Genomic DNA, 57671 nt, shown 5'->3' with positions numbered 1-57671 from the left:
TCCGGTACGCCTATCTGACGGGTGACCCCGCCGCCGAGGATGTCCGGGCCCTGTGGCGGGCTACCCCGCGCGATGAGTTCTCGAATTGCGCCGCCTGCGAGCCAGGCGAACAAGCCGACTACCTGTATGTCACCGGCCAATACGATCAACTCGCCGCACTCGCAAGCAAGCTTCACGGGTCTTGCAATCTTGAACCCACGCGGGGCCTTTCGGCGCTTGCTGTTGCTCACCTGATGAGGGGCGAGGCAAGCCAGGCGGCAGCCATTCTGGGCGAGGCTCATCGCCGCATGACGTTGGACGTGCCGACCGATGCGGCCGGAGCGCGTGGGCAACAACTCGAGGTTCTGCTCCGCGGTGGGCAGATCGACGAGGCGCTCAAACGGCTCCGCACGGCGGATAACGTCTTGCTCGACGGGGCGAAGACCCCTCTCGCCCACCTCAGCTTCCTCATCTCGCTGCTTGCCGGATTGTCTTCGACGCTTGAGCAGCACGCAACCCGCAGTACCAAGTTGCAAGCTCCTCACGGGGCGACACTCTCCGAGCTGCACCTCCAGGTTCTCGACAAGGCACGTGACCTCGGCAATAAGTTCGACGATCGCAACGGCAATGCCTTCTACGCGGGACTCATTGACCGAGCCCTCACGGCACTGCAAGCACCCGAGCCCCTGCCCGACCAGCCGGAGGTCAATACATCCAGAGAGGACGATATGCCTGTGGCACTCAACGATTTCAACGAGGATGCGGCGACTCTCGGCGCGCTCACCACAGAGCGAATTGAGAACGCGCTCAACGCCGATGGGGTCAATCACGGCACCGACAAGGACGGCGACATCGTCTCTGCGTGGGACGACAACCCGTTCTGGTTCCTGGTGATCGGCAACGAAAGCCCCGTCTTGCGCATCAGCGCGAAATGGAAGGCATGGCTGCCTGGTGCAAGTCATGCTGCTGCGATGGACGCAGCCAACGAATGGCACACCTCACGGCTCTTCCCCCGTGTGCAGGTCAGCACTGATGCTGACGGCGACGTGATTTTCGGCATCGACCACAACGTCGACCTTGAGTTCGGGGTCACCGATGCTCAACTGCGAAACGAGATCAGCACGGCCATCCGCTCGGGACTCCAGTTCTTCGGGTCCCTTGAGGAACGTTTCCCTGATGCGGTCGCTGCGGCAGAAGCGTTCCGGACCGCCTGAGTGTCGTGAAGCGACGATGCTGGCTGTGCGGGGCCGTCATTAGTGTCCAGAAATGGTCGGAATGCCCCCGTGCGTGCCCGAATGGTAGTTGGCAGGCTACCGTCAGGAAATGGCGGAAGATCATGGATCTTTGCTTTCCCAGATACGCACAAGGCGCCTGAATCACTTTCGGCAGGTTGTTGGTTCGCGTCCAACTCGGGGAGCGAAAGGCCACCAAGGGCTCCACCCCTGGTGGTCTTTTTGCTTTAACCGGTTCTGGAGTGCTCGAGTCCTCGACGACGAACCACTCGAACGCGAAGTGATCCGCCCAACCGACTTGCCCCCAACCGCGCGGGCACCCGAAGAGGGGGACGCAATCATCACAGTAGACACTCAGCGTTCTGCCAGACTCTAGGGATGACCACCACACAGCAGCCCGCAGCACCCGTCCCCGCAGAGCCGCAGCCCAAGACCGGAAACGGCCTCGGTGTTGCCGCACTCATCATCGGCATCATCGCCCTCGTCGGCGCGTTTATTCCGTTCCTCAACTACGGAACCGGCTTCATCGCGTTCATCGGCCTCGTCCTCGGAATCATCGGCCTTGTTCGCAAGGGTAAGAAGAAGGGTGTCGCGATCGCCGGCACTATCATCTCCGGCCTCGCCCTCATTCTTTCCATCGTCATGGCGATGGTCTACACCGCAGCGTTCGCCGCCGGCGTCTCCGCCAGCATCGACGAGTCCAACGCCAAAGCCGACCGCGACATCGTCGTCCTCTACGAAATCACCGGCGCAGCTACCAACGCATCCATCACTTACAGCACTTTCAATGACGGCACGGCCGGCTCCGAACAGTCCACAGGCCAGACACTCCCGTTCACGAAAGAGCTCACGGCAAAAGCCGGCAACGAATGGGACTTCAGTAGCTTCAGCCTGACGGGAAGCAACGGCGTCGACGACACTGGCGACATCGCATGCAAAATCACCGTCGACGGTGAAGTCGTCTCCGAGCAGACCAGCACCGGACAATTCGCCAGCGTCATGTGCAGCTCCAGCGGGACCAGCGAGTAACTCCCACCCCCCTCCAGCCCCAAAAGGGGCGGATGAAGAGCAACCTTCGTCCGCCCCATTCCATGCGCCTCCCAGGCCGCAACCCACGAACTACCCCATGGCGTCGGCGCACGCCGCAACGCACGACTCGGCAGCGCACCAGCTTTGAGCGTGGCTAGTTATATGACTCAGAGTGCGTTCCACGCTCGTTTCAGTTCTTGCTGCTGCGCCGGCGCTACCGTGTTGGTTCGAGTCCAACTCGGGGAGCGTAAGGCCACCAAGGGCTCCACCCCTGGTGGTCTTTTTCTTTAACGAGGGGCGCGTTCAGAGGCGTTCACAACTTCGGAGATTCTCGCCCAATGGGGCGATTTCGGCGCTGAGGCATCCGAAGAGCCAGTGATCTCCGACGTTGAGCACGACGTCAATTCGTTGTGCTGTTCGTCCGCCCGTTCCGACCGGATGCTGATGCAACGTCGAGCGCCGTGCGAGCAAGAAAGGTCGACCCGGCAACGGCCGCCGGCATCGTGAACACAGCGCCCAGCGGAATCAAGTACAGCAGCTGGGTTGCCACCCCGAATCCAAGCAGCCGCCAACGGATCCCACGACGAAGCGTTCGCTGAGCAGGTCCGGGAATCCCGCGTGCGTCGAAAGCTCGGGCACTGAGTTCCACAGCCAAGAGACGCCCCGACAGCACGACGCCCAGCGAAGGTGCCAAGAGACCGCCGACGACGGGAACAAAGCCCACAAGGCCGACACCAAACGCGGTGAGAATTCCCAACCCGATCAGCCCCAGTGAGCTGCGCACCGCGCGCCAGAACCCGGCGCCTGATTCTGGAACGATCCCGCCGGAATCCTGCTCGGCAGCACGCCAAATGCGCTCATAGAAGGGGTCGCCGACCGCGAGTGTCAACGCGGTGAACGTCACGGCAGCAAGAACGATCGCCATCGCAAGGATTGCTGCGCCGGTGGCGGCGCTGATAACGGTGGGCCAGGGATCGGGCCATGTTTCATCGAACGGTGTCAGCCAGTCGACGAGCGCCGGCAGCGAGAATCCGAGCGCGATTAACCCGGCCACCATCAGAGCGAAGACAATTGCCGCTGGCACAAGCCCGAGCATCATCACCGCGGGGCGCCGCCTCCAGAAGCCGAATCCGCGAATCAGACAGGCGACACCTGAGAAGAACTCACCGGGCACAGTCAGGATCCGAGGGGCGGGGAGTTGTCGGTCGGCATTGCCTCAGCCTAGATGAGCGTTGCGGTTGCCTACAGGCTGCGGCCGGACTCCCAGAGGTTGTCAGAGGTTCCGCTGACCAGGGCCGCGACCGAGATCGCCTGCGCATCGGTGAATGAGGCGATGTAGTCGACGACCGCACGTGAACGACCCAAACGCGCGAGATCGTTGTCGCTTGTGCCGAGGCCGACCGCGGTGAAGAACTCGGGTCCGTTCGCACGAAGCACACGGTACTCGGCTGTCGCAGCCTCGATCGAGTCGAGCAGTCTGCGTGGGGCGCGCGGCGCGTCATCCGGATCGTTCAGCCAGAGGTGAAAACCGTCGGCGAGCGTTTCGAGCACGCGAGCCTGGCCGCGCTGGTACACGGCCAGGTCGCTGCGGTCGAGCACGAAGCGGGTATGCACGAACTTGAGCACGACGACGTCGTGCCAGGCGTGACTGCTGAGGCGAACGTGCCCGCTGCGCACGTTCGGGTTGCGCTCGACCCGGATGGAGCCCTTCAGTCGGTCGATCCAGCGCCGGGTGAATGCGGACACAGCGCGGTCGGCCTCAAGTCCGCCGTCGTAGGGAATGGTGAGCAGCCCCTCGACGAGGTCGTTCGTGACGCGCTCGACCGATTGGCGGAAGCGCTCAGAGTCAGCGATCCAGGAATCCTTCGCCCAGGTGTGCCGCCAGGCTGCCTCGAGCGCGTAGCCGGGACGCCGCAGTGCGACTCCGGCCTGCAACTTGAGGGCATCCAGCGCTCCGAGCACGCTTTGCGCCGCGAGCCAGCCATTCAGCTCGGCCGACACCGAGGTGTACTGCAGAACGCCGGCGCGGTAGAAGTCATCGAGGTCGTGCACCGAGTAGGCGATGTCGTCGGCGATGTCCATCACCGAGCACTCGACGGTCTGCTGGTGCCGGTCGATCGCAGGGAATGCTGAGCGCACATCGGCCATCTCGAGGGCATCAATCGAGTACGCGGAGAACTTGATGGCTCCGGATGCCGAATCGGCGCCGACGCCGCGCGGGAGCAGTTCAGCAGGCTGCGGCGGCAGCGACCGCCATTCGTTGCGGGTCCACGGGTACTTCAGCACCGCGGCCCGCACGGCCTTGGTGAGGTTGAGGCCGCGCGGGGTGGCGTCGCAACTGTCGAGAGCGGTGAGGATGCGGAAGGTCTGGGCGTTGCCCTCGAAGCCGTCGGGCAGGCCGAGCTTGGTACGCGCCACTCGATCGAGCACCTGCTCACCGAGGTGGCCGAACGGCGGGTGGCCGAGGTCGTGCGCCGCCGCGGCCGCCTGAACGACAACGGGGTCGCAGCCGCCCAGATCTGCGATCGTCGCGCGAACGACATCCGGGGCGTCGCGAAAGCCGACAGCGATCGAGCGCGCGACGGCTGAGACCTTGAGCGAGTGGGTGAGCCGGTTGTGCACGGTGGTGCCGGACCCGGCCTGCGGGATCACCTGGGTGACGGCGGAGAGCCGCGAAAAATAGGGGGAGAAGCGGATGCGCTCAAGGTCAACGCGAAACTCGTCTTCGCCCGGGGCGCCGGGCTCACCGGTTCCAGTTGCGGTACTCTCGGCGATCGCGCGCTCGCGTCCGTCGCCGGTGTGTGATCGTGCATAGGTCTGCATAGTGTCAGTCAGCCTAGCCGCGTGACGGATGACGGTGAATCGAGCGGTGCCCGTATAGTGATCGAGGAGCAATCGCTGAGTGATCAGCGGAAATCCACGGATTTCGGTTCTTCCCGAACCACGCAAGACTGCAGCCGTTTCGCTGCTGCCACCGCGGAGTTCTATTCATTCTTCGGGAGCGAAAGACCATTCAGGGCCCACCTGGCGGTCTTCTCGTTTACCGCGCACGGCACAGGTCGTCGAACGAAAGGCGATTCAGATGGATCTCTGGCTCATTATCAGTGTGGGGCTCGCGGTACTTGCCGTCGCCTTCCTCGTGCTCTGGATCGTTGCAGCACGGAAGGCCCGTCGCACCACGTTCGACCGCTCGGCGGCCGAACGGGCGCGCATCGAGCTTGAGCTCTCACTGGCCGAGCAGCAGGGGCGTCTGGGCATCATTCGTGAGCTGCAGGATGTCGCGGTGCTGTCGATCTCCCGTCTGATCACCCGTGCAGAGGGTGCGAAATACACCGCGGAAAGCGATCCGTCGACCGCCGTGCGCGCGGTGACCGCCGTCGTCACGGACGGCCGCGATGCCCTCGCCGACATGCGCCGTGTTCTCACCATCGCCCGAGAAGGGGAATCAGTGGCGGCACCCGGCCCCGGCCTGCAGTCGGCCCGCGACCTGTTTCGAGTCATGCGGGACGCTGGCCTCGTGGTCAGTTTCACCGAGACCGGACAGGGATTTGCGCTGAAGCCTGGTGCCGAACTGGCCATCTTCCGCATTCTGCAAAGCGCGCTGGCGAACACCCTCAAGCACGGCGGCATCGGCACCGAGGCCCGCATCTCCTTCACGTGGACCCAAGACGGCTTGCAGCTGTTGATCGACGATGACGGCATCCGTGCCGCTGCGCGTCGTGAAAGCGCCGATGCCGGCGAGTTCGCCGCCCGCACGAGCTATACGATCGACGACGACCTCAAGGCCTTGAGCGAGAACATCGCCGGCGCCGGTCTCACCCAGATGCGCGAGCGCACCCAGCTGTTCGGTGGCGTCTTCAACGCCGTCACGGTGCCGGGGGTGGGTTTCACCGTCTCCGCCGTTTTCCCGTCTCTTCGCTTTCACAACGGTGTGCACGGTGTCGACCTCGCCCAGCGCTGATCTCGACGCTGATGTCGGCGCCCTCACCCGTCAGCAGGCGACCAGGGCATCGCTCGCTGTGGGCATCGCCACCGCTGCCTACGGAATCTCGTTTGGTGCGCTGGCCGTCGCCTCGGGTTTGGATATCTGGCAAACCTGCTTTCTGAGCCTCGTGATGTTCTCTGGCGGTTCGCAGTTCGCCGTCATCGGGGTGCTCGCATCCGGAGGTCTTGCGGCAGGACCGTCGGCAATCGCGGGTGCCGTGCTGCTCGGCACCCGCAATAGCATTTACGGGATGCGCACGTCCTCGATCGTCGGACCGGGATTCTGGCGGCGCGTGGCGGCGGCTTGGATCACGATTGACGAGTCAACAGCGGTTGCGCTGGCACAGCCGACGCCGCGGAGCCGATCGATCGGATTCTGGGTGACCGGGCTGATCATCTTCGTCGGGTGGAACCTCACCACCCTGCTCGGTGCTCTGATCGGCGACGCCATCGGCGATACCAGCGCCTATGGGCTCGACGCTGCTGCGGCGGCCGCCTTCGTCGGGCTTCTCTGGCCGCGGCTGAAGCGACTCCAGCCCGTTGTTGTTGCGGTGGCCGCGGCTGTAGTTGCTGCGTTGCTGACGCCGGTGCTGATGCCGGGACTGACGATTCTCGCCGCGGCGGTCGTCGCGATCGTCGTCGGCTGTTTCAACTGGTTCGGTGAGCCGGCGTCGGCCCGGGTGGGGGAGGCGACGCGATGACCCTCTGGCAAATCATCATCCTGGCGTCGATCGGATGCCTCGTGCTCAAGCTCGCCGGCTACCTGGTTCCGCCGTCGCTGCTGACCAAACCGGCACCCGCCCGCATCGCGGATCTGCTGACGGTGGCCCTGCTCGCGGCGTTGATCGCGGTGCAGACGCTCGGGGCGGGGCAGGCGATCGTCTTCGACGCGCGGATTCCCGCCGTGCTCGTCGCCGTTGTGCTCTTCGCCTTGCGCGTGCCGTTCATCGTGGTGGTGATCGCGGCGGCCGGAGTGGCCGCCGCGATCCGTGCGTTGGTGTAGCTCGCGGTTCTAACCCTCGAGGTCGTCGACGCCGGGCATCCAGCTGAGGCCATCGACGCCCCAGCCGTTCTTGCGGCGCACCTTGACGGCGATCTTCGCGTAATGGTGTTCCAGGCGGTCCACGTAGAGAGTGCCGTCGAGGTGGTCGAATTCGTGCTGGAAGATGCGAGCGAGCCAGCCGTCGGCCCGAATCTCGAACGGCTTCTGGTCGAGGTCGACGGCCTTCAGAATTGCCGACTCGGCACGGCGAAGCGGAAAGCGTTCGCCGGGGAACGAGAGGCAACCTTCGACGTCCTCGTCTTCATCGGCTTCGTCGGCCGGCACCGGGGTGATCCACAGTTCCGGGTTGATTGCGACTCCGCGCCACGCCACATCGTCGTCGTCGACATACCCGAAGGTGAAGAGCCGCAGGGGCACTCCAACCTGGGGGCCGGCCAATCCGACGCCGGGGGCGGCATCCATCGTCTCGAACATGTCTTGCACCAACTCGCGCAGCGTGTCGTCGAAATCGACGACGGGTTCTGCGGGGGAGTGAAGAACGGGGTCACCTGAAATTACTATCGGTCGTACGGCCATTCAGCAAGAATATCTCTCCCGCGCTCGATAGGGTCGTTGAGTGACCCCAGCCTTGATCGACCTCGCCGTGGACATCCCCATCGACCCGCGTCAAGCCATCGGAATCCCTCTGGCCTTGATCGGAGCTGTCTTTCTTTCGCTCGGCGCCCAGTTCCAGCATCGCGGCGTCAACAAAGTTGAGGCCAAGACCGAAGAAGTCACCGGCGGATTGAACGTTCGCCAGCTGACCCTTCTCCTTGCACGACCTTCCTGGGTGCTCGGAACCATCATGCTCGGGCTCGCGATCGCATTTCAGCTCACCAGCCTCGCGTTCGCACCGCTGATCGTCGTACAGCCACTCGGCGCATTCGCGCTCGTGATCACGGCGATCCTGAATTCACGAATATCGAAGGTCAAGCTCAACCGGTCGTCGATCATTGCGATCTGCATGTGTGTCGGCGGCGTCGGGCTCTTCGTCACGGTTGCGGCATTCACCGCAGTCGATAAGCCCGTCACAAACCAGAACCTGGTCACGATTCTGATCATCCTCGCGGTGGTGCTGCTGATCGCGGGCATCTCGTTCATTTTTCTGCGCAAGAAATTCAAGGCAATCTTCTACATCATTGCGGCCGGAGTGCTCTACGGTTTCGTGGCTACCCTCGCGAAAGTTGTCATCAACCGTGTTCAGCACGGCAACGTCGAGGGCCTGACTTTGATCTGCCTGGTGGGGCTCCTCACCGCTGCGCTGCTCGGTGGCTACTTCGTGCAGAACGCCTACGCATCAGGCCCGCCAGACCTCGTGATCGCCGGCCTCACGGTCGTCGACCCGCTGATCGCGGTGGGTATCGGAATCCTTGTTCTCGGCGAGGCATCCCAAGCCCCGCTCTGGGCCGCGATCACCTTTGTGATTGCCGGCGCAATCGCGATCTGGGGTGTCTTTTTGCTGGCGAGATACCACCCGCAGGCGGAGCTCTGACCCCGGACTGCAACCGATCCTCTGGCCGGATCTGACGGTCGGATCTGATGGATTATCGGCTCGCCAGGGTTTGCCGGACTCGTTCAGCCGCATCGGATTAGACTGGGACGCGAGCGAAGCTGTTCGGCGGGGGCCGTCGACACTCATTCTTAGCCGGTCGACATTCCCGGCCCACCAACGTAGGGATTATTCCTCTTGACTGATTCGACCGATTTGCCGAGCACCGTGCCTTCTCGCACAGAGCCGGTGGCGAAGAAGCCGATCCGGGTGTTGATTGCCGCTGACACTTTTGCACCCGATGTGAACGGCGCGGCCCGGTTCGCCGAGCGTCTGGCTGCCGGCCTGGTCGCACGGGGGCACGATGTGCGCGTTGTCGCACCGGCCGCGTCACGCAAGCACGGCACCTTCGCCGAAACGCACGAAGGTCAGCCGCTGACCGTGTACCGCCTGCACAGCTGGCGCTGGTACCCGCACGACTGGTTGCGTTTCGCGCTGCCGTGGATCATTCGCCGCAATGCGCGTCAGATTCTCGACACCTTCCAGCCCGACGTTGTGCACTTCCAGTCCCACATCAACATGGGTCGTGGAGTGACGATCGAGGCGGCGAAGCGGGGGATCCGCATCATCGGAACCAACCACTTCATGCCCGAGAACATGCTCGAGTTCTCCATGGTTCCGAAGGCGCTGCAGGATCGGGTGATCAAGGCGGCCTGGAAGGCGGCCCGTCGCACGTTCGGTCGTGCCGAGGCCGTCACCACTCCGACGCTGCGCGCTGCACAGTTTCTCGAGAAGTACACCGGTCTGACCGGCGTGCATGCCATCTCCTGCGGTATCAACGCCGACAACTACACCCCGAATTTCGAACCGCGCACCGAGAATCGCATCTTGTTTGTCGGACGCGTCACCGGCGAGAAGCAGATCGACGTGCTGTTGAAAGCCGTCGCGCTGCTCGATCCGCAGCTGAAGACTCAGGTCGAGATCGTGGGCGGTGGCGACCAGAAACGCAACCTTGAGAACCTGGCCGACGCCCTCGGCATCCGCAACCGGGTCACGTTCACCGGTTACGTGACGGATGCTGAGCTGCGCGCCGCGTACACACGCGCCACCGTGTTTGCCATGCCGTCGATCGCAGAGCTGCAGAGCATCGCCACGATGGAGGCGATGGCGTCTGGTTTGCCGATCGTCGCAGCGAATGCGATGGCATTGCCGCACCTCGTTCATGACACTGAGAACGGCTACCTCTTCGAGCCGAGCAATCCTGACGATCTGGCTGCGAAGTTGACGACGGTGCTCACTGCGAGCCCGGACGCGCTTAACGCATTGAAAAACGAATCGTTGAAGCTCATTGAGGCGCACGACATCAATCGCACGCTCAACACCTTTGAGAGTCTGTATCGCGGTGAGCCGGTGGCCGAAAACGTCAACAACAGCGCAGCGGCGCACTCAACGGAGTAGCAGGTTCTCGCGAACCTGTATCGTAGGTCTTTCGATGGCCGGACCGGCCATCGCAGTCGTGGGCGTCACTGACGCACACGTGGGGCGGTAGCTCAGCTGGTTAGAGCAGCGGACTCATAATCCGTCGGTCATGGGTTCAAGTCCCATCCGCCCTACTGTGAAATCGCCCGATCGGGCGATTTATTTCCCCATGCGTTTGCATTCGTAGATTCATGTGCAGCTCTGAATTGACGAGCGCTTCCAGTCTGCTGGCGCAGCCGTGGTCGACAGGGACGCTTTCCTTTGCATTGCCGTAGGCGGTGAGTTGACCGAGCCGCCACGCGAGACTTCAAAAAAACGCCCAGAGGATTTGCCGCTGTGAGGGGAGGCACGTTGAATTCGAGATCGTGCTTCGCCGCTTGTAGTGGTGGACGCGCCCGGGCGCCTGTGGCGGTGGGGAACCCGGCGGCGTCTCTCCCCGATTGGGCGGGGTTGTGCCCTGTGCGTATGTGTTGCATCGAGGGGGCGCAGCATCGCATACTAAGGACCGATCGGAGGCAATCATTCACGCATGCGTAGGTGCAAAGCTCATTGCATGGGCGCTGGCCGGGGGCCTGATGCTCCTCGTGATTGTGTGTGGCGGTCTGAAGGATCTGACTGATCCATGGGTCTGGGCGCTTCTCGTTGTCGCGGCGGCGACTATTGTCCGCAGCTGCTTCTTCGGCGTTAGGATCCGACAGGGCAAGGTGTACATCACCTCCTGGCTACGCACATATCGGGTGTCCCCGGCCGAGGTCGAAGATGTCCTTGCTGGCCCGTACGTTGGGCTCCTCACGAGGGGAGTCGTCGATCCACTCCTGAGAAATGCGGTCGGGATTCTAGGGTTCGCCGAGCGTTCTGGCCGTGAGCGGTTCTATCCAGTGACGGTCATGCGCATGTCGAGCGCCATTTCCCTCGCTGAACGAATTGCCGCGGAATTTCGCGCAGAAGTGCGCTGGGTAGATGAGCCGTAGCAATTTGAGGGCTCCCTGAGTAATGCGATCAGTAACACGCCGAGGATGAGCAGGCGGAAGGGGCTTCGCTCGTCATCAGGTGAACGGGTACCGGTGTCGCAGGAGTGATGATGCTCATGATGTCGGTCCTTGCTCGCGGTGCTCGTCGGGGGCGGCAATGCGCAGAACGACGTTGCCGCGCTTGCGCCCGGTGTCGACGTAGCGGTGCGCCTCGACGACGTCAGCGAGGTCGTAGCTGCGGTCGACGACGGCCCGGAAGCGCCCCGAGTCTGCGAGGTTGACGAGATAGGCGAGGTCGTCGGCGCTGGGCTTCCCGACGTCGGAGGTGACGAGCTTTCCAGACCTGCGGCTCTGTCCACGGCTTCGAAGCATCCCCCAGAGGTCCGAGATGACGAGGAGGAGGGCTCCGCCCGGGTTGATGGATGCACCGGACTTCTCGAAGGGGGCGTTGCCGACGCACTCGACGATGACGTCGTATGTGTCGCCGGCCGTGGCGAAGTCTTGCGTCGTGTAGTCGATCACCCGGTCGGCGCCCAGCGAGGTCACCAGTTCGGCGTTCGCCCCGCTGGTCACGGCGGTGACCTGGGCGCCGAGCTGCTTGGCGAGCTGGATGGCGGCGGTTCCGACGGCGCCTGACGCACCGTTGACGAGCACTGTGGTGCCGTGCCCGATCGTGACCTTCTTGAAGAAGCCGTGGGCGGTGGTGCCGCCGAACACCAGTGTGACCGCCTCCTCAAAGGTCATGCTTTCGGGAGCTCGCGTGATCGCGCCATCCTGAGGCATGCACACATACTCGGCGTGCCCGCCGAAGGCGCCGGCCATCAACGCGATGACCCTGTCTCCCGGGGCAAAGGCGGTGACGCCGGTGCCGATGGCTTCGACGACACCCGCAGCATCCATGCCGAGGACGCGGTGGCTCGGCCGGAATATGCCGAGCCCGAGCGCGGCGAGCAGCCCGAGGCCGGCTGGGATGTCGCGGCTGCGGGCCCGGTGGTCGGCGACGCTCACGGTGCTTGCATGAACCCTGATGAGCACTTCGCCGGGCCTCGGCGTTGGGATGGCGAGTTGCTCGAGGCGGACAACGTCGGGTGCGCCAAAGTGCCGGTACACGGCCGCGGTCATCGTGGGACGGATGCTGGTTGTCATTGTCATACCTCGATGGTCGTCGCCGCGTCGCCCCCGGGTATCGGCGGAATGGTCAGAATCGGATCAGCCGAAAGTACGGTGTTCGCTGTGTATTGCACAATACTGTGCATTCTTTCGCACCGAGTTGCCGCGTAGTGGTGAGAGAGACTGCGGCGTACGCTGACAGCGCGGGGCTCGGGACCTGCCTGGGCTTCGCGTCCAGGAGGACAACATGAGCGTCATAGTGACGATGAGAGTCGCAGGGGATGCGACCAAGGTTGAGCAGGAAGACGACGCGTCGATGCAGAGCATCCTCGCAAAGGCCAAGGAGCACGGTGTCATTTCCCACCGCTTCTACGGAAACGACAAGGAGATTCTCGTCGTGGACGAGTGGCCGGACGAAGAGTCGTTCCGTCGGTTCTTCGACGCGAGTCCTGAGATCGGCGGCATGCTCGAGAGATCGGGCGCAACGGCCGCGCCTGAAGTGACGTTCTGGAGGAACCTCGACACGGGGGATGCGATCGGCTGAGTTTTGCCGACACCCGGCTCCGTTGGTCCGCGAAAATTCGCGGTGGGCTGGGTGATTACAGTGACTCTTGTCGCAGCGATCCGGGGTGCGGCTGCAGAAGCGCGCCCTCGACACGGCAGGTTGCAGCCGCGGTGTCCATGGCGTGTCCGAGCAGGCGAACCCAGCCTTCCTCGTGCACGGGGATTCCGTCATGAACGAGGGCGCTGACCGCCGCCGCGAGAGTCGCGTCGCCTGCCCCCATCGTGTCGATCACCTCGCCAGGCATTTCGGTGATTCCGGATGCAGCGGTGAGGCCGGTGGACGTCGTGATCGTCGCACCCTCACGGCCCGCTGTGGCGAGAACCGTTCGTGTTCCCGCTGCAATCAATCGGTCTCGTAGCTCGGCCAGAGAGGAGTCGTAGAGCAACTGCGCGTCTTCGTCACCCACCTTGGTGAGGAGGCTCGTGCCGGCCAACGCCTCGAAGTTCTTCACGAACGCCGCCCTGTCGCTGAGCATGCCCGCGCGTGGGTTCGGGTCGAGTACCAGACGAGCCTCTGGTCGCAAAATGCTCGCTGTGAGTAACGCGGATTGCGCGGGGTTGTCGAAGGGAAAACAGCTGACGACGACGAGCGTTGCGGCGTCAATGGCGGCCAAGACCTCCGGTGAGAAGGTGACCTCGCGTTGTTGGGCAGCCTTGTTGAAGGCATATCGCGGCTCGCCGTCGACGCGTTCGGAGTGGGCGACGGATGTTCCCAGCGCGGCCGGCGAGGCGAGCAGCGCTACGCCGTGGCCGCGGAGGTGCTCCCGCACGCGAGTGCCGTCGGCATCCGCCCCCAGCGTCGCAACAAGGGTGGTGGTGACCCCGAGTGTGCGGAGGCCGACGGCAACGTTGAGCCCGGCGCCGCCAACGAAGTCCCGTCGCTCGTCGCCGTCGACGATGCGATCGATCAGCGCGTCGCCGATCACGACGACGTGTGCGGCTGTGGGGGAGACGGTGCTCATGACGGGGTGATCTCCCCAGACCCGCGGGTGATGAGTTGGGTCGGCACTGCGAAGTTGTGTGCCGGTGACTCATCGCCATCGAGTCGAGCGAAGATGCGCTCGGCCGCCAGTTCGCCGATGCGCTGGGGGTTCTGGGCGACGACGGTGATGCCGGGCTCAAGCAGGTCGGCGAGAGGGATGTCGTCGAAGCCGACAATGGCAACGCGGTGTTGCAGGCCGCGCTCGCGGAGGGCGCGTACCGCCCCGATCGTGACAAGGTTCTGGCTGCTGAACACCGCCGTCGGAGGGGCCGCCGAGTCGAGCAGCGCGAGCAGTGCGGTGCGCGCCGTCTCCTCATCGTGCAGGCCGTCGATTACGGGGATGTCCGAGGTTGCAACGCCCGCGCGGCCGAGCTCGTCGAGAAAGCCGCGGCGGCGCTCCTTGGCGCTTTGAATATCGACGCGGTCGCCGAGGTAGGCAATGCGGCGATGCCCGTACTCGAGCAGGTGCCGAGTGGCGGTCGCTGCACCGGCCGCGCCGTCACTCGCCACGACATCGGCCTCGACGCCGGCTGGCTCGCGGTCGACGAAGACGACAGGGGTGCCCCGGCGCAATTCGGGCAGGAGATAGGCCTGGCTACGGGAGACGGTCGTGAGAATCAGTCCGTCGACCCGCCGCCTCAGAAAGGCGTCGACCATTAACTCCTCGCGCTCGGGGTCGTCGTCGAGGCTGGAGGCGAACACCGCGATGCCGCGCGCGAGTGCTGCTTCTTCGACGGCGCGGTGCAGTGCACCAGAGAAGGGGTTGGCGACGCTACCGACCAACAGCCCCAGTGTTTTGGTGCGCCCGTCAGCTCTGCGTAAGTTTCCGGCGTGCAGGTCCGGCTGGTAATTGAGGCTCGTCGCTGCCGTCATGACGCGCTCGATCGTGGCCTCAGAGACATTCGGCTCGCCGTTGATCACGCGCGACACCGTCTTGATTCCCACGCCGGCGAGTGCGGCGACATGTTTCATCGTCGGCCGGGGCTGCGTGTGGTGCGGCTCAGGAAGATGTTTTGACAACGATGTCACGTTTATGTCTCCAATGTGCTGAATGGACTTGACTCTAACAGTATCCATGACATAGAACTACCTATGACATCGTTGTCAGGGAGTTGAACTCCCTTCAAACCAAGGAGAGATTCACCGATGAATCGCACACCAAACAATCGATTCGCCAAGCGCCTTCTCGCGGCCGGGTCGATCACGGCAATTGCAACGCTCGCCTTCACTGCCTGTTCCTCAAGCACCCCGGAGGCCGCCGGCGCCGCTGCTGACGCCGGATCAGACGCCGTTGGTGTCTCGCTCATCGTCAAGACCACAGCGAACCCCTTCTTCGTCGCCATGCAGGATGGCGCCAAGGCCGCGGCCAAATCGGCTGGGGTCACTCTCACCCTCGCTGCCGGCAAGACCGATGGGGACGAGGACACACAGATCCAGGCGATTGAGAACGCCATCTCCAAGGGCGACGCCGGAATCTTGATCACTCCGAACGGCCCCGGTGTCGAAGACGCCCTCGTTAAGGCACGCGATGCCGGACTCTACGTGATCGCGCTCGACACGGCGCCGTCCAACCCCGACTCCGTTGACATCACCTATGCCACAGACAACTTCCTCGCCGGCCAGTACATCGGCGAGTGGACGGCAGCCAAGCTCGGCGGCGAGAAGGCAACAATCGCCATGATCGACCTCTTCGACGACAAGATCGTCTCCGTTGACGTCAACCGCGACCAGGGCTTCCTCGACGGCATGGGCATCGACCTTGCCGATCCCGCGAAGAACGGCGATGAGGCCGAGAGCGGAAAGTACAGTGGCGGCGAGTACGAGATCGTCGGCAATGCGGCCTCGCAGGGCGCTGAGGACGGCGGTCGTTCTGCCGCAGAGAACCTCATCAGCAAGAACCCGGACATCAACGTCGTCTACACGATCAACGAGCCAGCCGCCTACGGCGCGTCCCAGGCGCTCAAGGCGGCGGGAATCACCGACGCGATCGTGGTGTCGATCGACGGCGGATGCGCCGGCGTCGGTCAGGTTGAAGAAGGCATCATCAACGCAACGAGCCAGCAGTACCCGGTGAAGATGGCTGAACTCGGTGTGCAGGCGATCGTCGACCTCGTCGCCAACGGCACCAAGCCGGAGGTCACCCAGGGCCTCGACTTCTACAACACCGGGGTCGCTCTTGTCACCGACGACCCGCAGGCCGGCGTCGACTCGATCGACTCGACCGAAGCACAGACCATCTGCTGGGGCTAGCCACTCCTCACCACGAGTACAACGGGTTCGGGGGACCGCCCACGCGGCCCCCGATCCCCGCCGCCTCACCACCACCGCACGAAACCATCGGAGTTTTCACGTGAGTCAACAAACCAGCTCGGTTGCACCAGAAACCGCAGCGATTGATCTGGCCGAGGAGTTCCTCGACCGCACGACGCCCCTCAGCCGCGTTCGAAATGCGCTGCACCGCTACCCGGCAATCAGCCCGGCCATCGTCCTTGTGCTCGCGGTGATCGTGTTCGGGCTGCTCAACGAGCGCTTCCTGAATCCGGCCAACCTCTCGCTGATCACCCAACAGGTCGCGGTAGTCGGCACGCTGGCCATTGCACAAACCCTCATCATCTTGACGGCCGGAATCGACCTCTCCGTCGGAGCCGTCATGGTGCTGAGTTCCATGGTCATCGCCCAGAGCACCGTACAGGCGGGGCTGCCCGCCATCCTCGGGCTCGCCGCCGGCCTTCTCGTTGCCCTCGGCGCCGGCGCCCTCAACGGCTTCCTAGTGACGAAATTCCGTCTTCCACCATTCATCGTCACCCTCGGAACGCTCAACATCTTCGTGGCGCTCACGCTTCTCTACTCATCCGGTGCCACTGTGCGTGGTGCGGAGATGCCCGCGCTGCTCACGTGGACGGGCGAGACCTTCCAGGTCGGAGGAGTGAACTTCACAATCGGCGTGGTATTGATGCTCGCGGTTTACATCATCGTCGCCTTCATTCTCGGTCGAACGGCCTGGGGGCGTCACGTCCACGCGGTCGGTGACGACAAAGAGGCAGCGCGTCTTGCCGGCATCAGTGTGAACCGAGTGCTGGTGAGCGTGTACCTGGCCGCCGGTGCGATCCTCGCGATCGGCGCGTGGATTCAGATCGGCCGGAGCAATGCGGCTTCCCCGAACGCCGGGCTCGACCTCAATCTCGACTCCATCACCGCCGTGGTGATCGGAGGAACCAGCCTGTTCGGCGGCCGCGGCACCGTCTGGGGCACCCTGCTGGGTGCGCTCATCGTGGGCGTGTTTCGCAACGGCCTCTCCCTCGCCGGGCTTGACGTGCTCTGGCAAACCTTCGCCGTCGGTGTGCTCATCGTCGTCGCGGTCTCGGTCGACCAGTGGATTCGAAAGGTACGCAAATGACCCTCAGCACGCCCACCCAGCAGGCAGACGATGTCGCGGCCCCAGAATCCCGCACGCCCATCCTCCAGGCCAAGCGCCTCGTCAAGACCTTCGGTCGCGTCGTCGGCCTCGATGGCGTGAGCTTGGAGCTCTACCGCGGTGAGGTTCTCGCCATCATCGGAGATAACGGTGCAGGCAAGTCGACACTCATCAAGTGCCTGACGGGGGCCGAGATCCTTGACGAAGGTGAGCTCTTCCTCGAGGGCCAGAGGGTCAGTTTCAAGCGCCCGCAAGACGCGCGCGCCGCCGGCATCGAGACCGTGTACCAGAACCTCGCCGTCTCGCCGGCGCTCGATGTCGCCGCGAACCTGTACCTCGGACGCGAGATTCGCAAGGCAGGTGTTCTTGGCTCGCTGTTCCGCATCGTCGACACCAAGGGCATGCGGCAACGGGCTCGCGCCGAGCTCAACGAGCTCGGAATCACCACGCTGCAAGACGTGACCGTTCCCGTCGAGAACCTTTCCGGCGGCCAGCGCCAGGCTGTCGCCGTGGCGCGTGCCGCCGCGTTCGGCTCCAAGGTCGTCGTGCTCGACGAGCCGACCGCTGCACTCGGAGTGCGGGAGTCGAACCAGGTGCTGGAGCTGGTCAAGAAACTGCGCGACAGAGGCATCCCGGTCATTCTGATCAGCCACAACATGCCGAACGTGTTCGAGGTTGCCGACCGCATCCACATTCAGCGTCTTGGCAAGCGTGCGGCCACAATCACTCCGCAGTCGCACTCGATGACGGATGCCGTCGCCATTATGACCGGGGCGCAGCGCGCGTGAGCACGCCAGTTTCAACCGGAACGGTCGCCCTCTCTGCAGAGTTCGCGGCCGTTCCGGGGCGCGGGGGTGAAGTCGAGAAGTTGATCGCTGCATTCGCTGACGTAGTTCGTGCGGAGCCCGGCAATCTAGTCTTCGACGTGTATCGCAAAGTCGACGCGCCCGATTGCTTCTTCGTCTACGAGATCTATCGTGACCAAGCGGCGTTTGAATCCCACATCGCAGCCGACGAGGGCGCCGTGTTCAACGCGGCCCTCAACAAACTCACCGTCGGCGACGGATCAACGCTCACCTTTTTGCGTGCAGTCGGCGGGCTCATCTGAGTGGACCGCTTCGAGGGCGCGCTTCTCCACAGAACATACGTTAGAAAAGTTATCCACCGATCCTGAGAAATGCTCGTATTCCAGTTCCTGTTTTGAGAGAATTGAAGCATGGAATCAGAGCCTGTTTCCCTCATCATCACCCCGACCACCGACACTCCGGTGACCGCGGTCATGACGCAGGTCCAGGAGATTCTGATCGACGTGATGGCCGAACTTCAGTCCCATTTACTGTCCGACGATGACGTTCTTGGCAGTTTGGGTGCAATGGAGGGCATCGGCCGCCTGGTGGATGCCGGCCGGGTCGCCTTGGCCGCCGATGTCGATGCGCGCTCGGACACCCGAACCCAGAACGAGTCTCTGGCGCGCACGCGCGGCTGTGCSACCGGCACCGACCTGATCACGATGGTCACCCGGGTGTCCGCCCGGGAGGCGAAACGACGGGTCAGGCTCGGTGCGAAGACCCGGATCACCCAGGTGGTCGGSGCGACCCTGCCAGCCCGGTTCCCGGTCGTCGCCGCCGCCCTGACCGCCGGGATCATCGGGGTCGATGCCGCCGAACAAATCGTCACCGGGCTSACCGACCTGCCCAGCTTTCTCGCCCCGGACGCCGTCGATGCGGCCGAACGGGGTTTGGTCGCCTCGGCGACCGGCACCATCACGGCCGAGAACGAGGGCCTGCCGAATGCGGGGTTCGCGTTCCCGGCCGACCTGATCCGCGGGCAGGTGCTGCAGTGGAAGGCGCTCCTCGACCCCGACGGCACCGCCCCGGCCGAGGGGACAGTGATGGCGGCCCGCAGCACCGTCGGCTTCGGCCCATTCCGCGACGGACTCTACCCGCTCCGCGGCGGSGTCACTCCGGAGCTCCGCGGGGTGATGAACGGGATCTTCGACACGTACTTGAGTGCTCATTCGCAGCCGGTTCCGGCGGAGCCGGGCCGGTTCCCGACCGCGGAGGAACAGGCCACGCATGAGGCCGAGGAGCAGGTCCGGATCGACGCCGGGGAGGTCATTCCCGGCGCCGACCAGCTCGAGGCGCTCGACACCCGCACCGGCGGCGAGAAACGCGCCGACATCCTCCGCGGGGTGTTCGATGCCGCCGCCCGGGACGCCGGCACACCCAAACTCGGCGGGGCGGCACCACTGGTGATGGTGCACGTGAACGCGACCGACCTGCTGGACGGCACCGGGGTCGGTTGGGCCGACGGCGTCGAGGCGCCCCTGTCGATCAGTACCGTGCAACGCCTGGTCTGCGCCGGCGGGATGCAGAAGATCGTCTTCGCCGACGACGCCGGCGAAATCGTCGCCTTCGACCTCAAACAACGCTTCTTCTCCTCCGGGCAACGCAAGGCGATCATCGCCCGGGACGGCGGCTGCATCATCCCCGGCTGCACCTCACCGCCCGGCTGGGCCGAACTGCACCATGTCCTCCCCTGGCGGCACGGAGGCACAACCACCGTCAACAATGGCGTCGCCCTCTGCTGGTACCACCACTCCACCATCGAAACCTCCGGCTGGCAGATCCGCATCCTCAACGGCGCCGTGCAGATCAAGGCACCACCCTGGCTGGGACTCGGCAGAGACTGGCTCCCCGCCAACCAGCACCGCGCCCACACCACCCTCGGCCGCTGACCCACCCGGCCGCTGACCCACCCGGCCGGGCCTCGACAGGCTCGACCACCGGGTCTCGACAGGCTCGACCACCGAACGGCCGCCGGGCCGAAGAAGCTCCGGGCGCCGAGGCTAGAGGCTGGAGATGACCGAGATCGCAACGATCGCTAGGCCCGCGACGAGGAGCGTTGCGAGCACGACAAGACTTATTGCCATCAGGCCTCGACGTCGTGCATGTGCGCTGTCGGCGTGCCTGATCTGCTCTGCCGTCGCCGGCAGCACGACCTCGGGCTCTACGGCGCTCTGCTCGATGCGTCGAATCGGCGCGGCGGATGATTCAGGAGCGCGCACACCGTAGCTCGTGATCGATCCGACCGGGGCATCGGGCGGCCGGGAGACGCCAGTCCACGCCGCACCGCTGCCATCCGCGGCCTTCGTGGCCGAAGCGGGCGTGGCCGGCGGGGTCACCGGGACTGCGGGCGAAACACGCACTCGGCTCCGCTTCCGCCATTCTCCCGGCGATCGCGTGCTCAGTTGCGTGCGATCGGGGTCAGTTTCGTGGGCGGGATCCGTTGTCCGATTGCTCAGCCGGGTCGCCTCGTCGTCCGAGACGACTCGAGTGTCACCGACGGGACGACGATCGACGACCCTGGTCTGGTCGTTCGCAGTGTCACTCGATCGAGTGTCCTCACCACCATCCCGGCGCACCAGCCGAGTGTCGTCAGGGCCGTCAGCGTCGCCGGACGGCGGGGTAGCAGCGGACACGATCTCTACCGCTCCTGGTAGATCCGGGCCGGCAGCTCGCCGAGCAAGAATTCGTCGGTCACCGCACCGCTGGCACCGGCGTCAAGCTCGATCTCGTGCCCACTGTCGCCCAGCAGGATGACGCCGTTCGTCGAGTGCAGATCGGTGATCGTCCACGTGCCATCGACGAGTTCGAGGCGCGCATGAGTCTTCGACACCGTCTTGCCGGCGTCGACGACGACGACCAGTTGGGCATCCGGGTGCGTGCGGCCACGCGACGGGTTGCGTCCGAGCAGCACGACAGGATGCGTCAGCGACACCCTCTGTCCGTCGTGGGTTTCGAACACCCACGGCTGCACTCGACGAGCGGAAATCACCGTGGCATCGAAGTCGTTCTCGTCTTCGTCGAAGAGAGGTGTGCGGCCTGTGATGACGGTGGCGCCGTCGACCACGTCGGAATCGGATTGGTTTCTGAACACCGGAGCCGACGTGATTCCCGACGGAGCCCAGAGACTCTCTGCGACCGGCGAGACCAGGGCGTCGGTCGGTTCCGGCGGCACGGGCAGCACGGCCGGTGCGGGATCAGGCTGCACGAACAGCGGCTCTGCTACGGGAGTCGGGGCCTGAACGGGCACGGGCACGGGCACGGGAGTCTCAAGGAACAGAGGAATCTCCAGCTCGTCAACCGGCTCGAACGGCGCACTGAACTCGACCGGCTCTGGCGGACGCGTCGCGACCGGCATCGGTGCCGGCATCGGAGCAGGAGTCAGCTCCTGAGTCGCCGTCGCCGTCGGCGAAACGGACAGCTGCCCGACGGCAGCAGGCGGGCCGCCCCACCGCACCGGCGGGAGCGACGGGACGAAGGCCGGGGCCGGGTCGCGCTCGTCGTCGAGGTCGATCACCGTCGCCCGCCCGAATCCGATGATGCTGGCCCAGACCGGCATCACGAGAAAGGCGAGCACGGTAAAACCGCCGCCGTGGCCGAATCGTCGGTTGATGTTGAGGAGGGCGAGAATCATGAACACGGCTGCTACGAAGTTGACCAGCGGCAGCAGTTGCGCGAGCACCCACAGTCCCGAATATCCACCCAGCTGGTAGATCGTGACGGCGTTCAGGATCGGTACCCAGGCCTTCCAGCGTGGTTCGCCCATCTTCGCGAAGACGGCTCCGAGCGCGGCGGCCATCCAGATGTAGAGACCGATGCTGAGCACAGCCGCGACCGCGATGGCCGCGACGATGACTCCCGTTGAATTCTCCATCTAGCTACGCGCCGGTCGTGCGACCGACGCTCCCCCATTTCCGCGACTACTGCGTCGTACCCGACGCGAACCCCAACCACTGTAACCGAACCGCACACTCCGCTGCGGGCCCAGGACCCGCGCGAACGATCGCAGCGAGAGCGCTGCTCGCAGACGATTGCGCCGCGTCGCGTCCTGGCCCAGTGCGTCCCGCTCCGAGTCGACCAGATCCCAGAATGAGTCGCTGTCGGCCTGCACGGGTGAAATCGGACCGAAAACGGCCTCATCGGCCAGGGTGGCGAGGACGGCGCCGCGGGCGCTCTGGTGCAGGGCGGCGAGCTCGGTGCGCGTCAGGTTGGCCGGTGCCGCCAGCCCATGATCGACTGCCGTGTCGACATACTCGTCCCAGCCGCCGGCGATTTGTGCAGCACTGCCGCGCGCGCGCTTTCGTTCACGACGACGCTGCCTCTTGGCACCGAGAATCGCGAGCGCCGGGGTGAGCAGGATCAGCAGCGCGAGCAGGATGATGCCCACAGCTTTGAGGATGCCGACCAACCAGCCGAGATCAGCGACATCCGGTTTGTCGTTCGTCGTCGTCGCGTCTCCGGTTGTCGGGTTTGCCTCAGGCGGTGTCTGCTCCGAGGCTTCGGCCGGCAGCACGGTGGTCGGAATTTGAGGATCACGCAGCTGTTCGTCGCTCGGTGCCAGCGGGTTGTCGTGTTGCGGCGTCACCGTCACCGGCGTCCACCGTCCGTCGGCACCCTGCACCTCAAGCCACGCGGTGAGGTTCTTGCCGGCGCAGACACCGCCGGAGCACGCCGGGATCGCATCGGGGTCACTGTCAGGGTTGGAGAGCGAAAAGCCGAGCACGACCCGGGCGGGAAAGCCCAGGTGTGCCGCGATCAGCGCCGCGGCAACGGCGAATTGCTCATCGTCACCGACTGCCGCGACGAGTTTCGCATTGTCGGCCGAGCCGCTCGCTGTTTGCTTCTCGAGCAGTGACGTGAACAGGCTGTCGATGCGGTCGACCGAATGCCCGGCCAATGACGGGGCGAAACTGTAGCCCGCCAATTCGCTCGCCCAACCACTCCCCGCCGCCGGAGTATCGAGCGAGTGCGAGAGGTAGCCCCGCTCTCGCAGCCGGGTGATCAACTCGGCCAGCCCGGCGCCGTCGGCGCTGACCCCTTGTGCCTGAACCCAGTTCACCAGGCTGTCGGGAATCAGCGCGGAATCGACCAACTCTCCGCCCGTCGAGGGCTGCTTCAGCGAGCTCAGAGGTGCTGCGTTTGTGTCGATCCGTGTTTCAAAGCTGTAACTGTCACCCGGGGCCAACGCCTGCAACTCGACGCCCGCATCGGTGTTGTCGCTGTAATAGAACGCATCGGTCAGCGCGTCGCGGCGCGGCCCCGAAAAGTCGATCCGGGTGAGTGACCCGGAAAGCGGAAGCCAGACGTCGGCACCGGAACCGGCGGTGATGGTGGCCGAGGCAGCAGCTCCGCCGGTCGCCCCGACCTCCCGGACTCCCGGAACACGAGCGAAGGCGGTCGACTGGTCGTTGTCTCCGGTCACCGGGTCCACGACTCGAAAGACCTGGCCGTCGTAATGGCTGAGTACGGCCATCCGCAGTCGGGAGATGTCGGCACTCGCCCCGGCGACGGTGAACAACGGGGTGTTGTACAGATCACCGGTCACGTAGCCGCGGTATTGGCTGAGTGGGCTGACATACTCGCGCAGCGTCACGGCAGGGTCGATACCCGTGCGCAGCACGTCTCGTTCCGCCGGGCGGACCACGGACGAGACGAGCGGCACCGCCAGAACCGTCGCCAGAATCAGGGTTCCCCCGACCAGTGCGCCGCGCCGTGCACGCGGAAGCCAGCCGTGCGCAATCCGGCGAACGCCCGTCGCCTGGGTTGCCTGACGCAGCGCCGACTGCCGGGCGTAGTACGCGCGCCAAACCAGAAATCCAACCGCGAGAAGAAACGCCGCCACACCGATGAGGCTTTCCCGCGGGGCCGGAATGGTCACCAACCCGAGCGTCAGCTCGTCGCTCACTCGACTTGATCCGGCCACGAGGCCGAAGAGCTGAAGCACGAAAACCACGGGTATCGCCAGTGCGTGAAGCCGTTCGGCACGCCAGGCAAGCGACAACGCGGCCGTCGTGACGCCGAGCGTCAGAATGAGAAGCGGCACGAGCATGGTCTGGTAGCTGCCGACCGGTATCGAGATCGTGACGAGTTCTTTCCAGCTCAACGCCGTCGCCGCAACAAGCTTCACAAATCCGCTGCCGAACGCCGGCAGACTGGTGAGGGCGTCGGGGATGGCCAGGGGCACACCGAGCGCGAGGTAGACGCCGACTGTGACGAGCAGCAGGGTGAACCACGACCATGACCGACGCATCCCGACAGCGGCGATGACCGTGGCCGCCAGCACTGCACCGCCGGCGGTGACGAAGAAGTAGTCGCTCTGGTAGATCGGCCAGGCCGCCCAGAGCCCGACCGCGACCATGCCGAACACGAAGAGAGCGTTGATCAGCACGAAGCCGAAACGCCGAGGTTTCGCCACAACCGATGTGGTGCGCATCAGCCCGCCTTCCGGGCAAGCAGCGAACGAAAGTCATCGAGCACAGCGATGTTCAGCACACCGGTTCCGGCGAGACGCCGAAACCTCGGCTCCGTCGTCGGGTCGCACAGCACGGCGACGATCGAGACGGAGGGCGGAAACTTGAGTGCCAGTGAGTGGATGCGGGATGCCGTCATCGTCGACCCGCAGATCACGAACGCGATCGAGATATCGGGGATCACCTGCGAGGCGAACAGACAGACATCCTCAATCGGCATCGCCCTCTGACTGAACGATACCGCGCTGAGATCGTCGAGGAGGGTGCGCGTCGAGACCACGTTGAGTGTGCGAATCGAGCGTATTGAGCCGCGCGTGAACTCGGGGATGTCGTCGCTGGTGAATACTGCGACGTCTCTGCCGTCGCGGATCGCACGGATACCCAGCGAACCGACCGCACTCACCGCCATCTCGAACTCGTCAGGCGTCGCATATTCGTCGGCACGGAGACTGAGCGCGACAGCGAGGCGCGACCGGCGGCTTTCCTCGAACTGGCGCACCATGAGTTTTCCGGTCTTCGCCGTCGACTTCCAATGGATGTTGCGTTGACCGTCGCCCGAGGCATACTCGCGAATCGCGTGGAACGACATGTCGGAGTCGACAATGTCGCTCGTCGGGTTTCCCTCCAGATCGCGCACGAATCCGGCGCTGGTGCTCGGAATCGACACGGTCACCGGGTGCACATACAGCCGATGGATATCAGCCCAGGCCACTTCACGTTTCAACACACCGAGTGGATCGGTGCGCACTGTCGTCACCGGACCGACATCGATGACTCCGCGCTGGAAAGCGGGCACAGAAACCAGCTCTTCGTGCACCGCCCCGGCACGCATGAGCGGCACGTGAACGTCGGTGAGCCCCTGCCCGATCGGCACATCGATGCGACCCGGCAGTTCCAGCCGCGACGACACGTTGGTGACCCGCAGCGTGCCGGTGACCTCACCGCCGGCCACCACCCGGTCGACCGGCATCGAGAACTTCACGCTGTAGGCCCGACCGCCGAGGAGGAACGGGAGGGCGAGGAGCAGCAACACCATTCCGATGCTGCCCGCCACGATGAATTCGGCCCAGCCGAAGACGAGCCCGATGGGAAACAGCGCGATCACCGCAATGACGACCCAACCCGCCGGTGTGACAGTCTCCTGCACCCAGCGCGCGGCGGTGAGGCTGTATGCGCGCGCTGCCCGCCAGATCCTGACCCACCAGACCACCGCTTCAATGAGCGTGCTGGATCGCGTGCTCGAGTAGCGGGTGTGGGTTGAGGTGTTTTCGGAGGTGGCGGTGTGCGATCGCGAATCGGTTTCGAAGGTCACATCAGATCGCTTCGGCTGGGAGGAATGATGTCGAGCAGAATCTGGCCGATGACGGCACTCGCGGTGACGCCGTCGAACTCGGCCTCAGGATCCAGCACGATGCGGTGCGCGAGCACCTGCTCGGCGAGACCTTTGACATCATCCGGAGTGACATAGGTGCGCCCCTGGGCCGCTGCCCACGTTTTCGACGCTTTGGTCAGCGAGCGTGCGCCGCGCACACTCACGCCCATGCGTACCTGGCGGGCGCTGCGGGTCGCCTCGACAATGCGTGCGATGTAGTCGAACAGCAGTGGGTGCACGAACACCGTCCGGGCCATGTCACTCATCCCGACGAGAACCTGCGGAGTGATCACCGGCGACAGATCGTGGTGAGCCACGCTCGTGCCCTCGAGAATGCGGATGGTGCTGGCGAGGTCGGGGTAACCGAGCGAGGTTTTCATCATGAACCGGTCAAGCTGGGCTTCGGGCAGACGATAGGTGCCGGCCTGCTCGATCGGGTTCTGGGTAGCGATGACGAGAAACGGGGAGCCCGTCGACCGGGTGACGCCGTCGACGGTGACCTTTCCTTCTTCCATGGCCTCGAGAAGCGCCGACTGAGTCTTCGGGCTTGCCCGGTTGATCTCGTCGGCGAGCACGACGTTCGCGAAGATGGGGCCGCTGTGAAACTCGAACTCACCCTTCTTCTGGTCGTAAACGGTGATGCCTGTGATGTCTCCGGGAAGCAGGTCGGGGGTGAACTGGATGCGGGAGCTCACGCCCTGCACGCTCTGCGACATCGCACGGGCCAGGGAGGTCTTGCCGGTGCCGGGAAAGTCCTCGAGAAGCAGGTGCCCTTCGGAGACCATCGCGGTGAACGCCAGTTCGATGACATGCCGCTTGCCCAGCACGACCCGTTCGACGTTGCTGACCATCGCCGAAAATGTCGAAGCAAACCAGGCTGATTCATCCGGTGCGAGTGTCATCGTTGTGTTGTCTCTCTCATTGTTCTAACCGCACTCGAGCGTAGCGGCGGTGGATCCCGAATACGGTTGCAGCTTCTTGGTCTGCGGTGCGCCGTCGAAGGTGACCGTCCAGCCGACGTTCCGCACCAGAGTGGCGCCGACGGGAACGGTCGGCCCGTTACCGGCCACCCACTCGCCGAGCGGAGCTGCGGGATCCTCCGGAACGACGGGGGGTGTCGGCACCCAGTACTCGGCCGAGGTCGGCCGGGCCGTGGCCGTGAGGGCCGTTCCGAGGCCGGCCACGCCGAGGCCCAGCGCGTCGCCCGGGATGCAGCTGGTCACCGTGACGGCGTCGACCCTGACCTGCCACGCACGAGCCGCGTCTGCCGGCTTGGCCGCACTCGACGGGCCGCACATGTCCGGACGGAGCGTCGAGCAGAATTTCACCCGGATTCCCGGGTCGGCTCCCCAGATCGTTTCGGCGGGGTTCTCGATCGATTCGCTGAATCCATTCGGCGGCCCCGTCGGGGAGGTCGGCGCCTTGGCCGTGTATTCGCCACCGGAGCTGTCGGAGATTACGAAGGTGTAGTCCGTCGGGGCCGGGGGGGCATTCCAGGTGAAGCCGCTGCCGAGTTCGGCCTGCACGACGCCGAATCCGTTCGAATAGCAGGCGGTGACGACATAGACCTGGTTTGAGTCCAGCCCACTCATCGTGGTCGAGGTCGTGCCGCCGGAGACCTCGAGGTTTCCACCCTTATCGTCGATCTCGCAGGTGGGCGACTTCGTTCCCGCAGGGGTGGCGGCGTACATCACCGGTTCGGAGGTACCGCCGTTCGGTTCGAGGGCCGGCGGCGTCACCGTGATCGAATTGGCGGTGACCACCGGGTCGACGGCAGCCTTCGACATCGACGGCGATCCGGCGGCCTTCACCGTCGTCTGGGCTGCTTTGTCGGCCGGTCCGGTGCCGGTGGGGCGGTCGAATGAGCTGAGCGGGAGAACGCTGATCGAATTCGGGCCGACCGGGAGACTGAGCTTGGCGAGCGTGATGCCGCGGCCGCTGGCGCTGCGAGGCACCTCCTGGGTTCCGTTGATCAGGTAGCCGCGCGTGGCGGCATCCGTGTTCTCGATGCTCAGATCGACGGCGCCCGCGGTCGCCGTGGTGCGTTTCGGGTCGTAAACGGTCGTCGCCTTCACCGTTCCGACTCCCGGAACCCCATAGGACCAGGCGACAACGCCGACTGCCTGAAGCGAGGAGCCGACGGCGTTGCGGGCTCGCACCTCATAGCTTTGTTTGTCGCCGTTCGTCAGCCCGGTCAGCGGCGTGCAGCTCCCGGATGCGTCGCAGGAGCCGACCTCTGTTCCCCCGCGGTACAGGGTGAAGCCCTGCAGGGCGGGATAGGAGGCCGCGGCGTTGCCGGGATTGACCGCGAGAGTGAGTGAACCGTCGTCGTACGCCACCTGGGTGACCGAGTTCGGCGCGAGAGGGAAACCCTGGAGATCGAGGGTGACCGACCCCGAGCGGTCTCCTGCACTCTGTCGCCCCTGGGCGTCGGCGACGACGAAGCTGGCTGAGCAGGTGCCACCGGCCGAGTCGCTAGCCCAGGCGGCCTTGATCTTGCCCGCTGCGACGCTGAAGCTCACGCCAGTGCAGTTCGCCGACGATGACACCGAGACGATGGTCAGCGGGGTTGACGGAAACAGATTGACCTCACCGGGGCCACCGATCACATCAATGGTGCAGCTGGAGCCGGTTGCCTGGGAGCACACGCGGGAGACTGTCGCTCCCTTGGGCAGTTCGCTCGGAGCTTGACCGACCTTGAGCGACAGCACCGCGGGGGCAGCCTCCGGATGGCCGGACAGCCGCACCGTCACCGTGTTCTCGCGCCCCGGCCGCGCAGAATCGATGGCTTGAATGCTCAGGCTTGCGCCGTTCTGGGTGACCTCGAACTGGTCGCCGCTGTAGGTCGTCTCGAAGACCAGAGACGAACGGTCGTTCTTGCCCGGCCAGACGACCATTTGACCGAGATCGTACGTCAAAGCCCCGGCGCCCGGGCTCTGCGTGACGGAGGCGGCGCGGAGTTCAGGCTGAGCGTCGAGGGGTTGGATGCTGATCTGCACCGGCAGCTGGGTGTACTCGTCCTGGCCGACGACGCGCACCGGCACCGTGCAGGTGTCGGTCCAGGGTGCGCCCTTGCCCGCCGAGTAGGTGACGGTCGTGCCGTTTTCGACCCGGCAACGCGCATCAGCGCGCTGGCCAGAGGCGCGCAATCCGGCCGTTCCGACCTCCAGGGTCTCCCCCTCGGGAGTCGATACCAGATTGGCCATGGTGAAACTGACCGAGGCGTCTTCCTTGACCTTCTGCGGCCCGCCCTGCTTGAGGGCGAGGATGATCTCGTTCTGTGCCGGAATCCGAACGAACCCGTAGCTGGTCACGTCGACACCAGCGAAGTTCGGGCCGGTCACGGCAAACACAAGCAGTATGCCCTCATCGGGCACAGGCCCACGAATCTTCCACCCGGAGACGCTCGCGCCGTGGGTGTCTCCCCAGAGGCTGAGTTTCAAATCCTTCACGTCGCCCGACGCCCAGGACACCTTGTCGGTGACCACATCGAGGCCATCGGCGAACGCAGCCCTGTTTTCCAGAGTCACGAGTGTGTCGCTGACCACCGGATGATCGGGAACCGAGCTCCGCACAACCCGCATCACGATCAAGCCGACTCCGACGTCGCCCTGCGCGTTGGTCACCTCGTACACGAAGGTCATCAGGCCGGGCTCCTCGCCGGCGGTCAACACCACGTGGTGTTTATCGACTGGTCCGATTCGTGCGACGAGAGCCGTGTATTCGGCGGTGCCGAGCACCGCATCCGGACGCACGGCCTTGACCGTCAACGTGCCGCCGGTCGGGTCGATATCATTGGCGGCCGGCGCGACGACGACCTGATTACCAGCCCCGACTTGCACCTCGACGTAGTCGCTGAACGTGATCGGGCTGGGGTCAGACTGTCGGTCGAGCACGCCGACGCGCACGAGCGCTTCGCCGGTTTCTCCTCCGGAATCACGCACGCGATAGGTGAACTCGATAGCGCCCTTGAAGCCCTTGACGCTGTTGTAGACGATGGCGTCTCCGGCAGCGGACAGCGACGCGGTGCCGCTGACCGGCTGGCCCAGCACTCGATCGAGACTCACCTCGTCGCCATCGGGGTCGATTCCGAACGCCGCGAACGGGATGCTGACCGATTCCCCTGACAGCACCCGCGCCGTCAGCGTGTTGGGGAGAGGCGCCCGGTTCTCACCGTTCGGCAGCACCTCCACGTTGACCGTCGCGGTGTCGACCAGGTCGGGTGACCCGGCGATTGAGATTGTGTAGCGCAATTCGTAGTGGCCCGCCGCATTCGGCGCGAGGTAGCGCAGTGTGCCGCCGGAGGCGAAGGCGAGGCCCTCGCCTGACGTGTTCTGCACTGAATCGGGGTTCAGCACAAGCACGTTGCCGTCGGGAGCGACGTCGTTGGCCAGCACCGGGATGTCGGTCTGCGCGCCGGCCCGCACCACGATGCGGTCGGCGACGGCGATCGGGCTGTGCGGCACCGATGCCGGAAGCAGATAAACCGTGGCTGAGCCGCGCACCGTGTATGCCGGATTGCCCGTGCCGTCGGAGACGGTGTACCCCACGACGCCCAATTTGCCGGGCTGCTCAGTGGCGGTGGTGCCGCGCACGCGCAGCTGGCTCTGGCCGACCACGTCGACATCGAGCGAAGCGCCGGGCATCGGAGTGGGGAGTGCCTCACTGAGCAGCAGCACCCGCCGGGCCGGGTTCGACACCGCGGTGAACACATCGACGCTGGTATCCGCCCGCGGCCTGACGAAAACGGTGACCGGGGAGGTGGCCAGCCTCGTCGAATCCGTGGCCAACACCTCAACGCGCACGAACGAGACCACTTCGCTGAGGTCGTCGGCGACCGTGAAATCGACGCGGTAGATGCCCGGCGTCGAAGCGGCGAAGTCAAAGGTTGCGCTGCCGCTGTTGACCTCGGTTGTTGCCCCATCGACGCTCGACGGGGTCGTCGCCGAGACGATGCGATAGACCCCGGCGGCACCGGTGAGATGGGGTGCCGGGTTGATCGTGAGGTGCTCGCCCACCGACGACACCTGAGCGAACGGTGTGACCGTGAGCCGAGGGGTCGGGGTGACCAGAATTGTCAGCACCTTCTCGGCCGTGGCACCGAAAGTGTCGGAGACCGTCACCACAATCGAGACCGTCAGAGACTCGGACGCGCTGGGGTCCGGATGGCGATAGACGAGGGTTCCCGACGGAGTCGCACTGACCGAGCCGACGCCGGACTGATTGACCACCGACGCGACGAAAAGCGGGTCACCCTCTGGGTCGACCCAGCCGGGCAGCACCGGAACGCTGACGGTTCCGCCCGGGGCGACCTCCGGCGACGGCCAGGTGCGCAGACATCCGTCGACCCCGCACCAGGCGGGTGCTGAATTCGTGCTCGGCTCCTGCACGGTCAAGGTGACGGTGGTGGGTGCCGAATTCAGTCCGTCTTGTCGGGTTCCATCGGTGACGGCATAGCTGAAGGTCACCGTGCCGCTGGCGCCGGGAACCACATCAACGGTGATCGACTGCGTCTGATCGGTCAGACTCAGCGTTCCGAACTCAGGGGGGAGGCCGCCGAGCGATGCCGGCACAACGGTGAGAACGTCATCGTTCGCATCATGATCGTTGAGCAAGACCGGGAGAGTCGCCAATGCCCCTGCGCGCACCCCGAAGTTGTCCGCTTCGGCGACGGGCGCCTGCGGCTCGACAACCCGGGCCACCTCGTCGACGGTGTTGTCTTTCTGCTGCTGCTGCTCGGTCGCGATCCCCCAGTTCTGCGAACTGGCCACGAGGGCGCCGTCGGGAATCGTCCAGACCCAGCCGCTCTCGGTGTCGTTGAGGATCATGCGCTGGCCATTGCTCTGGAAAACCGGAACCGGGTCGCCACTCGGCTTCTGGCCGGCGAAGTCAAGGCTGCGTTCGCCCTGCGTGCTGCTCCACAGGGTTCCGGCCGTACCGGCCGCCGGCACCCAGGCCGCATACTGTGCAGCGTCGAAACTGGTCGGCACAGCAGGAGTGCCGAGTCGGCTCCCTTCCGTGCCGACCCGGCGGGTCGCCGACCCGTCGGAGAGTGAGAAGGAGACAAGGCCGGAATCGTCGGCAACGATCACTGATTGTGCGGACGCCGACGGTCGCTGAAGCAGGTAGACCTCGGTCAGTGCCGTGGCCACCGGGCGTCGATCCTTGACCCACAGAGTGTCGCCGGTCGCGCTGGCGAGCACCCACGTGTCTCCGACGGCGGTCAGCTGGGTTCCGGCATCCGTCGGAGCGGCGGGCACGGGGTCTTCGCCAAGCACACGCTGCGTGTCAATTTGGTAGCGCAACACGGTGCTGGTCGCCAGCGAATAGCTGTAGAGCACGCCGTCGGTCCCGATCGCGATCGCGTCGCTTCGAAAGCGAGACGTGTCGTCCCCGCCGGCCGTGGCGGCATCGGCGTAGGGATCGATTTGAACGGGCACAGCCGCGGCGCCGTCGACGATCGGTGCGACGAACACCGTTCCGGTGTTGGTCAGATATCCGATCGATGTGTCAGAGGTGACGACGTGAACCGTTCCGGCTGGGGTGTTGGCGTAGCTCGACGAATCGTCGCCGAGGTCGGCCGGACGCGCTGGATCGACGTCGACCACTTTTTCGTAATTTTGGGCGAAGAGCAGGGTGGCGGTGTCCGATTGCACGAGCCCGCTGGGGCTGCGCACGCTCTTGATGGTGTCGAGCTCGGCCAAATCGGTGTTGATTCTGGCATAGCGGTTGCCTGCTCCGCTCTGCACGGCCCAGATCGAGCTTCCGTTCAACGGCGTCTGCTTGACGTCGAAACCGGCGGCGACAATGGCCGTGCCGACGCAGAGCGCGGTCAGCGCCAGAACCGCCGAGAGTTTGATCCAGGCCGCCCGCCGACGTGGTTCTGAGCCCCCACGCTCTGCGACCCTCCGCCCCCGAGTCATCTAGATCACGCCGGCCAGGACGAGCACACCCACGGCCGCACCGGCACCCACGATGAGCCCTCCGGAAAGCAAGAGAGCCACCCGGAGCCCCGATCCCCGTTGCGGCCGTTCGGCTTTGTCCGGCAGGGCCTCTTCATCGGTGAGCGATCGAGCCACCGGGGTGGAGCGGCCGCGGCGCATCCGCTTCGAGGGGACAACCACCTCAGATCGCACCGGTCCGCGCAGGGAGGCATTGTTGAAGTCGACGAGCGTCCCGGCTGCTGCCCAGTCGTCGGCGGCGATGTCGAGCACCGTCGGTTGGATTCCCATTTCGCCTTGGACGCGTTGCAACTCCATCGCGAACTCGAGCAGGGATGCCTGACGCATGGCGGGGTCTTTGCTCATAGACCGGGCGAGGACTCGTTCGAGTTCGACGGAGACATCGGCCCGGCCGATCGGGGTGTAGCCGGCACGCACGATGCGTTGCCGCAGCTGCTGCCGAGAACTGCGCTGACCATCGGTCGTTTCGAACGGCGACCGACCGGCAAGCAGCGAATAGATGGTGGCTCCAAGCGCCCACACCTCGGTCTGCACGGTTCCGGTCGTTTCTTCGCGCACGACTTCCGGGGCGCTCCACGGCACCGACATCGCAAAGAGCTGCTCCTGCTGGGTGGCGGCGAGCGAGGTGGCGATACCAAAGTCGGCGAGAACCGGGGTACCGAACGACGTGGTCAGAATATTCGACGGTTTGATGTCGCGGTGCAGCACGCCGGTGCGGTGTGCGGTCTCCAGCGCACAGGCAATCTTCACTGCGACGTTCAAGACCTCGGCGACCGGCAACACCTCGCGGCGGAATCGGCCGGAAAGCGAGCTCGGGCAGTATTCCATCACCAGGTATGGGCGGCCATCCGCGGAGATGCTGGCGTTGTAGACCGTGAGAATCGACGGATGAGAGCTCAGCCGGGCCATGACATCGGCCTCGGCATTGAACATGCGCAGCACGTCGCTGTCGACGATGTCGTGAAGCAACACCTTCACGGCGACCGAGCGGCGGGGCAGGTCCTGTTCGAACAGAAAAACGTCGGCGAATCCGCCGGTGCCCAGCGGGCGAATGTAGGTGTAGCCGGAGATCACCGGCGGGGCAGAAGGCAGCCGACTTGCCATCGTCTCCCCCTCATCTGCTCAGTCGTCCGCTTGCCACCAGCTTCGCTGCGACATCCGGATCTAGCCTACCGAGTAGAGGCACGCGCGTCGCAACGACAAAGGGCCCCGGCAGATGCCGGGGCCCTTTGTTTCACTCAGTCAGTTCGTGAAGCAGAACCGACTACTTAGTTGTACGTACCGGGCGTGAAGTCGTCCGAGCTGAAGCTGTCGAAGTCGACAAAGCTCAGGTCACCCTCGTTGAACGCTGCATCGTCGGTGAAGATGCGGTTCGGGTAACGCTCAGCCTTGGCTTCTTCGGTTGCCTCGACGGTGACGTCGCGGTAACGCGGGAGACCGGTACCGGCCGGGATCAACTTACCGATGATCACGTTCTCCTTGAGGCCCATCAGCGGGTCGCTCTTGCCTTCCATGGCCGCCTGGGTCAGAACCCGGGTGGTCTCCTGGAAGGAAGCGGCCGACAGCCAGGACTCGGTCGCCAGCGAAGCCTTGGTGATACCCATGACTTCCTGACGGGCCGAAGCCGTCTTCTTGCCTTCGGTCAACGCAGCACGGTTGAGCTCGTTGTACTTCAGGCGGTCGACCAGCTCACCCGGCAGCAGGCCGGTGTCGCCGTGCTCGACGACGGTGACCTTGCGAAGCATCTGACGAACGATGACCTCGATGTGCTTGTCGTGAATCGGCACACCCTGCGAGCGGTAGACATCCTGCACACCACCAACGAGGTGCTTCTGCACCTCACGGACACCCTTGACGCGAAGAACTTCCTTCGGGTCGACGGCACCGACGATGACCTGCTGACCGAGCTCGACGTGCTGGCCGTCCTCAACGAGGAGGGTCGAACGCTTGAGCACCGGGTAGGCGATCGCTTCGTCGCCGTTGTCGGGCGTCAGGATCACCTTGCGGCTGCGGTCAGTGTCTTCGATCGTGATGCGACCGGCGGCCTCGACGATGGGCGATGCACCCTTGGGGGTACGCGCTTCGAAGAGCTCCTGCACCCGGGGAAGACCCTGGGTGATGTCATCGGCGGATGCCGATCCACCGGTGTGGAAGGTACGCATCGTGAGCTGGGTTCCCGGCTCACCGATGGACTGTGCGGCGATGATACCGACGGCCTCACCGATGTCGACGAGCAGACCAGTCGCGAGCGAGCGGCCGTAGCAGACTGCACAGACACCGACTGCAGACTCACAGGTCAGTACCGAGCGAACCTTGATGTTCTCGACGCCGGCCGCAACCAGCTTGTCGATCATCACGTCACCGACGTCGGCGCCGGCTTCAGCGACGACCTCGCCCTTGGCGTTGACCGCGGCTGCAGCCAGGCTGCGAGCGTAAACCGCGTTCTCGACGTTGGGGTGGCGAACCAGGGTCCCGGTCGAGTCGACGGTTGCGATCGGCAGTTCGAGGCCCTTGGTCGTGCCGCAGTCGTCTTCGCGGATGATGACATCCTGCGAGACGTCAACGAGACGACGCGTCAAGTATCCCGAGTCTGCAGTACGCAGAGCGGTGTCGGCCAGACCCTTACGAGCACCGTGAGTAGCAATGAAGTACTCGGCGACGGACAGGCCTTCGCGGTAGCTCGAGATGATCGGGCGAGGGATGATCTCACCCTTCGGGTTGTTCACCAGGCCTCGCATACCGGCGATGTTACGAACCTGCAGCCAGTTACCACGAGCACCAGAGGTGACCATGCGGTTCAGGGTGTTGTCGGTCGGGAAGTTCGCCTGCATGGCCGCGGCAACGTCTTCGGTTGCGCGAGTCCAGATCTGGATGAGCTCCTGACGACGCTCGAGGTCGGTCGTGAGACCCTTCTCGAACTGCGACTGAACCTTAGCGGCCTGCTTCTCGTAGCCGGCAACGATCTGCGGCTTGTTCGGCGGGGTCAGAACGTCGCTGAGCGCCACGGTCACACCGGAACGGGTTGCCCAGTGGAAACCGGCGTCCTTGATGTTGTCGAGTGCAGCAGCAACCTCCACCTTGGGGTACCGCTCAGCGAGGTCATTGACGATCGCGGAGAGGGTGCCCTTGTCGGCGACCTGCTCGAAGTACGGGTAGTCAGTCGGCAGCGTCTCGTTGAACAGGGCGCGGCCGAGCGTGGTGGTGACCAGCACGGTTCCGACAGCCTGGCCGTTGACGAGCTCGACGCCTTCGGGCTGCGTGCCCTCGGCGAAGTACTTGTCGGTCAGACGGATGCGCACCTTGGCGTTCAGGTCGAGCGCCGGAGTGCCGTCTGCTGAACGCTGGTCGAAGGCGAGAATCGCCTCGGCGATCGAGGAGAACGCGCGGCCTTCGCCGTTGACGCCTTCCTTGAGCATGGTCAGGTGGTGCAGACCGATGATCATGTCCTGTGTGGGCAGGGTCACCGGGCGACCGTCTGACGGCTTCAGGATGTTGTTCGACGCGAGCATCAGGATGCGGGCCTCGGCCTGCGCCTCGACGGACAGCGGCAGGTGAACTGCCATCTGGTCACCGTCGAAGTCGGCGTTGAACGCAGCACACACGAGCGGGTGAAGCTGAATGGCCTTACCTTCAACGAGCTGAGGCTCGAACGCCTGGATGCCCAGACGGTGAAGGGTAGGTGCACGGTTCAGCAGCACGGGGCGCTCGCGAATGATCTCTTCGAGCACGTCCCAAACCTGCGGGCGTGAACGCTCGACCATGCGCTTGGCGGCCTTGATGTTCTGAGCGTGGCTCAGGTCAATCAGACGCTTGATCACGAACGGCTTGAAGAGCTCCAGAGCCATCTGCTTGGGCAGACCACACTGGTGCAGCTTCAGCTGCGGGCCGACGATGATGACCGAACGGCCAGAGTAGTCAACGCGCTTACCGAGCAGGTTCTGACGGAAACGACCCTGCTTGCCCTTGAGCATGTCGCTCAGGGACTTCAGTGCGCGGTTTCCGGTACCCGTGACCGGGCGGCCACGACGACCGTTGTCGAACAGTGCGTCGACGGCCTCCTGCAGCATCCGCTTCTCGTTGTTCACAATGATCTCGGGGGCACCGAGGTCAAGCAGACGACGCAGACGGTTGTTGCGGTTGATCACACGACGGTAGAGGTCGTTGAGGTCAGACGTGGCGAAACGGCCACCGTCGAGCTGCACCATCGGGCGCAGTTCCGGCGGGATGACCGGCACGACGTCGAGCACCATCGCGGCCGGCGAGTTGCCGGTCGTGATGAAGGCGTTGACGACGCGCAGACGCTTGATCGCACGGATCTTCTTCTGGCCCTTGCCCTCGGCGATCTGCAGGTGCAGGTTTTCGCTTTCGGTGACCAGGTCGAAGGCCTCGAGGCGCTTCTTGATGGCTTCGGCGCCCATGAACGCTTCGAAGTACATGCCGAAGCGGTCCTGCAGCTCGTGGAAGACGGAGTCTTCCGGCTTCAGGTCGCCGACCTTGAGGGTGCGGAAGTCTTCCCAAACACGCTCGAGGTGAGCGATCTGCTCGTCAATCGACTTACGGGTCTGGCTCATCTCCTTTTCAGCTGCGTCTTTGGTGCGCTTCTTCTGGTCGCTCTTCGCGCCTTCAGCCTCGAGGGCTGCGAGGTCGGTTTCGAGACGCTGCAGGCGGTCGGCAATACGCGTGTCGCGCTGGCCTTCCAGGGTCTTGATCTCGAGGCGAAGCTCGTTCTCAAGGCCCGGCATGTCCTGGTGGCGTCCGTCTTCGTCCACGGTGATGACCATGTACGCAGCGAAGTAGATGACCTTCTCGAGGTCCTTCGGCGCCATGTCCAGCAGGTAGCCGAGACGCGAAGGAACACCCTTGAAGTACCAGATGTGGGTGACGGGGGCGGCGAGTTCGATGTGGCCCATGCGCTCACGGCGCACCGACGACTTCGTGACCTCTACGCCACAACGCTCACAAACGATGCCTTTGAAGCGCACACGCTTGTACTTGCCGCAGGAGCACTCCCAGTCGCGGGACGGTCCGAAGATCTGTTCACCGAACAGACCGTCTTTCTCCGGCTTGAGGGTGCGGTAGTTGATGGTTTCGGGCTTCTTGACCTCACCGTGCGACCAAYGACGGATGTCGTCAGCGGTAGCCAGGCCAATGCGAAGCTCGTCAAAAGTTGTTACGTCGAGCAATTTCTCTCCTTGGAAAGTTTTCGAGTCTCTTCAGCGGCCAGGTTTAGATGTCGTCGATTGACGACGACTCGAACCGGGTGGAAATGTTGATGCCCAGCTCTTCCGCAGCACGGAAGACCTCGTCATCCGTGTCGCGCAGGCTCACTGCTGTTCCGTCGGCCGAGAGAACCTCGACGTTCAGGCAGAGCGACTGCATTTCCTTGATCAGAACCTTGAAGCTCTCAGGGATTCCGGGCTCCTGGATGTTCTCGCCCTTGACGATGGCTTCGTACACCTTGACGCGGCCGAGGATGTCATCCGACTTGATGGTCAGGAGTTCCTGCAGTGCGTAAGCGGCGCCATACGCTTCGAGCGCCCACACTTCCATCTCACCGAAACGCTGTCCACCGAACTGTGCCTTACCACCCAGCGGCTGCTGCGTGATCATGGAGTACGGGCCCGTCGAACGCGCGTGGATCTTGTCGTCAACGAGGTGGTGCAGCTTCAGGATGTACATGTAGCCGACCGAGACCGGGCGCGGGTACGGCTCGCCGGAGCGGCCATCGAACAGCTGCGCCTTACCGGTCGAGTCGATCAAGCGGTCGCCGTCGCGAGTCGGGATCGTCGAGTCGAGCAGACCGGCGATTTCCTCCTCGAGAGCACCGTCGAACACGGGGGTCGCGACCTTGGTGTTCGGAGCGGCGCTGTGCGCGGCCTCGGGCAGACGGCCAGCCCACTTGGGCTTGCCTTCAACCTGCCAGCCCTGCTTGGCGATCCAGCCGAGGTGGGTTTCGAGAACCTGACCGAAGTTCATTCGACCCGGAATACCGAGCGGGTTCAGGATGATGTCGACCGGGGTTCCGTCGGCGAGGAACGGCATGTCCTCGACCGGCAGAATCTTGGAGATGACACCCTTGTTACCGTGACGGCCGGCGAGCTTGTCGCCCTCGGTGATCTTGCGCTTCTGAGCGATGAAGACCACAACGCGCTGGTTGACGCCCGAGCCGAGCTCGTCGTCGCCATCCTGCGAGTCGAAGACCTTGACACCGATGATGGTGCCACGCTCACCGTGGGGAACCTTCAGCGAGGTGTCGCGAACTTCGCGGCTCTTCTCGTTGAAGATCGCGCGCAGCAGGCGCTCTTCGGCGGACAGCTCGGTCTCACCCTTGGGTGTGACCTTGCCGACGAGGATGTCGCCGGGGCGAACCTCTGCACCGATGCGGATGATGCCACGCTCGTCGAGGTCTGCAAGCAGATCCGGCGAAACGTTGGGCAGGTCGCGAGTGATCTCTTCCTTGCCCAGCTTGGTGTCGCGAGCGTCAACTTCGTACTCTTCGATGTGAATCGAGGAGAGAACGTCATCCTTCACCAGGTTCTGGCTCAGGATGATGGCGTCCTCGAAGTTGTGACCCTCCCACGGCATGAATGCCACGAGGAGGTTCTTTCCGAGTGCCAGCTCACCGTTGTCGGTGGCGGGGCCGTCGGCGATTACCTCGCCGGCTTCGATACGCTCACCGGCGTTGACGAGAACGCGGTGGTTGTAGCTGGTGCCCTGGTTGGAGCGAGCGAACTTGCGCAGGAAGTAATCCTGGGTTCCACCCTCGTCGAGCTGGATCGTGACGACGTCAGCCGACACCTCCATGACGACACCGGACTTGTCGGCGGTGAGAACATCGCCGGCGTCGATGGCCGCGAAGCCCTCCATACCGGTTCCGACCAGCGGGCTGTCGCTACGCAGAAGCGGAACGGCCTGACGCTGCATGTTGGCACCCATGAGTGCGCGGTTAGCATCGTCGTGCTCGAGGAAGGGGATGAGCGAGGTCGCGACCGACACCATCTGGCGCGGCGAGACATCCATGTAGTCGATCTCGTCCTTGGGGAAGAGGTCAACCTCTCCACCCTTGCTGCGGGCCAGAACGCGGTCTTCAGCGAAGCGGGCCTCTTTGGTCAGCGGGGCGTTGGCCTGCGCGACGATGTGCTCGTCTTCTTCGCTGGCCGTGAGGTAGTCGATGGTCGCCGTGACGACGCCATCCACCACGCGGCGGTACGGGGTCTCGATGAATCCGAACGCGTTGATGCGTGCGAACGATGCGAGCGAACCGATCAGACCAATGTTGGGGCCTTCAGGGGTTTCAATGGGGCACATGCGGCCGTAGTGCGACGGGTGAACGTCTCGCACCTCGACACCTGCGCGGTCACGGGACAGACCACCCGGGCCCAGCGCGGAGAGGCGACGCTTGTGCGTCAGACCCGCGAGGGGGTTGTTCTGGTCCATGAACTGCGACAGCTGGCTGGTTCCGAAGAACTCCTTGATCGCGGCGACGACGGGGCGCACGTTGATCAGGGTCTGCGGGGTGATCGCTTCGATGTCCTGCGTGGTCATGCGCTCGCGAACGACGCGCTCCATGCGGGACAGACCAGTGCGAACCTGGTTCTGGATGAGCTCACCAACGGCGCGGATACGACGGTTTCCGAAGTGGTCGATGTCATCGATATCGATCCGGATGTCGGTGGCCTTGCCGGCGCGGGTGCCGGCGATCGTGGTCTGGTTGTCGTGAAGAGCAACCAGGTACTTGATCGTGGCCAGGATGTCCTGGAGCGTCAGCACGGAGTCGGTCAGCGGTGCCTCGAGGCCCAGCTTCTGGTTGATCTTGTAACGACCAACCTTGGCCAGGTCGTAGCGCTTGGAGTTGAAGAAGAAGTTGTCGAGCAGAGCGCGGGCAGCTTCAGCAGCAACCTGCTCGCCCGGGCGGAGCTTGCGGTAGATGTCCTTGAGGGCTTCTTCCTTGGTGAGGATGTTGTCCTTCTCAAGGGTGAGCTCGATGGACGCGAAGCCCTTGAACTCCTCGAGGATCTCTTCGCTGGTGAGGCCGAGGGCCTTCAGGAAGACCGTGACCGACTGCTTGCGCTTGCGGTCGATGCGCACGCCAACCTGGTCGCGCTTGTCGATCTCGAACTCAAGCCATGCACCACGGCTCGGGATGACGCGAGCGGAGTAGATGTCCTTGTCAGACGTCTTCTCCTGCTGGCGGTCGAAGTAGACACCCGGGGAGCGCACGAGCTGCGAAACGACGACACGCTCGGTGCCGTTGATCACGAATGTGCCCTTGGGGGTCATCAGCGGGAAGTCACCCATGAACACGGTCTGGGTCTTGATCTCACCGGTGAGGTGGTTCATGAACTCAGCGTTCACATAGAGCGGTGCGGAGTAGGTCTTACCCTTTTCCTTGCACTCGTCAATGGTGTACTTCTCCGGCTCAAGCTCCGGATTGGTGAACGACAGCTGCATGGTTTCGCTGAGGTCTTCGATCGGGCTGATCTCTTCGAAGATCTCGTCGAGTCCGGTGCGGCTCGGCAGGTCGTGACGACCCTCGGCCTGTGCCTCGGCGACGCGCTGCTTCCAGGCGTCGTTTCCGACGAGCCAGTCAAAGCTCTCGGTCTGCAAAGCGAGCAGATCCGGAACAGTGAGAGTATCGGTGATCTTTGCGAACGAAAGACGCCCAGCAGAGCGGCCGTTCTTGGGTGAATTGGTGGTTGCGTTGCGCGCAGCAGCCAAGGAAATAACCTCCGTGGACCCCGTCAGGTCTAGTTACTGTTAGTAATGGAGTACTCCACAGACCCTCGGAGATATTCGCCGGTGTTTAATCGGTGAAATCTCAATGAAGAAGTGCCGCAAGGTGGCTTGAGCACGCAAAGCCGACCGCAATATGAAGGCAGAGGTATGTCTGGGAGCGCAAAGAACAACTATATGCTCTTGTAACCCCCATGTCTACTCTTTTCTTGACCTCATCTGGATTCTCGGGTATAACCCAGGCTTCGCATCCGTTTCCCTTCTTCTCTCCGCACTCTCTCCCCCTTTCCCCTCTCTCTCTCTCTCTCTCTCTCTCCCTCTCTCCTCGCCTCCCGCTCTCTCCCGCGAAACTGCAGTTGTCGGAGCCTCAGCGCGCGGGAGGCACCGACAACTGCAGGTTCGCGGGGTGAACGAGGGTCTGGATGCCGCAGACTTGAGGGATGAGTAGAGGCGAGACGCAGCATCCGTCAGTGACATTGAAACTGAGCGGACACACGGCCATCGTCGAACCCGACCGGTTCACTCCGGGCAGCTATCAGCTGGTGGTGGATGGCACGCCGCAGTCACATGTCAATCTCGATAACCCGGGTGAGCTGTTCTTCGAATACATTCAGCGGATCGGGCATGTGATCGACTTGCTCGGCGATCCCGGCGAACCGATCACGGCCGTGCACCTCGGAGCCGGAGCTTTAACTCTCCCCCGCTATGTGGAGGCGACTCGGCCGGGTTCCCGCCAGCAGGTCGTCGAGCTGGAGAGCGACCTGATCGACTTCGTGCGGGCCGAACTCCCCTGGGACAAGAAGGCTCAGCTGCGCGTGCGGCACGGCGACGCGCGCGAGGTGCTGGCGAAGCTGCCGGCCGGCCTGCACGGCGCCGTCGACCTCGTCGTCGTCGACATCTTCTCGGGGGCGCGCACCCCGGCCCATGTGACGAGCCGCGAGTTCTACGAGCTCACCGCTCCCCTGCTGTCCAAGCGCGGGGTGCTTGCCGTCAACGTGGCAGACGGTCCGGGACTGGCGTTCGCGCGCAGCCAGGCCGCCACTCTGTCGGCGGTTTTCGGTCATGTGATCGGCCTGGCCGAGACGCAGGTGTTGAAGGGTCGGCGGTTCGGCAACATCGTTTTCGTCGCCGCGCACACGCCGATCGACCTGGACTGGATTCCGCGCCTCCTGGCCGGCGGACCGCATCCGGCCAAGGTGATCGAGGGCACCGAATTGAAGCAATTCATGGCCAGCGCTCAGGTTGTGACCGACGAGACCGCCACGCCCTCACCGCTGCCCGGACGCACCGTCTTTCAGATCGGGCGCTGAGCGCCGGGCGATTTCGCGGTATCCCCCATTCGCGGGTGATTCTCGCTGAGTTGCGGGTTATCCTGAAGACCACCCGGACGCCCCTGTGGCTCACGCCGCCGCTCTCAAGACTGGACTCATCCTGAGCATCATCATCGGCTATGACGCAACGACATTGCGCGAGCAAGCAGACCCACAGGCGGCCCTCGCACGGCTCGACGAACTCGGCGAATTGCGCAGCCTGTCCGCGCTCGAAGAGAAGATCACCCTGCTGCGCCTGATCGATCGCCTCGACGAAGCGGCACTGATCGCCAACGAGGCCGTGCGTCTGTCACGGTTCACCGGCGACCGGCAGCAGCTCGCCTCCAGTCGCATCCGTCGTGCCCAGGTGCAGCAGTACCAGGGCAAGCTTGACGAGGCCCAGGCCGAGCTGAGCCACTGTGTGCAGGAAGCCGAAGCCCACGACTGGCTGGATGTCGCAGCTTCTGCCCGCGAAAATCGGGGCAAAGTTCACTTCGATCAGGGCAACTACGAGGCAGCCGCAGCCGATTTCACGGCAACCCTGTTTCTGCGTGAGCGGGCCGGAGCGTCTGCCCAAGAACTCGAGAACTCATTGCTCGCCGTCGCGGTGATCGAGAAGTTCATCGCCGCCGACAACGCATCCCGCTGATTCGTCGATTTCCTGGCTCTCGCGTCGCTACGCCTCGCCTGTCTCGCCTGCCTGGCCTCGCCTCCTGAGTTGCGGCATGCTTGATGCACAGCAGTCCCCTCTGACCTCACAGCGAGGAAGAAAGTGACAATGCCCAAGCGAGCGTTCGGTGTCGCGACAGCGATCTGCGTGAGTGTCGCTGTGCTCCTGGGCGGCTGCACTCTCAGCGGTCAGCGCGCGACCCCGTCGAGCGGCGTGCCCGCGACCGAGCGTGCCACCCCCTCGTCGACGATGCCGCCCGCACCCGTGGCGTTGCCGGTGCGCCCGGTCGGCGATCCCGTCGCGATCGCCTCCGGCCTTGACGCGCCGTGGTCGATCCTTCGCCTGCCGGCACTCGACGGGGGAACCCTGATCAGTCAACGTGACACTGCGACGGTTCGTGAATTGCTGCCCGACGGAACCCTTCGCGATGTGGGCGCCGTCCCAGAGGCGCGTCCCGGCGGAGAGGGTGGCCTGCTCGGGCTCGCGTTCCTGTCCGCGACGGCCGCATCTGCCGCGTCCGCCGCGTCCGCCGCGTCCGCCGCGTCCGCCGCGTCCGCCGCGTCCGCCGCTCCCGGCTCGCCGCCCGACCTCCCGTCCCGCCTCGCTCCCGGAGAGTCCGGCTGGCTCTACGCGTATGTCACCGCCGCCGACGACAATCGAATCGTGCGGATGCCGTTGACCGGTTCTGCGGGAGGCTACGGGCTGGGGGCGCCCGAGGTCGTGCTGGCGGGCATCCCGAAGGCGGGAAATCACGACGGCGGCCGCATCGCGTTCGGACCGGACGGGCTGCTCTATGCGACGGCCGGCGATGCCGGAAACACCGCCAATGCGCAGGATCTCAGCTCGCTCGGCGGCAAGATTCTGCGGATGACGGCCACCGGCGAGGTGCCGGCCGGCAACCCGTTCGGCACGCTCGTGTACTCCTACGGGCATCGCAACCCGCAGGGGATCGCCTGGGATGCCCAGGGGCAGCTCTGGGCGAGCGAGTTCGGCCAGAACACCTGGGATGAGCTCAATCGCATCGTCGCCGGCGGCAACTACGGCTGGCCGATTGTCGAGGGGATCGCTGAGGCCGGGGCCGGTGACCCCACGTTCGTGAACCCGGTACACGAGTGGCCGACCGACGAGGCCAGCCCCAGCGGGATCGCGATCGTGGGCGACAGCCTGTTCATGGCGAGTTTGCGCGGGGAACGACTGTGGCGCATCCAATTGTCCACAGGGGACGTCGATGACTGGTTTGTCCACGCCTACGGCCGACTGCGTGACGTGACGTCAGGCCCGAATGGCACACTGTGGTTTATGAGCAACAACACGGATGGCCGGGGCGACCCCGCCGCGGGCGACGATCGCCTCTACCAGGTGCAGGTGGCGCCCTGATGGCCGACCTCGACCGGGTGCGCGTCTGGGCGGATGCCCTCATCGCCTTGCACCTCGACCGCAGTTGGTCATTCGGTTACGACAATGCGAAGAAGCGCGCCGGGCTGTGCAATTTCACCGACAAGCACATCACCGTGTCCCGCTACCTTGCCGCCCGGTATGACGACGATGAGATCCACCAGATACTGCTGCACGAAGTGGCGCACGCCCTCGCCGGCCCGCGGGCCGGGCACGGTCCACGCTGGAAAGTTGTGGCGGCGAACATCGGCTACGACGGAAAACGCACGCACGACGGCGAGATCGCCGACGAACTCGCCCCCTGGGTCGGCACCTGCCCGGCCGGACACACGCACTATCGCTATCGCCAACCGACCCGCCCGTTGGCCTGCGGACTCTGCGGTCGCGGCTTCAGCGCCGCTCACCTCATCACCTGGTCGCGGCGGGAGATCACGGCGGCCGCGCGGCGACGGGCTGCCGCGGCAACGGGGAGCTGAGAGGCGTCATGTAACCAGATACACTGGTTACATGACGCTTGTGAACCACGACACCGCTCGCACCGGACAGACCGGCCAATGGCTGGTCTCAACCGACGGACAGCGGTGGTGGTTTGACTCGGGGTCGATCGCACTCGACTTCGCCTACACCGGCGCTCTTGGCGAGAACCCGGCCGGAGAGCTCCTGCACACGGCGGGCGACCTCGCTGACTGGCTCAATGAACGTTACTCCCCTCAGGTCGAGGTCGCCGACTCGGCCGCTCCCTCCGCAGCGCCGACCCCACGCATCCAGACTCAGGATCGCGACCTCACCGATGCACTGGCCCTCCGCGGCGCGATCGCGCGTCTCGCCCGGGCGGCGGCCGACGGCCGCGATGTTGACGGGCAGGACATCGACATCGTCAATCTGTTCGCGGCGACCCCAGACATCCCGCCCGCGCTAACCGGCGGATCACGTCAGGCCGGCCGCACCTCGCCGCGCGCCGGGCAAGCACTGTCGACCCTGGCGCGCACGGCCGTCGAGCTGTTCGGACCCGACACCGACGGACGAATTCGCTACTGCTCGGCCGACGACTGCACGATTTTGTATCTCGACACCTCGCGTTCGGCCAACCGCCGCTGGTGCTCGATGCAGCGGTGCGGCAACCGGGCGAAGGTGCGGGCGTTCCGGGAGCGGAACGCTGCCTCAGCCGCTCCCGCAGCGACGTCCGAGTCGGCGGCGAACGCTCCGCGCACGAGCACTCTGTCGCGGCCGCGGGTCGCGCGCCATGCGTTCGAGAAACCACTTCTGCCCTAGCCGGGATCGGCCACTCGGCGGCGGCTCCATTCAGCTGCGGCTCCGGCCGGCTGCGGCTCGTGCGTCGGCTGCTTGCGCGGACTTGTACGCGGGGCAGCTGGCGAAGGTCAACCGATCAGGCGAGAAAGTGGAATTCCCCGGTGGCGCTGACCTCGGTGCTGGAATCCAGTTGGCTTGCCGCACGGATCTCCTCCTGGCGACCCAGCGCCGCCAGCGCCAGCCCCGTCTCAGAGGCGCTGACGAGGTGACGAATCGCCTGTTTCAGACCGACGAACGCCGCGGATGCCGCGGCCGCTTCGGGCGAGCAGTGGTCGATCCCGAGGGTCGAGAGTGCGTCGATGACGGCGCCGGCAACGAAGAGGTCCTCAACCGCGAAGCGGAGGCTCCCGTCGGCGCGGCGCTCACCAGCCGCGATGACGGCGACCGAGAATCGCGCACCCTTTTCGGCCTGACGGGCAAGCACCCAGTCGGCGACGGCCGTGCGATTGTTGAAGCTGGCCGGGATGATGTGCTGGGCACGCCCATCCGGCGCTCGGCCGGCGGCACCGGCGAAATGAGCGCCGTTGGTCGTGGTGGCCGGCAGCGCGTCGGCAATGACGACAACGTCGGCACTACTGGAGAGACCCTGAAACCCTGCGGTTCCCCAGTCGAATCTGACCTGATATGCCTGCTGCGTCTCGTTCACGGTTTCAGGCTACTCGGCACTCTGCATTGCGTGGGGGTCGCACCGTCACGCGGCGTCTCGTCGCCCCAGCCGCCCGTGTTCTCGGGCCGATGTGTGGCTAACTCAGGAAATTCCTGCGGTATGCCGGCATTGGTCGCAGTGGTTCGAGGTCGCAGGCCGCCTCCGCTCTGGCTTTTCCTGAATTGGCCCCCGCGGACCTGGGCCATTAGCCCCCGCCGACCTGGGCCGGGGCCCCGTCTCGGCCCAGGCATGGCCCACGCCCGCTCCGTGGCCGAGTCGAATGGTGGCTAACTCCTGCAATCGCCTGGCCGGACTCAAGTCCGCCGCACTGATCCGCGGGCCGCTGCGCGGGATTCGGCGGATTGCAGGAGTTACCAACGCAAAGCCGCGCCAACACAGAGGAGCTACCAGCACGCCGAGGCGCCTGCGCACCGAGGACTACTGCACGCCGAGCGCGTCAAAGCGCGCGAGAGCATCGGCGTCGGTCGCGAGGGTCATCGCCCGCCGGGCCGTGTCGAGCGCCGTCACCGGGTCTGCCTCCGCCTCGGCGAGGGAGAGCTGGCGCTCCGCCTCTGCGAGACGAGTGCGGGCCGGAGCACCGACGCGACCGGCGCGGGTCGTGATGTAGTCGCGGGTCACAGCAATCTGGCTGCGCGCCGCGAGCAGCGCGCCGGTGAGCGCATCCCGCGCGTTGTCCAGGCGAAGTTGCCGGTTGCGCGCCTCCGAGCGCGTCACATCCAGGCCATCCATGGCCTCACGCAAGCGCACGAGGTCCGCGGCCGGGTCGGACAGGCGCGCCGGATCGCGCAGCTCCAGGACAACCCGGTCGGCCCGGGCGATCACGCTGTTGAGGGTGGCACGCGCCGCGGTTTCCTCGTGCGTGTCACGCAGTGCGCGGGCCTCGGCCAGCTCGGCATCCGCCGCCGCGAGCGCGCTGACGAGGGTGGCATAACCGATGTGCAACTGGTCCTCGCCGGTTTCGATGGCGTCGAGCACTTGGGTGGCGCGAAACAGGCTGTGCTCGGCAGCGCGCATCTGGTCGCCGACTGGCTCGTTGGCGCCGCGGCTGACCCGAGCGGATGCCTCGTCGGCAGCCGTGCGCGCCTCATCGAGTGAGGCGATTGCCCGGTCAAGATTCGCGCCGATTGCGGCGAGCGCCGGTGCCGCATACGTCAGGGCGAGGCGGTCCTGGGTGGCTTTTCCGCTCTCGATTCGGTCGGCCGCACGAAGCAGACGGCGCTGGAGCTGGTTGAGCAACGCCGGCGCCTCGCGTTCAACTCCGCGTCGGGAGTCGAACGTGCGGGTTTGGGCGTCGATCCGGGCGGTCGCCTCGGTCGCCAGAGTGACGATCTGCTCGTTCCAACGGCGGCGCTCCGAATCGGAATCATGCACAGCGTCGTCGAGCTTCTGCTGGAGGGCGAACGCATCTCGGAGCTGTCGACGTGACGTCGTGAGCGCGGTCGCGAACTCGTGGGTGGCGTTCTCGCCGAACTGGGCGATCGCAAAGCTCAACTCGTCGGCAGCGGACTGCACGAGATCATCGGCACGAACGAGGCTGATCGCCGCAGTGCGTGCGAGGTCGGCGGCATCCGCTTTCTCGGCAGCGATCCGCGCGCGGGTGCGGCGGCGCAGCACCGAAACGAGCGCCAGCACTCCCGCTGCAACGGCCGCGAGAACGATGAGCGAGGGTACCCACCAGAGTTCGCCAGCCATGGTTCGAGTCTAATGAAACCGGGAGCGGCGCCGTGCCGCGGGGGCGGTCGTCCGATCGCGCTCCCAAGCGGGCGGGCAAGCGGGCGGGCACGGCGCTGCCGAGCAGTCCGACGCGGGGTATCCCGCTGGGCGCGGTGTGTTCCGCTCGCCTCGCGGGATACCCCGCGCCCAGGGCAGCGGAGGCCAGCGGAGGGTAGCGGAGGGTAGCGGCGCGCGCTTCGACGAGCTCGCCCCACGGGTCGCGAGGCACCGCACCTGCTGCGCGCAGCATCCGCTCACGTGCATGCGCCGAGTTTGAGCGTTGCGGTCGAGTTTGCTTGCTGTGCCGGTCAAGCTCGACCGCAAGTGTCAAACTCGGCGAAGAAAGCGGCCGACGCTACCGGCGGCGGTCGTCAGCCGACGGTCGTCGCATCTGCTGACGGATCTCCTCGAAGTCATGCTTGGTGATCTCGAGCAGGCCTCGGCGCAGCTGGTACCCCCAGTCCGGGTTGCCGCGACTCAGATCGAGCACCGGCAGCAGTGGCCGGATCGCGGTGGCCACCGCCGCGTGGTCGTAGTCGACCCGGCGCCGCCACGGGCGATAGTCGGAGTCCGTGGCCTGATACACGTCGCTGTCGACGATGCGTCCGATGGCCGTGAAGTGTTTGAGCGGATCCCCATCGACCTGCGTGCGCGGCGAGTAGTAGACGAGGCCATCCGCCTCCTGCATCCGCTCGAGCAGCCCGCGCGCGCCGTGGTTCGTCTGGGCAAAACCCTGCGCAACCCCGCGCAGCACGTTTTCACGCTGCACGACCCCGAGCCAGTATCTGATTGCCACGCTTCAGTTGTACTGCATCGGCCATGCACGCAGACTGGGGGCATGCGCGTGCTGCTCAAAGAGATCCTCGACTGCGACCCGGATGCCGCCTGGCGCGCCCTGCGCAGCCCGGCAGTTTTGCAGGAGGTCAGCTCCCCCCTGATGGCCCTGCACTCCGAGGAGGCGACGGGCTTTCCGACCATCTGGGCCGAGGGGGCCCATCCGGTCGGTTTGCACGCGCTCGGGCTGATCCCGTTCGGCCGCCAACGCATCAACCTCACGGAGTCGACCCGGCAGCACGGCAGCGTGCGGATTCTGCGCGACACCGGACGCGGCGTTTCGGGTCCGCTCGCGGTTCTCACCCGGTGGGACCACAGCATGGCGATCTCAGCCGACCCGGCCGGCACCGGCAAGACGCTCTACCGCGACCAGCTGATCTTCGAGGCCGGCCCGGCAACGCTCGCCCTCTGGCCGAGTTTCTGGGCGTTCTGGCAATGGCGGATGCGGCAACTCAAGCGCCTCGCACCGACCTGGCGGCTCGACATCGGGGTCGACGACCCGAACTTTGTGGCCGATCACGCGGGACCCAATTCAGGAACGGAGGGCGTGTCGCAGCCGTTTCGGGCACCGGAAGAGGGCGACTCGCCGCTCCCGTCCTGAATTGGGTACCCGACCGCAAGGTGAAGCTCCGACATGAAAGCATTCGAGGCGGGAACTCCCGATTTGCGACGCGCCCTGCCGCCGGAGAGATCCCGTTGCTAGCCTGAGCGCATGAGCTCATCCCTCGGAGCCTTGCAGATTGCCGATTGGCGCCGCCGCGTCTTCGGGCTTTACGCCGGCGTGCGGCAGTTGAGCGTGAGGAATCCGGCGGCCGGCCACGAACTCTGGCGTTCGGGGCGTGACGAACTGTTCGCCGGGCATCCGTCTTCGCCGTTGCTTCCCGATGACCGCGCCGCATTCACCGGGCTGCCCATCGCGGCCTACGACCCGGATTGGCGTTTCGAAGTCGAGGTGCACCGGGCTGAGGAGCCCCTGCGCATCAGCGTCGAGACGGGAACGGATGGCACGGTGCCGTTCGATCTGGTCGGTTCGGTGCGTATCCCCTACCTGGGCTCGCTCGACCTGTGGCGTCTGGCCAGCTACGCCGGCGGACTGTTTCTTCCGGTGAAGGATGCCCTCGCCGGGAAGCCGGGCGGAACCTACGGTGGCGGGCGTTACCTGCTCGACACGGTCAAGGGTGCCGATCTCGGCCCCGGCGCCGACGACGACACCCTGATTCTGGACTTCAACTTCGCCTACAACCCCTCGTGCGCCTACGACCCCATGTGGGCGTGCCCGCTCGCGCAGGCCGGGAACATTGTTGCGGTGGAGGTTCCCGTCGGGGAGCTGTACCACCCGACGCACTAGCGGGTGCTTGCACTCCGCGACTGCTCGAATGACCACCTGTGCGCCCGGGACCGGCCGCGTGTGCGCCCGAATCGTCGCCTGCTCATCCGTCGACCCGACGACTTGAGCGCACGCGCAGGTACGACGGGCACGGATGCGATGGGCAACTGTTCAGAGATCGGCTCGCGCGGTTTCGAGACGCGGCCGTCGGTTGTTGAGGAGCACCCAACGGAGGAGACCGCATCTCGAAACACGTCGGGCGCTCCTCAACCACCGAGTGGTCAGCCCTGCTCCGCCACCCTCACCATCGTGAGCCGCTGCGTCGGACGCGTCATCGCCACATAGAGCGCCGCATGGCCGCGCGGCGACTCGGCCACAAGTGCGTCGGGGTCGGCGAGGATGACGCTGTCGAACTCGAGGCCCTTCGACTCGTGCGCGGTGAGCACGGCGAGCGGACGCTCAAGCCCGCGTTCTCCGGCACCGACCTCGTTACCGAATGCGCCGACCAGATGAGCCAGAATCGAGTCTCGTGCAGCCCGCGGAACGATGACCGCCAGGGTGCCCGACGCGTCAATGCCACGGTCGTGACGCACGGCGTCTTCAACGGCTGCGGCAACGGTTGCCGCGACGGCTCCCCCGACGACGACTGCGACGGCATCCTGATCGCCTGGTGCGACGGCATCCGCCCCCGCAGTTGAGAGGTCGACGGTCAGGTTTCTGATCGGCCAGTCGCCCTCGCGCACCGACTGCGTCGGGGTGATTGGCAGACCGTGCTCGGTCGCGATCCGCTCGGCCTCGCGTGCGATCTGCGCCGGGGTGCGGTAGTTCACGGTGAGCTCTTCGAGATCCCAGCGGCCACGGAAGAACGGGTCGAGTGCCGACCGCCAGCTGCGTGACGCCCCGGCCGAGCTGGCCTGGGCGATGTCGCCGACGATCGTGAACGAACGCATCGGCGATCGGCGCACGAGCACGCGCCACTGCATCGGCGAGAGTTCCTGTGCCTCGTCGACGACTACGTGACCATAGGTCCAGGTGCGGTCGGCGCCGGCCCGCTCGGCCGTCGTCGCACGCACGGTGGTTTCGGCGAAGTTGTCGGCGAGCTGCTCGGCGCTGACCATACCTTCGACACCCGCATTGCGGATGGCGTCCTCGGCGTTCTCGATGTCGTGTGCGCGTTGCAGATCACGCTCGCGCTGCCCTGCTTCAGGAGCGGCAGGCGGGCTGCCGAGCAGTTCGGCGGCCTCGTCGAGCAACGGGATGTCTGACACGGTGAACGGTTCGTCGCGAGAACGCAGCAAGAGTGCGCGCTTCTCGGGCGTCCACCGTGGGGTGAGCGAAGCCAGCCACTCGGGCCGCGCGTAGAGGTCCTGAATCAGCTTCTCGCCGGTCATCGGCAGCCACGCGGTGTTCAGCACAACGCGGGCGTCGTGGGAGGCGCGAATGTCTTCGCGCAGCAATCCCAGGTCGGTGTCATCGACCGGGTAGCCGCCGGCCCGCAACTGCGTCGCCAGCTGGTTGACCAGCGCGTCGAGGGCGTGGTTCACGAAGGTGACCCGAGCCTCGTTGTGCGGCTTCGTGCTCTGCTGCGCTCGTGCGATCGCCCGCGCGATCAGCGCGGGCTCCACGATGAGCACATCGCCGTTCACTTCGATCCGCTGTGGCTGCTCCGGCACGCGCTGACGCGACTTGACGGCACGCGCGATCAGGTCGGCCAACTGCGTCGAACCCTTGAGCAACGCGACCTCGGCCACATCGTCGTCGGTCGCGATCACGCCGGGGTAGAGCTCCCCGAGAGACTGCAACACGACGCCGGTCTCGCCGAGTGAGGGCAGCACGGTTTCGATGTAGCGCAAGAACGCGCCGGACGGCCCGACGATCAGCACGCCGGCCGACCCCAACCGCTCGCGGTGCGTGTAGAGCAGGTAGGCGGCGCGGTGCAGCGCGACGGCGGTCTTTCCGGTGCCAGGACCGCCCTGCACGACGAGCGCGCCGCGCATATCTGAACGGATGATGCGGTCTTGCTCGGCCTGGATCGTCGCGACGATGTCGTGCATCCGCCCGGTGCGGTGCACGGTGAGGGCGGCCATCAGGGCGCCCTCGCCCTGCACGTTGTGCTCGGCTCCGGCTTCGGCCAGCAGGTCGGCGTCGAACACCTCGTCGTCGAGGCGGATCACCTCGCGCTCGCGCATGGTCACGTGGCGGCGGGCGAGCACGCCGTGCGGGCGAGCTGCGGTCGCTTGGTAGAACGCGCTCGCCTGGGGCGCCCGCCAGTCCAGCAGCAGGCTGCGCTGCTCTTCATCGCGCAGGCCCATCCGGCCGATGTAACGGAAGCCGGCCTCGGCATCCTCGGTCGGAAGATGCGGCAGCTGCAGGCGTCCGAAAACGAGACGGGCGTCAACCTCACGCAATTGCAGCAGTCGATCTTCGTGCATGCGGGCCAGAGCGTCGCGTTCGCTGCGCATCTGGTGGTTGCCGCCCACCTTCTGCGAGCGCACGGTGGCGAGGCGATGGGCTTCGTCGGCACGCAACGCGTCGAGGCGTGCATAGAGCCGGGCGACGCGCGCCCGCTCGCGATCGAGTTCGTTGTCTGTCACTCGGCTCCCGCGCGGCGATCGATTGTCCGCCCATCGATTTTACTAGGGTCGCGTCGACGTCGCGTGCCACCTGGTTTTTAGCTGCGCCGGCTGGCCTCTGGGCCCGAACGACGGCCATTCCTTTCGCCTCTGAACAGCCAATTTGACAACGCCCGGTAGACTAGAAGAACTTGCGAGTGCGAAGCCGCGCTCCCTGCGTCGTAGAACGCCCTCTTCTCATCGAGACAGCGTCGGTCATCACAATGACCGTCGCCCGCCCCGATCCAGGAAATGAAAAATTCTTACGGCGAACGGATGTGCCCTTCGGCACCTTCGCCACGTGAATCCTCCTGGTTTCGGTTACCGCTGCGTGCGGATCGCTTCAAGGCAGGACTCTGATGCCTGAAAGGCACCGCTTTTGTCTGAATCTGAAATTAAATTTGGCGCGCTCGGCGTGCCCGCTCCCCTCGTCGCCGTTCTCTCGGCCCAGGGAATCGACACCGCTTTCCCCATCCAGGTCGACACTCTTCCTGACACCCTGAACGGCCGCGACGTGCTCGGCCGCGGCAAGACCGGCTCGGGCAAGACCCTGGCCTTCTCCATTCCGATGGTCGCCCGCCTCGGCGGCAAGCTGGCCGGTGGCAAGCGTCGCCCGGGCCGCCCGCTCGGCCTGATCCTCGCGCCGACCCGCGAGCTCGCCACCCAGATCTCCGCCGCGCTCACCCCGATGGCCGAGGCCTACGGCCTCAACACGACCACCATCTTCGGTGGCGTCTCGCAGGGCCGTCAGGTCACCGCGCTGAAGGCCGGCGTCGACATCGTCGTAGCCTGCCCCGGCCGTCTCGAAGACCTGATGAAGCAGGGCTTCGTCAACCTCGACTCCGTTGAGATCACCGTGCTCGACGAGGCCGACCACATGGCCGACCTGGGCTTCCTGCCCGTCGTCACGCGCATCCTCGACAAGACCCCGTCCGGCGGACAGCGTCTGCTCTTCAGCGCCACGCTCGACAACGGCGTGGACAAGCTCGTTCGTCGCTTCCTGCAGAACGAGGTGCTGCACTCGGTCGACGAGGCCACCAGCCACGTCTCCGCGATGACCCACCACGTCTTCGAGGTCGACGGCGTCGACGCGAAGAAGGACCTCGTTCAGGCGCTCGCCTCGGGCAAGGGCCGTCGCATCCTCTTCATGCGCACCAAGCACCACGCCAAGAAGCTGGCCAAGCAGCTCACCGACTCTGGCATCCCCTCGGTCGACCTGCACGGCAACCTGTCGCAGGTCGCTCGCGACCGCAACCTCGCCGCATTCTCGGCCGGCGATGTGCGCGTTCTGGTCGCAACGGATGTCGCTGCTCGCGGCGTGCACGTTGACGACATCGAGCTGGTCATTCACGTTGACCCGCCGGCAGAGCACAAGGCCTACCTGCACCGCTCGGGCCGTACCGCTCGTGCCGGCAGCGCCGGAGACGTCGTCACCGTCATGCTTCCGAACCAGAAGAAGGACACCGAACAGCTGCTGAAGAAGGCCGCCATCAAGGTGACCCCGCAGCGCGTGAACGCGACGTCCCCGGCCGTGACCGCCCTGATCGGCGAGGTCGCAGCGTACGTCAAGCCGCTGCCGCGCCAGGAGCAGCCCCAGCGCGGCCAGTCGCAGGGTGGCCGCTCGCAGGGCGCCAACGCCCAGCGCAAGCGCACCAACCGTGACGAGCGCGATGGCGGCCGTGGCGGAGAGTCACGCGGTGCTCGCGATGGCGAATCGCGTGGAGGCCGTGGCGGCGACGCCGTTGCCGCCGGTGGCGCACGTCGTGACCGTTCGGGTCGTCCCGCTGCGGCTCGTGGCGGCAACTCGTCACAGGGCGCCAGCACCCACGGTTCCGGTTCGGCCGGCGGCTCAGGCCGTTCGGGCGGACAAGGCGGCCAGGGCGGCGGACGTTCCGGCGGCCTGCAGGTCGGCGGCCTCGTTCGCGGCGCCTCCTCCGGTGGCGCACGCCGCTCGGCTCCTCGTCGCGCGCAGGGCTAGTCAGCAGCATCCTTTGAACCCAACGGGTCGGTCTCTTCGGAGGCCGGCCCGTTGGTCGTTTCACCGGAGATCTCGGTTTGCGTCTCGGTGATTTCCCGACGGTCAGCGTGTGACGCGGTTGGCAACTCCGGTAATCCCAACCGCCGGCCTCAGACATCCGCGCCATTGCTGACCTGCCGACAGGACTCACCGACGATGACCGGAGTTAGCCACCATTGCACTCGCGGAGGTGAGCTCAGCAGCCTCGCAGAGGTGTCTGCGTCGGCTCGATTTCCTTTTCGGGCGCGGGCTGGCCTAGTCTCACTTCATGAGCACCGAAGCAGTTGTTCGACCAGTACGAGACGTCGACGCAGAAGCCCTAGGACGCGTTCACGCAACCTGCTGGCACGAGACCTATGACCACCTGATCAGCGAGGCAACCCTCGCCAATCTGTCCCCGCGCCGCATGGCCGAGCTGTGGACGCACTGGATGAACCAGGGCGAAGAGTTCCACCAGTACGCCGCGCTCGTCGACGGCGAGATTGTGGGCTTCTCCGGCTCCGGCCCGGCCCGCGACAACGAGGCTCCGCGGTCGCGCGAGCTCTACTTCATCTATCTGCTGGATGCCTACCACGGCACCGGCATCGGCCAGAAGCTGTTCGACGCGGCCTGTGGCGACGCACCGGCCTACCTCTGGGTCGCCTCCGACAACCCGCGCGCCCACGGCTTCTACAAGCGCAACGGCTTCACCGCCGACGGAGCCGAGCAGACGCAGCCGTTCCTCGGCGAAGAAATCCACGAGGTGCGACTGGTTCGCTAGTCGCTCCTCAACACCGTCACCTCTGAACGGATGGCGCTGACACTGGAGTCGGCGCCATCCGTCGTTAACGCCCGCGAGACTGCAGTCGTGGCCGCTTTGGGGGCTCTATTCCGACCACAACTGCAGTCTCGCGGAACCTAAGCCGGAAGCCAAGCGGAAGCTGAGCTGGCGAATGCCGCCCAAGTAGGCTGGGCAGATGACCACGATTCCCGTAATCCTCGACGTCGACACCGGCGTTGACGACGCCCTCGCCATCCTCTTCGCCGTCGCGCACCCCGACATCGAGGTGCTCGGCATCAGCTGCGTCGCCGGCAATGCCTCACTCGAGCGCGTGGTGGACAACACCCTGCGCATTCTCGACACCATCGACGCTCCCGATATCCCGGTGGCAGCCGGCGCCCGGCGCCCGTTGATCGAACCGGCCCGCGACGCTTCGCACGTGCATGGCGAGGGCGGCCTCGGCACCCTGCGCCTGCCGCCGAGCGAGCGCACCGCGGTGCCGGTCAGCTCGGTCGAGCTGATGCACTCGCTGCTCCAGGACAGCGCCCGGCCGGTCACCCTGGTCGCGCTCGCCCCGCAGACCAACCTCGCCCTGCTGCTGCGTCAGTACCCCGACATCGCGAGCAAGATCGAACGCATCGTCTTCATGGGCGGCTCCGCGAGCGTCGGAAACGCAACGGCCGTCGCCGAGTTCAACGTCTGGCACGACCCGGAAGCCGCGGCAATCGTGCTCGACTCCGGCGTACCGACCTACATGTACGGCCTCGATGTCTTCAATCGCGTCGCCGTCGACGAAGCAACCGCCACCGCGTTGCTCTCACACGAGACCCTCGTCGGGCGCACGGTCGGCTCGCTGCTGACCAATCGCGTCTTCGCCGGCACCGACGCCGAGACCCACCATTCCGGACTCATCGGTGACGCCGGCGCGGTCTGCGCACTCGTCGATCCGGGGGCGCTCTACACCGAGATTCGCCCGGTGCGCGTCGAACTGGCCGGCTACGGTCGCGGGCAGACCCTCGTGGACATGCGGTCCCGGCCGGGCGAAGACGCCATGCACGGCACCGCGGATGTCTGGGAGACCGCCGAGATCGCCCTCGATGTCGACGCCTCGCGCCTGGCGACGCTGTTCCTCGACACTCTCGGGCTCGCCTAACCCGCGAACCGGCCCCGTTCGGGACCCGAGTCACCCTCGAAACGACAAACGCCGCGTGCCGCCCTTCCGGGCGACACGCGGCGTTTGCGTTGGCTGGCTAGTTGTACTGCCCAGCAAGGTTAGTTAACCGGCTGATGGGTGGTTGGCCTCCGATTGCGGTGTGGGGCCTGTGGTGATTGTATTCGTGGAGCCAGGCCGGCAGTGCGTTGCGGCGGGCTGATTCGCTTGCGTAGAAGCGCTTGAA

General features: G+C 65.2%; 43 protein-coding genes and 1 tRNA gene (1 of these 44 running past the window's edge). 24 read left to right on the top strand and 20 right to left on the bottom strand.

Annotated elements, in window-relative coordinates:
- Nucleotides 1–1193, top strand: partial view of a YbjN domain-containing protein gene (locus AB4Y63_RS13885; protein ID WP_441791652.1) — the 3' portion only. It extends 406 nt beyond the left edge of the window; 1193 of the gene's 1599 nt are visible here — the last part of the coding sequence; the start codon falls outside the window, past its left edge; it ends in the stop codon at nt 1191–1193.
- 396 nt (nt 1194–1589) lie between these two features.
- Nucleotides 1590–2240 (top strand): MmpS family transport accessory protein, encoded by a 651-nt coding sequence (locus tag AB4Y63_RS13880; protein WP_441791651.1) that lies wholly within the window; start codon nt 1590–1592, stop codon nt 2238–2240.
- A gap of 400 nt (nt 2241–2640) precedes the next feature.
- Here AB4Y63_RS13880 and AB4Y63_RS13875 read toward each other — a convergent pair whose 3' ends face one another.
- Together AB4Y63_RS13875 and AB4Y63_RS13870 are read right to left on the bottom strand one after the other, a co-directional pair.
- The gene (locus AB4Y63_RS13875; RefSeq protein ID WP_441791650.1) at nt 2641–3414 is read right to left on the bottom strand and encodes an EI24 domain-containing protein; all 774 of its coding nucleotides are present in this window, start codon (nt 3412–3414) and stop codon (nt 2641–2643) included.
- 68 nt (nt 3415–3482) lie between these two features.
- Nucleotides 3483–5063, bottom strand: a complete 1581-nt coding sequence (locus AB4Y63_RS13870; protein WP_441791649.1) for a deoxyguanosinetriphosphate triphosphohydrolase family protein — start codon at nt 5061–5063, stop codon at nt 3483–3485.
- A 259-nt stretch (nt 5064–5322) separates the two neighbouring features.
- Between AB4Y63_RS13870 and AB4Y63_RS13865 the strand changes: the two genes are divergently transcribed.
- Genes AB4Y63_RS13865 through AB4Y63_RS13855 form a run of 3 tightly spaced genes read left to right on the top strand, consistent with a single transcriptional unit; the run spans nt 5323 to nt 7227 of the window.
- Entirely contained in the window at nt 5323–6201 is an 879-nt protein-coding gene (locus AB4Y63_RS13865; protein WP_441791648.1) for a sensor histidine kinase, read from the top strand.
- Nucleotides 6179–6925, top strand: a complete 747-nt coding sequence (locus AB4Y63_RS13860; protein ID WP_441791647.1) for an AzlC family ABC transporter permease — start codon at nt 6179–6181, stop codon at nt 6923–6925. The genes AB4Y63_RS13865 and AB4Y63_RS13860 overlap by 23 nt, the downstream gene beginning before the upstream one ends.
- The gene (locus tag AB4Y63_RS13855) at nt 6922–7227 is read left to right on the top strand and encodes an AzlD domain-containing protein (RefSeq protein ID WP_441791646.1); all 306 of its coding nucleotides are present in this window, start codon (nt 6922–6924) and stop codon (nt 7225–7227) included. Before AB4Y63_RS13860 ends, AB4Y63_RS13855 begins: the two co-directional genes overlap by 4 nt.
- Nucleotides 7228–7236: 9 nt before the next feature.
- Here the strand turns inward: AB4Y63_RS13855 and def are convergent, their stop codons facing one another.
- A complete protein-coding gene (gene def / locus AB4Y63_RS13850) occupies nt 7237–7803 on the bottom strand; it encodes a peptide deformylase (RefSeq protein ID WP_441791645.1) in 567 nt (188 codons plus the stop codon).
- 40 nt (nt 7804–7843) lie between these two features.
- On the opposite strand from def, the gene AB4Y63_RS13845 reads away from it, so the two are divergent.
- From AB4Y63_RS13845 to AB4Y63_RS13835, 3 genes are all read left to right on the top strand, one after another.
- Nucleotides 7844–8758, top strand: coding sequence for a DMT family transporter (locus AB4Y63_RS13845; protein ID WP_441791644.1), 915 nt, complete (start codon nt 7844–7846; stop codon nt 8756–8758).
- A gap of 195 nt (nt 8759–8953) precedes the next feature.
- Nucleotides 8954–10213 carry a glycosyltransferase gene (locus AB4Y63_RS13840; RefSeq protein WP_441791643.1) on the top strand — a complete coding sequence of 420 codons (1260 nt, stop codon included), beginning with the start codon at nt 8954–8956 and terminating at the stop codon, nt 10211–10213.
- 81 nt (nt 10214–10294) lie between these two features.
- Nucleotides 10295–10368 (top strand) — tRNA-Ile (locus AB4Y63_RS13835).
- Nucleotides 10369–11319: 951 nt separating this feature from the next.
- On the opposite strand, the gene AB4Y63_RS13830 is transcribed toward AB4Y63_RS13835, so the two are convergent.
- Nucleotides 11320–12357 (bottom strand): NAD(P)-dependent alcohol dehydrogenase, encoded by a 1038-nt coding sequence (locus AB4Y63_RS13830; protein WP_441791642.1) that lies wholly within the window; start codon nt 12355–12357, stop codon nt 11320–11322.
- Between the two features lie 205 nt (nt 12358–12562).
- On the opposite strand from AB4Y63_RS13830, the gene AB4Y63_RS13825 reads away from it, so the two are divergent.
- On the top strand, nt 12563–12859 hold the full coding sequence (locus AB4Y63_RS13825) for a hypothetical protein (protein WP_441791641.1): 297 nt from the start codon (nt 12563–12565) through the stop codon (nt 12857–12859).
- A gap of 55 nt (nt 12860–12914) precedes the next feature.
- Here the strand turns inward: AB4Y63_RS13825 and AB4Y63_RS13820 are convergent, their stop codons facing one another.
- Both AB4Y63_RS13820 and AB4Y63_RS13815 read right to left on the bottom strand, forming a co-directional pair.
- Nucleotides 12915–13841: a PfkB family carbohydrate kinase gene (locus tag AB4Y63_RS13820; protein WP_441791640.1), complete on the bottom strand. Its 927-nt coding sequence runs from the start codon at nt 13839–13841 to the stop codon at nt 12915–12917.
- The gene (locus tag AB4Y63_RS13815; protein WP_441791639.1) at nt 13838–14890 is read right to left on the bottom strand and encodes a LacI family DNA-binding transcriptional regulator; all 1053 of its coding nucleotides are present in this window, start codon (nt 14888–14890) and stop codon (nt 13838–13840) included. Before AB4Y63_RS13815 ends, AB4Y63_RS13820 begins: the two co-directional genes overlap by 4 nt.
- A gap of 117 nt (nt 14891–15007) precedes the next feature.
- Between AB4Y63_RS13815 and AB4Y63_RS13810 the strand changes: the two genes are divergently transcribed.
- The 5 genes from AB4Y63_RS13810 (at nt 15008) to AB4Y63_RS13790 (ending at nt 20013) form a co-directional block, all read left to right on the top strand.
- On the top strand, nt 15008–16111 hold the full coding sequence (locus tag AB4Y63_RS13810; protein WP_441791638.1) for a substrate-binding domain-containing protein: 1104 nt from the start codon (nt 15008–15010) through the stop codon (nt 16109–16111).
- Nucleotides 16112–16211: 100 nt separating this feature from the next.
- Nucleotides 16212–17258: an ABC transporter permease gene (locus tag AB4Y63_RS13805; RefSeq protein WP_441791637.1), complete on the top strand. Its 1047-nt coding sequence runs from the start codon at nt 16212–16214 to the stop codon at nt 17256–17258.
- Nucleotides 17255–18064, top strand: a complete 810-nt coding sequence (locus AB4Y63_RS13800) for an ATP-binding cassette domain-containing protein (RefSeq protein WP_441791636.1) — start codon at nt 17255–17257, stop codon at nt 18062–18064. Before AB4Y63_RS13805 ends, AB4Y63_RS13800 begins: the two co-directional genes overlap by 4 nt.
- Nucleotides 18061–18384 carry a putative quinol monooxygenase gene (locus AB4Y63_RS13795; protein ID WP_441791635.1) on the top strand — a complete coding sequence of 108 codons (324 nt, stop codon included), beginning with the start codon at nt 18061–18063 and terminating at the stop codon, nt 18382–18384. The genes AB4Y63_RS13800 and AB4Y63_RS13795 overlap by 4 nt, the downstream gene beginning before the upstream one ends.
- A gap of 108 nt (nt 18385–18492) precedes the next feature.
- The gene (locus AB4Y63_RS13790; protein ID WP_441791634.1) at nt 18493–20013 is read left to right on the top strand and encodes a DUF222 domain-containing protein; all 1521 of its coding nucleotides are present in this window, start codon (nt 18493–18495) and stop codon (nt 20011–20013) included.
- Nucleotides 20014–20124: 111 nt separating this feature from the next.
- On the opposite strand, the gene AB4Y63_RS13785 is transcribed toward AB4Y63_RS13790, so the two are convergent.
- From AB4Y63_RS13785 to rpoB, 9 genes are all read right to left on the bottom strand, one after another.
- A complete protein-coding gene (locus tag AB4Y63_RS13785) occupies nt 20125–20484 on the bottom strand; it encodes a hypothetical protein (protein WP_441791633.1) in 360 nt (119 codons plus the stop codon).
- A gap of 278 nt (nt 20485–20762) precedes the next feature.
- The gene (locus AB4Y63_RS13780; RefSeq protein WP_441791632.1) at nt 20763–21995 is read right to left on the bottom strand and encodes a DUF5684 domain-containing protein; all 1233 of its coding nucleotides are present in this window, start codon (nt 21993–21995) and stop codon (nt 20763–20765) included.
- The gene (locus AB4Y63_RS13775) at nt 21996–24554 is read right to left on the bottom strand and encodes a DUF3488 domain-containing protein (RefSeq protein WP_441791631.1); all 2559 of its coding nucleotides are present in this window, start codon (nt 24552–24554) and stop codon (nt 21996–21998) included. It lies immediately after the preceding gene.
- On the bottom strand, nt 24554–25903 hold the full coding sequence (locus AB4Y63_RS13770; RefSeq protein WP_441791630.1) for a DUF58 domain-containing protein: 1350 nt from the start codon (nt 25901–25903) through the stop codon (nt 24554–24556). The genes AB4Y63_RS13775 and AB4Y63_RS13770 overlap by 1 nt, the downstream gene beginning before the upstream one ends.
- Nucleotides 25900–26865 (bottom strand): AAA family ATPase, encoded by a 966-nt coding sequence (locus tag AB4Y63_RS13765; protein WP_441791629.1) that lies wholly within the window; start codon nt 26863–26865, stop codon nt 25900–25902. Before AB4Y63_RS13765 ends, AB4Y63_RS13770 begins: the two co-directional genes overlap by 4 nt.
- 24 nt (nt 26866–26889) lie before the next feature.
- Nucleotides 26890–32886: an Ig-like domain-containing protein gene (locus AB4Y63_RS13760; protein WP_441791628.1), complete on the bottom strand. Its 5997-nt coding sequence runs from the start codon at nt 32884–32886 to the stop codon at nt 26890–26892.
- The gene (locus AB4Y63_RS13755; protein ID WP_441791627.1) at nt 32887–34029 is read right to left on the bottom strand and encodes a serine/threonine-protein kinase; all 1143 of its coding nucleotides are present in this window, start codon (nt 34027–34029) and stop codon (nt 32887–32889) included. It abuts the gene before it with no gap.
- A 164-nt stretch (nt 34030–34193) separates the two neighbouring features.
- On the bottom strand, nt 34194–38108 hold the full coding sequence (locus tag AB4Y63_RS13750; RefSeq protein ID WP_441791626.1) for a DNA-directed RNA polymerase subunit beta': 3915 nt from the start codon (nt 38106–38108) through the stop codon (nt 34194–34196).
- A gap of 43 nt (nt 38109–38151) precedes the next feature.
- Nucleotides 38152–41643: a DNA-directed RNA polymerase subunit beta gene (rpoB, locus tag AB4Y63_RS13745; RefSeq protein ID WP_441791625.1), complete on the bottom strand. Its 3492-nt coding sequence runs from the start codon at nt 41641–41643 to the stop codon at nt 38152–38154.
- Between the two features lie 455 nt (nt 41644–42098).
- On the opposite strand from rpoB, the gene AB4Y63_RS13740 reads away from it, so the two are divergent.
- From AB4Y63_RS13740 to AB4Y63_RS13720, 5 genes are all read left to right on the top strand, one after another.
- Nucleotides 42099–42968 carry a spermidine synthase gene (locus tag AB4Y63_RS13740; RefSeq protein ID WP_441791624.1) on the top strand — a complete coding sequence of 290 codons (870 nt, stop codon included), beginning with the start codon at nt 42099–42101 and terminating at the stop codon, nt 42966–42968.
- A gap of 85 nt (nt 42969–43053) precedes the next feature.
- On the top strand, nt 43054–43617 hold the full coding sequence (locus AB4Y63_RS13735) for a hypothetical protein (RefSeq protein ID WP_441791623.1): 564 nt from the start codon (nt 43054–43056) through the stop codon (nt 43615–43617).
- Between the two features lie 129 nt (nt 43618–43746).
- Complete coding sequence (locus tag AB4Y63_RS13730) at nt 43747–45015, top strand: PQQ-dependent sugar dehydrogenase (RefSeq protein ID WP_441791622.1); 1269 nt, start codon at nt 43747–43749, stop codon at nt 45013–45015.
- Nucleotides 45015–45509 carry a SprT-like domain-containing protein gene (locus AB4Y63_RS13725; protein WP_441791621.1) on the top strand — a complete coding sequence of 165 codons (495 nt, stop codon included), beginning with the start codon at nt 45015–45017 and terminating at the stop codon, nt 45507–45509. Before AB4Y63_RS13730 ends, AB4Y63_RS13725 begins: the two co-directional genes overlap by 1 nt.
- Before the next feature lie 31 nt (nt 45510–45540).
- A complete protein-coding gene (locus tag AB4Y63_RS13720) occupies nt 45541–46305 on the top strand; it encodes a CGNR zinc finger domain-containing protein (RefSeq protein WP_441791620.1) in 765 nt (254 codons plus the stop codon).
- A gap of 115 nt (nt 46306–46420) precedes the next feature.
- Here AB4Y63_RS13720 and AB4Y63_RS13715 read toward each other — a convergent pair whose 3' ends face one another.
- The 3 genes from AB4Y63_RS13715 to AB4Y63_RS13705 form a co-directional block, all read right to left on the bottom strand.
- Entirely contained in the window at nt 46421–46990 is a 570-nt protein-coding gene (locus AB4Y63_RS13715; protein WP_441791619.1) for a 2-phosphosulfolactate phosphatase, read from the bottom strand.
- Nucleotides 46991–47428: 438 nt separating this feature from the next.
- A complete protein-coding gene (locus tag AB4Y63_RS13710) occupies nt 47429–48703 on the bottom strand; it encodes a hypothetical protein (RefSeq protein ID WP_441791618.1) in 1275 nt (424 codons plus the stop codon).
- 376 nt (nt 48704–49079) lie between these two features.
- The gene (locus AB4Y63_RS13705) at nt 49080–49520 is read right to left on the bottom strand and encodes an EVE domain-containing protein (RefSeq protein ID WP_441791617.1); all 441 of its coding nucleotides are present in this window, start codon (nt 49518–49520) and stop codon (nt 49080–49082) included.
- Nucleotides 49521–49562: 42 nt separating this feature from the next.
- Between AB4Y63_RS13705 and AB4Y63_RS13700 the strand changes: the two genes are divergently transcribed.
- Together AB4Y63_RS13700 and AB4Y63_RS13695 are read left to right on the top strand one after the other, a co-directional pair.
- Complete coding sequence (locus AB4Y63_RS13700) at nt 49563–50159, top strand: hypothetical protein (RefSeq protein WP_441791616.1); 597 nt, start codon at nt 49563–49565, stop codon at nt 50157–50159.
- Between the two features lie 111 nt (nt 50160–50270).
- Nucleotides 50271–50906, top strand: a complete 636-nt coding sequence (locus AB4Y63_RS13695; RefSeq protein ID WP_441791615.1) for a DUF1684 domain-containing protein — start codon at nt 50271–50273, stop codon at nt 50904–50906.
- A 260-nt stretch (nt 50907–51166) separates the two neighbouring features.
- On the opposite strand, the gene AB4Y63_RS13690 is transcribed toward AB4Y63_RS13695, so the two are convergent.
- The gene (locus tag AB4Y63_RS13690) at nt 51167–53479 is read right to left on the bottom strand and encodes a HelD family protein (protein ID WP_441791614.1); all 2313 of its coding nucleotides are present in this window, start codon (nt 53477–53479) and stop codon (nt 51167–51169) included.
- 397 nt (nt 53480–53876) lie between these two features.
- On the opposite strand from AB4Y63_RS13690, the gene AB4Y63_RS13685 reads away from it, so the two are divergent.
- The 3 genes from AB4Y63_RS13685 (at nt 53877) to AB4Y63_RS13675 (ending at nt 57427) form a co-directional block, all read left to right on the top strand.
- Nucleotides 53877–55475 (top strand): DEAD/DEAH box helicase, encoded by a 1599-nt coding sequence (locus AB4Y63_RS13685; RefSeq protein ID WP_441791613.1) that lies wholly within the window; start codon nt 53877–53879, stop codon nt 55473–55475.
- 307 nt (nt 55476–55782) lie between these two features.
- A complete protein-coding gene (locus AB4Y63_RS13680) occupies nt 55783–56274 on the top strand; it encodes a GNAT family N-acetyltransferase (RefSeq protein WP_441791612.1) in 492 nt (163 codons plus the stop codon).
- A gap of 196 nt (nt 56275–56470) precedes the next feature.
- Nucleotides 56471–57427 carry a nucleoside hydrolase gene (locus tag AB4Y63_RS13675; protein WP_441791611.1) on the top strand — a complete coding sequence of 319 codons (957 nt, stop codon included), beginning with the start codon at nt 56471–56473 and terminating at the stop codon, nt 57425–57427.
- A gap of 97 nt (nt 57428–57524) precedes the next feature.
- On the opposite strand, the gene AB4Y63_RS13670 is transcribed toward AB4Y63_RS13675, so the two are convergent.
- On the bottom strand, nt 57525–57671 hold a 147-nt coding region (locus AB4Y63_RS13670), incomplete at its 5' end, for an integrase core domain-containing protein (RefSeq protein ID WP_441791731.1).

This window comes from Leifsonia sp. YAF41 (assembly GCF_052113185.1).
Lineage (GTDB): Bacteria > Actinomycetota > Actinomycetes > Actinomycetales > Microbacteriaceae > Cryobacterium.
This window is presented reverse-complemented; position numbering and strand designations above follow the sequence as displayed.

Excerpts from the sequence above, each read along its gene's own strand:
- AB4Y63_RS13880 (WP_441791651.1), top strand. The coding sequence starts at position 1,590 with ATGACCACCACACAGCAGCCCGCAGCACCCGTCCCCGCAGAGCCGCAG.
- AB4Y63_RS13870 (WP_441791649.1), bottom strand. The coding sequence starts at position 5,063 with ATGCAGACCTATGCACGATCACACACCGGCGACGGACGCGAGCGCGCG.
- AB4Y63_RS13865 (WP_441791648.1), top strand. The coding sequence starts at position 5,323 with ATGGATCTCTGGCTCATTATCAGTGTGGGGCTCGCGGTACTTGCCGTC.
- AB4Y63_RS13855 (WP_441791646.1), top strand. The coding sequence starts at position 6,922 with ATGACCCTCTGGCAAATCATCATCCTGGCGTCGATCGGATGCCTCGTG.
- def (WP_441791645.1), bottom strand. The coding sequence starts at position 7,803 with ATGGCCGTACGACCGATAGTAATTTCAGGTGACCCCGTTCTTCACTCC.
- AB4Y63_RS13830 (WP_441791642.1), bottom strand. The coding sequence starts at position 12,357 with ATGACAATGACAACCAGCATCCGTCCCACGATGACCGCGGCCGTGTAC.
- AB4Y63_RS13825 (WP_441791641.1), top strand. The coding sequence starts at position 12,563 with ATGAGCGTCATAGTGACGATGAGAGTCGCAGGGGATGCGACCAAGGTT.
- AB4Y63_RS13820 (WP_441791640.1), bottom strand. The coding sequence starts at position 13,841 with ATGAGCACCGTCTCCCCCACAGCCGCACACGTCGTCGTGATCGGCGAC.
- AB4Y63_RS13810 (WP_441791638.1), top strand. The coding sequence starts at position 15,008 with ATGAATCGCACACCAAACAATCGATTCGCCAAGCGCCTTCTCGCGGCC.
- AB4Y63_RS13800 (WP_441791636.1), top strand. The coding sequence starts at position 17,255 with ATGACCCTCAGCACGCCCACCCAGCAGGCAGACGATGTCGCGGCCCCA.
- AB4Y63_RS13780 (WP_441791632.1), bottom strand. The coding sequence starts at position 21,995 with ATGGAGAATTCAACGGGAGTCATCGTCGCGGCCATCGCGGTCGCGGCT.
- AB4Y63_RS13775 (WP_441791631.1), bottom strand. The coding sequence starts at position 24,554 with ATGCGCACCACATCGGTTGTGGCGAAACCTCGGCGTTTCGGCTTCGTG.
- AB4Y63_RS13765 (WP_441791629.1), bottom strand. The coding sequence starts at position 26,865 with ATGACACTCGCACCGGATGAATCAGCCTGGTTTGCTTCGACATTTTCG.
- AB4Y63_RS13760 (WP_441791628.1), bottom strand. The coding sequence starts at position 32,886 with ATGACTCGGGGGCGGAGGGTCGCAGAGCGTGGGGGCTCAGAACCACGT.
- AB4Y63_RS13755 (WP_441791627.1), bottom strand. The coding sequence starts at position 34,029 with ATGGCAAGTCGGCTGCCTTCTGCCCCGCCGGTGATCTCCGGCTACACC.
- AB4Y63_RS13740 (WP_441791624.1), top strand. The coding sequence starts at position 42,099 with ATGAGTAGAGGCGAGACGCAGCATCCGTCAGTGACATTGAAACTGAGC.
- AB4Y63_RS13730 (WP_441791622.1), top strand. The coding sequence starts at position 43,747 with ATGCCCAAGCGAGCGTTCGGTGTCGCGACAGCGATCTGCGTGAGTGTC.
- AB4Y63_RS13725 (WP_441791621.1), top strand. The coding sequence starts at position 45,015 with ATGGCCGACCTCGACCGGGTGCGCGTCTGGGCGGATGCCCTCATCGCC.
- AB4Y63_RS13720 (WP_441791620.1), top strand. The coding sequence starts at position 45,541 with ATGACGCTTGTGAACCACGACACCGCTCGCACCGGACAGACCGGCCAA.
- AB4Y63_RS13710 (WP_441791618.1), bottom strand. The coding sequence starts at position 48,703 with ATGGCTGGCGAACTCTGGTGGGTACCCTCGCTCATCGTTCTCGCGGCC.
- AB4Y63_RS13700 (WP_441791616.1), top strand. The coding sequence starts at position 49,563 with ATGCGCGTGCTGCTCAAAGAGATCCTCGACTGCGACCCGGATGCCGCC.
- AB4Y63_RS13695 (WP_441791615.1), top strand. The coding sequence starts at position 50,271 with ATGAGCTCATCCCTCGGAGCCTTGCAGATTGCCGATTGGCGCCGCCGC.
- AB4Y63_RS13680 (WP_441791612.1), top strand. The coding sequence starts at position 55,783 with ATGAGCACCGAAGCAGTTGTTCGACCAGTACGAGACGTCGACGCAGAA.
- AB4Y63_RS13675 (WP_441791611.1), top strand. The coding sequence starts at position 56,471 with ATGACCACGATTCCCGTAATCCTCGACGTCGACACCGGCGTTGACGAC.